Source organism: Mesorhizobium sp. PL10, from assembly GCF_053714315.1.
Map to the genome: position 1 here is coordinate 111,133 of NZ_JBSKBR010000007.1, position 55,909 is coordinate 167,041.

Genomic DNA, 55,909 nt, shown 5'->3' on the forward strand with positions numbered 1-55,909 from the left:
GGCCTTGGCCAGCAGCGAGATCGCGTCTTCCAGATGGGCTTCGTCCAGCGTGCGCGAAATGTCGTTAAGCGAGGTGCTGGCGGCGGCAACGAAGCCGTCGAAGATAGCGCGGTGGCCCGCCCCTGCATCGGCCTTGGCGCGCAGCGCCTGCAAGCGTTCGTCGTAGGACGAGTTGCGCTCGCGCAGCCGCTCGCGAAACACCTGCTGCAGGCTGGTAAAGCCGTCGAAGCCCAGTTGCTGGGCAAAGCGGATCAGGGTCGATGGCTGCACGCCGGCGGAAGCGGCGATGCTGGCGGCGGTGCCGAAGGCGATATCGTCGGGATTGTCGAGCGCGTAGGCGGCGATCTGGGCAATGCGCTTGGGCAAGGTTTCGCGGCGATCGAGGATCGTGGCGCGCAGCGTCTCGAAGTCGCGAGGTACCCGTTCGTCCATCGTCGGCCCGTCCAAGCTTATCCGTGAAACGTCCTCTGTGCCCCATCATAGCGAGCCTGCGCAAGAACGCCATAAAAAATGAGGCAGACATTCCATTTCGGAGCAAAATGGACTAATTCATCCACCGAGGATTTTATCCAGTGGAGAAGAAGATGGTCGGCGTCGGTCTTATCGGCACGGGTTTCATGGGCAAGTGCCACGCCATAGCGTGGAGCGCCGTCGGCGCCGTCTTTCCCGATGTCGCCAAGCCCAGACTGGTCCATCTCGGCGAGGTCAATGAGGAGCTTGCCAGACGCAAGGCCGGCGAGTTCGGCTTCGCCAAGGCGTCGGGCGACTGGCGCGCCGTCGTCAACGACCCGGAGGTCGATATCGTCTCCTTGACCACGCCCAACCAGTTCCACCCGGAAATGGCCATCGCCATCCTCGAAGCCGGTAAGCATCTGTGGTGCGAAAAGCCTATGGCGCCGAGCTTTGCCGAGGCCGAGGCAATGGCGGCCGCGGCGAAGAAATCGGGCAAGGTCGCGGCGCTGGGCTACAACTACATACAGAGCCCGGCGATCCGCCACATCGGCGCGCTGCTCGACGAGAAGATCATCGGCGAGGTCAACCATCTGCGCATCGAGATGGACGAGGACTTCATGGCCGACCCGGAAGCGCTGTTCTTCTGGAAGCACGAGGCTGCCTCCGGCTATGGCGCGCTCGACGATTTCGCCGTGCATCCGCTGTCGCTGGTCTCGGCACTGTTCGGCCGCGTCGCCAGCGTCATCTGCGACATGGCAAAGCCCTATGCCGATCGCAAGGTTGCCAGCGGCGGCCGCCGCGCGGTGGAGACCTACGACATTGCCAGCGTGCTGATGCATCTGGAGAACGGCATTGCCGGCACGCTGCTGGTCAACCGTTCAGCCTGGGGCCGCAAGGGCCGCATCGCCATCCAGATTTTCGGCTCGAAAGGGTCGATCCTGTTCGACCAGGAGCGGATGAACGAAATCCAGCTCTATGTCACCGCCGATCGCCCGACGGAGCAGGGCTACCGCACCATATTGGTGGCACCGCACCACAAGCCCTACGACGCCTTCCTGCCGGCGCCGGGCCATGGCCTCGGTTTCAACGACCTCAAGATCATCGAATGCCACGAATTGCTGACGCGGCTTGCCGGCGAGCCGGCGCGGATGATCGAATTCGCCGAAGGGCTGGAGATCGAGCGCACCGTGCACGCCATGGCCCGCTCCTTCGAGGAGAAGCGCTGGGTGGACGTGCGGTAGAAACCGCTCATTTCACCCGGCAGCGGCCACGGCATTCGTCTCCCAGCCATCAACCCAGAGCTGCCGCAGGCGATCGCCTTCGCCCTTGAAGCGCTGGCCGGTCGCCTGGCAATCCTCGATGCGGTCGCTGCGGAAATTGCGGATCGCCTGGCGCAGCTCGCACCAGGCGACGATGTTGGCGGTCTCGGCATAGTAGATCAGCGCGATCGGGCGGATCAGCCGCTCGGAGGCGCGGCCCATTTCGTCGCGATACGAGAGGTCGAGCTTCTCCTCGTCGCGTATGGCGCGCCGCACCAGCGCCAGATCGATGGTGCCGATTGCAGGCGCGGCAAAACCCCAGACATGAAGAGCGTTGGCGTCGAACGCCTGGCGCAAAGGTGGCGGCACGGCGCCCGCAACCTTGGCGCTGACGCGCTTGGCCGCCTGCTTGAGCTCGCTATCCCCGGTGCGCTCGAGCAGCGCCAGCGACAGCACGATCGCCTCCATCTCCTCGATCGAAAACATCAGCGGCGGCAGGTCGAAGCCTGGGCGCAATATATAGCCGATGCCGCGCCCGCCCTCGATCGGCACGCGCATCGCCTGCAGGGCGGCGATATCGCGATAGATAGAGCGCACCGTCACTTCCAGCTGCCCGGCAATCATGGCCGCCGTCACCGGCTGCCGCGCCAGCCGCAGGATCTGGATGATCTCGAACAGGCGCGACGCCTTGCGCATTTCCTCTCCCGATCAAAACGCTACTGACACACCCCCGTCAGTTGGGCTGGCTTATAGCACTGCCTATCGGCTTGAAAATCAACAAATTCCTCTGGGGCGTCCCGGCGCAAGGCGACAGGCAACTGACATGAGCTACGCAGAAAATCTCTGGCTGTTCTTTATCCTGCTGTTCGGCATCATCATCGTGCCCGGGATGGATATGCTGTTCGTGCTTGCCAATGCGCTGACCGGTGGCCGCGACAGGGGCCTCGCAGCGACCGGCGGCATCATGGTCGGCGGCATGGTGCACACACTGAACGGCGCCATCGGCGTCGGCCTGCTGATGCATTTCGTGCCGATCCTGTTCAAGCCGTTGCTGCTGGCCGGCGCCGCCTACATGGCCTTTATCGGCATCACACTGATGCGCAGTTCCATCACCGTCGGCCATGACGGGCCAGCCGGCAGTCGTTCGGCATGGAAGGCGTTCCGCCAGGGTCTTATGACCTGCCTGATAAACCCGAAGGCCTATCTGTTCATCCTCGCCGTCTATCCGCAGTTCCTGAAGCCGGATTACGGCCCGATCTGGATGCAGGCGACCGTCATGGGCCTGCTGACGGTTCTGACGCAGGCCGCGATTTATGGCGGGCTCGCCATCACTGCCGGCCGCAGCCGCAATCTGCTGGTGGCCAATCCGTGGGCGACGGCGATTGCCGGCCGGACGGCCGGATTGCTGCTGTTCGCGGTTTCGGTGTTTACGGCATGGGAGGGGTTGAGGGCAGCGTAGATGGCGCTCCCCCTCTCCGTCTCGGCTTCGCCGAGCCACCTCTCCCCCACTTTGTGGGGGCGAGGAACCCTAGCCTTTCAACGCGGCGACCTCAGCGATTGGCGTTTCCTCGCCCCATGAAATGGGGGAGAGGTGGCCGCGAACCGGTCGGAGAGGGGGATGGCGCTGCCGTGTGCGATTGCCTCTCAAGCCGCACCCTGCCGGCTCTCCTGCACGGCACGACGCGCCGACCGGCGCCATTCCACCGCACCTGCCAGCCCGTGCAGCACCGTCTCGGTGGTTGCCCAGTCGATGCAGCCATCGGTGATGCTCTGGCCATAGGTGAGCGGCTTGCCCGGCACCACGTCCTGGCGGCCGGCGACCAGATTGCTCTCGATCATGACGCCGATAATGCGCTCGTCGCCCGCCGCGACCTGACCGGCCACATCAGCCGCCACCTTGGGCTGGTTCTCCGGCTTTTTGCCCGAATTGGCGTGGCTGACATCGATCATCAGCCGGGGCGCCACACCGATGCGGGCGAGTTCGGCCGAGGCCGCCTCGATGCTTGCCGCATCATAATTGGGCTGGACACCGCCGCGCAGGATGACGTGGCAGTCCTCATTGCCAGATGTCGCCGCAATGGCGCTGCGGCCGCCCTTGGTCACCGCCATGAAATGATGCGGCTGGGCAGCCGACTTCACCGCTTCGGCGGCAATCCTGAGATTGCCGTCGGTGCCGTTCTTGAAGCCGACGGGGCACGACAAGCCCGAGGCCAATTCCCTGTGGATCTGGCTTTCGGTGGTACGCGCGCCGATGGCGCCCCAGGCGACGAGGTCGGCAATGTATTGCGGGATCGTCATGTCGAGGAATTCGGTGGCCGCCGGCAGGCCGAGATTGTTGACGGCCGACAACACGTTGCGCGCCATCCGCAGCCCCTTCTCGATGTTGAAGGAGCCATCGAGATCAGGATCGTTGATCAGGCCCTTCCAGCCGACAGTGGTGCGCGGCTTTTCGAAATACACGCGCATGACGATCTCGAGCCGATCGGACAGGGTCTCGCGCAGCGCCGCCAGACGGCTGGCATAGTCAACGGCCGCGACCGGATCGTGGATGGAACAAGGGCCGACGATGACAACAAGTCGATCGTCGGCCCCGTTCAGGATGGAGTGGATGGCGTTGCGTGACGCCGCAACGGTGCGCGTTGCCGTCAGCGTGCGCGGAATCTCCCGCATCACCTGGTCCGGCGTGCTCAGTTCTCGAATTTCCATGACCCGAAGGTCGTCTGTGGTGGTCAACACGGCTTCTGCTCCTGTTTTCTTAGGAGACCTGCCGGCTGAAACAAAAAAGCCGCCAGGTCTGGCGGCTTGTCGGACTTGTTGCTGCAATCTTCAGATCGAGCGCAATCCTCCCGCCGCCAGCGAGCTGCTAAAGTACCAATACGTGGCGAACAGGTTGATCATGCGGGTCATATAGTCGAAGCGGAGGCACTTGTCACGGGGGTTGGTGTGCAAGGCCGTTTCAGGATGGTCGGACCCTCGCGAAGCGATGGTTTACGCCAGACTCGTGCCGCTACTCCGGCGACGTCCCCGCAACATTCTGATCATAATCCACCAGCGACCCGGTCATGACGCCGGATTGCGGGCTGGCCATGTAGCTGATCAGCCGTGCCAGCTGGTCCGGCTTCACCAGCTGGCCCATCGGCTGGCCGGTCTCGGCCTTTTCCAGCCAGTCGTCGGAGGCGCCGTGCCATTTCTTCTGCACGATGTCCTCGCCTTCGGTGTCCATCCAGCCCGGCAGCACGGCGTTGCAGCGGATGCGGTTGGAGCGGTAGGCGTTGGCGACGTTCTTGGTCAGCGTCGCCAGCGCACCCTTGCTGGAGGAATAGGGCGCGAGGAACGACTGACCGCAATGCGCCGACATCGACAGGACATTGACGATCGAGCCCGGCGCTTTCTTGTCCAGGAGATGCGCCACGACGCCCTGCATCAGGAAGAAGGGGCCGCGCACATTGGTGGCAAATATCTGATCGAAGGTCTCTTCGGACGTCTCAACCAGCGAGCCCCGTGCGGACGTGGCAGCGGCGTTGACCAGCGCGTTGACGGTGCCGAAATGCGAGATGGCGGTCGCCACCGCACGCTTGCAGTCGGCCACTTTCGAGACGTCGGCGCTGATGAAGATGGCGTCGACGCCGGCTTTCTTGAAGTGAGCGACCGCCTTGTCGCCCTTCTCCTGCGAGCGACCGATAAGCGCCAGCGCCCGGCAGCCCTCGTCGGCCAAGGCCTCGGCGACAGCGAAGCCGATGCCTTGCGCGCCGCCGGTAACGATGGCGCGTGTGCTCGAATTGCGATCGGCTGATGCGCTCATCGCTCTGCTCCTGTGGGTTCTTCCCTGATGTTTTTACTTGTCGAGGCGGACGGTCTTGCCCGTCGTCGCCGACTTCAGCGCGGCATCGGCCAACTTCAGCGCCACGAGGCCGTCGGCGCCGCTGGGCGATGCCTTCTTGCCCGAGGTTGCGGCGGCGATGAAGGCGGCGATCTCGATGGCGTAGGCGTCGAGATAGCGGGTCATGAAGAAGTCGTGCAGCGGCGGGCGGGTATAGCCCTTGGCGTTGGCGACCTCGATCGACACCGGCCGCTGGTTTTCGGCGGCGACCATGCCTTTGGAGCCATGCACCTCGATGCGCTGGTCATAGCCATAGGTTGCGCGGCGCGAGTTCGAGATGACGGCCTGCTTGCCGGAAGCGGTTTCGAGGATGACGCTGACCGAGTCGAAATCGCCGGCTTCGCCGATCTTCTTGTCGACCAGCACCGAGGCGTGGGCGCTGACCGCCACCACCTCTTCGCCGAGCAGGAAGCGCGCCATGTCGAAGTCGTGGATGGTCATGTCGCGGAAAATGCCGCCCGAGCGCTTGATGTAGTCGATCGGCGGCGCACCGGGATCGCGCGAGGTGATGGTGACCATTTCGACGGTGCCGATGGCGCCGTCGTCGATCGCCTTGCGCACGGCGGCGAAATGCGGATCGAAGCGGCGGTTGAAGCCAACCATCAGCGTCGCCTTGGCCTTCTCGACCACGGCCAGGCATTTTTCGACGCGCTTGACGTTGAGGTCGATCGGCTTCTCGCAGAAGATCGCCTTGCCGGCCTTGGCGAAGCGCTCGATCAGATCGGCATGAGTATCGGTCGGCGTGCAGATGACGACGGCGTCTATGTCCTTGGACTTTTCAATCGCATCGATGGTGCGCACTTCGGCTCCATAGGCTGACGCCAGCTCGGTCGCCGCCTTCTCGAAGGCGTCGGCGACGGCAACCAGTCTGGCCTGCGGGTTGGAGCCGACGGCGCGGGCATGGACCTTGCCGATGCGGCCGGCACCGAGGAGGGCGAAGCGAACAGTCATGGAAATTTCCTTTGAGGGATTGGTTCGAGAGAGAGGTGGCTCCACCTTCCTGTCAGGGAAAGGTGGCAAGGTTATTTTTCCAACGCGCCAGAAACCGGATGACCATCCTGTTCAGGCCGCGAGGTCCGCCTCCCCGGTCTTGGCGCCGGTGATGTAGGAGACGATATCGTTGCCGTCGGTGTTTTCCTTGCGCAGATTGGCGACGATGCGGCCGCGCCGGAAGACGACGATACGGTCGCACAGGTCGAACACCTGGCGCATATTGTGGCTGATCAGGATCAGCGGCTCACCATTGTCCTTCAGCGTGCGGATGATGTTTTCGACCTGCGCGGTCTCCTGCACGCCAAGCGCGGCCGTCGGCTCGTCCATGATGATCAGCTTGGAGGCGAAGGTCGCGGTCCGCGCGATCGCCACGCATTGCCGCTGGCCGCCCGACATGTGGCGGATGGTGTTGGACAGATTGGGGATCTTCACCGCCGTCCGCACGAGCGCCGCCTCGGTCGCCTTGCGCATGTATTTGCGGTCGAGGATCGAGAACGGGCCGAGATTGAACAGCACCTTTTCGCGGCCAAGGAACAAGTTCGACGGCACGTCGAGATCGTCGGCCAGCGCCAGATTCTGGAACACCGTTTCGATGCCAGCCGTGCGGGCCTCGATCGGGCCGGCAAAATTCACTTCCTTGCCGTCGAACCAGATCTGGCCGCTGGTGCGTTGCTCGACAGCGGTGATCTGGCGCACGAATGTCGACTTGCCGGCGCCGTTGTCGCCCATGATGGCGACGTGTTCGCCCTTGCGCAGCTCGAAATTGGCACCTTCCAGCGCATGCACGCCGCCATAGCGCTTGCTGAGGTTTTCGGTCTTCAGGACGATGTCTGACATGATCAAGCCCTCAATGCCCGCATGCGTTGACGCCATTGGTCGAGAACGACCGCGCCGACGATGATCACGCCCTTCACCATCTCCTGATAGTAGGCGTCGAGGCGCAGGAAGGTGAAGCCGGAGATGATGACGCCGAAGATCAGCGCGCCGATCACCGTGCCGATGATCGAGCCACGGCCGCCCGACAGCGAGACGCCGCCGATGACCGCCATGGCGATGGCGTCGAGTTCATACATCACACCCATGCCGGACTGGGCGGTCAGGTTCTTGGAACACAGCACGACCGCGGCGAGCGAGGCAAGAATGCCGGCGATCGTGTAAACGAGGATCTTGTGATTGGGGATCTTGATGCCGGACATGCGCGCGGCATCCTCGTTGGATCCGATGGCATAACAATGCTTGCCGTAGCGCGTATAGGTCAGGATCAGTTGGAACAGGACCGCCAGCGCCAGGAAGATGATGACCGGCCTCGAGCCGGTGCTGATGGCGGCAAAACTGTCGGTGGGAAACGAGATCGGCTGGCCTTTGGACCACCATTTGGCGATGCCGCGCGCCGTGATCATCATGCCGAGGGTGGCGATGAAGGGCGGGATACGCGTGTAGGCGATCAACGAGCCGTTGATCAGGCCGGCGAGCATGCCGCAGCCGATCGCGACCAGCACCGGCACAATGACCGGCAGGTCGGTCCAGCCTTGCGCCAGGAACATCGCCTTGGGGTTGGGGTTGCCGTTGACGGTCGCCACCTGGGCGAAACTCATGGCGATCATGGCGGTGGCGCCGACGATCGAGCCCGAAGACAGGTCGATGCCGCCGCAGATGATCACCTGCGTGACGCCGATGGCGATGATGCCGACGATGGACACCTGAAGGATGATGATCTGCAGGCGGGCTTCATTGAAGATGCCGGCGACGTTGTCGCGGGTGTTGAACAGAAAGGAGTCGCCGAGAAAGATGCGGCCGATCAGTTCGAAGACGATGACGAGGATGACGAGCGCCAGGAAGACGTTGAATTCGGCCGGCCATGTGCGCTTCTTCGCGTCATAGCTGACCCCGCCGACGCCATGCGATGTCTGTGACAATCTTCTATCCTCCGTCAGCCGCGGTCGTTCCTCGCCGCCTTGCCGGCAACGAGGGAAGAAGGAGTGGCGCTGTCTTTTGTGTGAGAGCGCCACCCCGTATGCGTACGGCTCAGTTCTTCTTCAGGAACTTGTCGATGTTGGCAGGCGTCACGAGCTGGAAGGGCACGTAGACCTTGTGCTCTACCTTCTCGCCCTTGGCGAGCTTCAGTGCTGCATCGAGTGCGCCAGCGCCCTGGCCGGCCGCGTCCTGAAACACGGTGGCGTCGAGGTCGCCAGCCTGCATGGCTGCAAGCGCGTCCTGAGTGGCATCGACGCCGCCGACGACGACCGACTTCATGTCGACGTTGGCGGCCTTCATTGCCTGAATGGCGCCGATGGCGCTTTCGTCATTGTTGGCGATGACACCGTCGAACGGCTTGCCGGTCGAGAGCCAGTTGGTCATCAGGTTCTGCGCTTCGTCGCGGTTCCAGTTCGAGGTCTGCTTGTCGATGATCTTGATGAAGCTGCACTCCGGCGTGGCGATGACATCGTCGATGTCCTTGGTGCGCTGCACGGCGGCCTGGTTGGAAAGCTCGCCCATGATGACATAGACATTGGCTTCCTTCTTGCCGGCCTCGGTGAACAGGCGGCAGACTTCCTTGGTCTCGAGCGTGCCGGAATCGGCCTCGTTCGAAGCGACGAAAGCCTGGTTGTCCGGCAGCGTGTCGACATTGACCGGCTCCCGGTTGACATAAACGAGCGGGATCTTGGCTGCCGCAGCGGCATCCGACATCGCCTGCGTGGCCGAAGTGTCGACCGGGTTGACGATGATGGCGTCGACACCCGAAGCGGCGAAGTTCTTGATCTGGTCGAGCTGCTTGGCGACGTCGTTCTGTGCGTCTTCGACCTGCAGCTCAACGCCGCTCATGCCCTTGGCCTGCTCGATCATGCCGTTGCGCAGCACGGTCAGGAAGTTGTCGTCGAACTTGGCCATCGACACGCCGATCTTGGCGGCAAAAGCGGACGAACTCATCAGCGCCGCAAAGGCGACGCCCAAAATCAGTTTCTTCATTGTGTTTCTCCTCCACATTTGGTGTCCGGCTGCACCGATCTACCCGGAATCCCCGATCGCCCGAGGAATCTCTCCCTGATATCGTCTCTGTTCCGGATGGCGTTTTCCCAAGGATTGGAACGCCAGGCTCCCTGTTTGAAACAGATGTTCCGGAACGAAAGAACCAAAATCCCTAGCTAGTGAAATATTTATTCCATTTTTCGGAGACGTCAAGAGCCATTCCAAAACCGGGTGAAGGATTTTCTGAGGATGGATGATCAATGCCCTGGTCCGACTGGATTGGGCCAAGGTGCCGGCCGGCTCTCAGTCGCAACCATCGACGATTTGCGAAGGTTGCTCCCCTGACTTCGTCATTCTAGGGCGAAGCAGGAGCGAAGCTACGTCGCGCAGACCTTAGAATCCATTCCGTGACTTTGGTCGTGGAGTGCGACGGAGTAGAAACTCTGCACCGTAGTATCGCACAGAAGTCACGGCATGGATCCTCGGGCCTACGCTGCGTCGCTGCGCTCCTTGCTCCGCCCGTGGATGACGAAGGCGTAGATGTTCCGGCCAATCGCCGGCGTCGCAAACGCTAGATATTCTCCGGCAGATAGATGTCGAACGGCAAAAACGTCTGGCCCGGCGCGTTGGCGGCGCCCGTCTCTATGGCATGCGCCATCAGGTCGACCAGCTCCCGGCTGAGTGCCGCCAGCGGTGTCGAGATCACCATGGTCAGGATGCCGTCCGCCAAAGCCGCGCGCGACACCGCCGTGATCTCGTTGCAGATGACGGCCGGCATTTCGGCCGGCTTGGCTTGCCTTAACGCCGCGACCGCGCCTTCCATGCCGCCGCCGGCGACATAGCAGCCGACGAGATCGGGGTGGCGGTCGAGAAGATTGAGCAGCGTGTCCTGCGTGATCTCGTTGGCCTCGAGATTGACCAGTGTTTCCAGCAAGGTGAATTCCGGCGCCTGCTCGCGGAAGAATGAGCGGAAGCCGATTTCGCGCAGTTCATGGCCGTGGAAGCGGTGGCTGCCGACGAACAGCGCGACCTTGCCCGGTCGCTTCGCCGCTTTCGAGATCATCCAGGCCGCGGTGCGCCCGACTTTGCGGTTGTCGAGGCCGACATAGCCCTCGCGAATGCCGGCGGCGAAGTCGGACAGCAGAGAAAAAACCGGCAGGCCCTTGGTCTTCATCTCCTCGACGGCGACCGTCACTGTCGGGTGATCGGGCCCGACCAAAGCGACGGCCCGGCATTTGGAAGCCAGCCTACGGGTGCGATCGACGATTTCTTCAGGCGTCAGCGAGTCTGCGAAATCGATCATGGCGACGCCACGAAAGCGCGGCGATTGCGATACGGCCAGCTCAAGCTGGCGCGCGAATTCGCTGTAGAAGACGTAGTTACCCCTGAGCAGCAGGAAGCCGAGCCGATACTCCGGCAGCTCATGGCGCAGGCGCTGCTTGATCAGGCCGGCAGCGTGATAGCCGATCTCCGTCGCCGCCTCATAGACGCGGCGCGCCGTTTCCTCGCGCACCGGCAGGCGGCTGTTGAGCACGCGATCGACCGTAGCAACGCTGACGCCGGAAATGCGCGCCAGGTCGGTGATGGTCGGCCGTTTTGCCATGCTCGCCTCGTCGGGTTCGTCCGAAGCTTACTACATCATTCTGATAGGAAATGATAGAAACTATCTTTGTGATGTTGAGTCTATCATCGGTCGGCGCTATTTTCACGCTCGAAGCTAGGCTGGCATTCGCTGGAGCGAGCGCCGTTGCCGTGGGAGGCAATCATGACCGCAACACCGTTCCGGCGCGACTACAGCCTGATCGGCCGCGACGCCAAGCTCGCCGTCGAGACAGGGCTTTCGGCCGCCGAGTGGTATCACACCGACATTCCGCGCAAGCAGATGAAGGAGCTGATGCAGCGCTCCGACGGGCCGGCGATCCGCGACACCGCGATCTGGCTCGCCGCGCTGATCCTGAGTGCGGCCGGCGGCGCCTGGTTCTGGGGTACGTGGTGGTGCGTGCCGTTCTTCTTCGTCTATGGCGTGCTCTACGGCTCCTCGACCGACTCCCGTTGGCACGAATGCGGCCATGGCACGGCCTTCCGCACGCAGTGGATGAACGATGCCGTCTACCAGCTCGCCTGCTTCATGATCATGCGCAACCCGGTGACCTGGCGCTGGAGCCACACGCGCCACCACACCGACACCATCATCGTCGGCCGCGATCCCGAAATCGCCGTCATGCGGCCGCCGGACCTTTTGCGCGTGGTGCTCAACTTCTTCGGCATTCTCGACGCCTGGCATGCGATGACCGACATGGTGCGCAATGCCGCCGGCGTCATCAGCGCCGCCGAAAAAACCTTCATTCCCGAGCAGGAGCAGCCTAAGGCGATCCGTGTGGCCCGCATATGGCTCGCCATCTACATCGCGGCCATCGGCTTGGCCCTCTACCTGCATTCCTGGCTGCCGCTGATGCTGATCGGCCTGCCCCGCCTCTATGGCGCCTGGCACCACGTCATGACCGGCCTGCTGCAGCATGGCGGCCTCGCCGACAATGTCATTGACCACCGCCTAAACAGCCGCACGGTGCTGATGAACCCGGTCAGCCGCTTCATCTACTGGAACATGAATTACCATGTCGAACACCACATGTTCCCGATGGTGCCCTTTCACGCGCTGCCCAGGCTGCATGCGCTGATCAAGCACGATCTGCCGGCGCCAACGCCGTCGATCCTGGCCGGCTACCGCGAGATGATGCCGGCTTTCCTGCGCCAGTTGCGCAACGAGGACTATTTCATCAAGCGCGAATTGCCGCCGACCGCCAGGCCGTACCGCGAGGAATTCCACAACGATGCCGTCGCCGCCGCAGCGGCGGAATGAGCGCGGCGATCCGTTTTTCGGGGAGGTACAAATGAGCGACTGGGTCGAGGCCTGCGCGGCCGGTGACATTGATGAAGAGGATGTGATGCGCTTCGATCATGGCGGGCGCACCTTCGCCATCTATCGCAGCCCGGACGACGATTATTTCGCCACGGATGGCCTTTGCACCCATGAAAAGGTGCATCTCGCCGACGGGCTGGTGATGGACGACATCATCGAATGCCCCAAGCACAATGGCCGCTTCAACTACAAGACGGGCGACGCCCGTGGCGCGCCGGTATGCGTCAACCTCAGGACCTATCCGGTCAAGGTCGACGCCGGCAAAGTGCTGATCCAGATCGGATGACTGATATGACGCGCGGGATGGTCATCATCGGCGCCGGCGAATGCGGTGGGCGGGCAGCGCTGGCATTGCGCGAGCTCGGCTATGATGGGCCGGTGACGCTGGTCGGTGACGAACCGCATCTGCCCTATGAGCGGCCGCCTTTGTCGAAGGACGCGATGACGAGCGATGCGCCCGAGATCAAGGCGATCGCCAGTGATTCGCTTCTGACCGAACGCGCGATCCGGCACATCCATTCCGTTCAGGCCGTGGCGATCGACCGCACGGCGCATACGGTCCGGCTGACCGACGGCTCGGTCCTGCCCTATGACAAGCTGCTGCTGGCAACCGGCTCGACACCGCGCAAACTGCCGATGCCGGGGTTGGGTGCGCGCTGTGTCTATCTCCGCACCTTTGCTGATGCGCTCGCCATTCGCAGCCACCTGAGCCCGGCAAACCGCATCGCCATCATTGGCGGCGGCTTCATCGGCCTCGAACTCGCTGCGGCGGCGCGCAAGCTCGGAGCGGCGGTTACCGTCATCGAGGCGCAGCCGCGCATCCTGATGCGCGGGGTGCCGGCCGAGATCGCTGAAGTCATCCATACGGCGCATGAGGCCGAAGGCGTGGCCGTACTCACCGGCGTGGGGATCGCTTCCATAGCCGACGATGGCGCCGAGGTCAGCATCACATTCGCCGATGGACGGTCAATCGTCGCCGACCTCGCCGTCATCGGCATCGGCGCCGTTCCGGTCACCGCGCTGGCAGCGGAAGCGGGGCTGGGCATCGACAATGGCATTGCCGTTGACGCCACGCTCTGCACCGACGATCCGGATATCTTTGCCGCCGGCGACTGCTGTTCGTTTCCGCTCGCTGTCTATGACGGCCGGCGGGTGCGGCTGGAGGCTTGGCGCAACGCCCAGGAACAGGGCGCGCTGGCTGCGCGGAACATGCTGGGGGCGGCCGAGGCACATGCGGCGGTGCCGTGGTTCTGGTCGGATCAGTACGGCCTGTCGCTGCAGATTGCCGGGCTTTCCGACGAGGGAAGCAGCACGGTGCGCCGCGACCTCGGCGACGACGCCTTCATTCTTTTCCACCTCGCCGAGGATGGCAGGCTGGTGGCGGCGAGCGGTATCGGCCCCGGCAATGCGGTGGCGCGCGACATCAGGCTGGCCGAGATGCTGATCGCCAAGCGGGCGAAGCCGGCGCCGGATGCACTGGGATCGCAGGCGGTGAAGCTGAAGTCGTTGCTGGCGGCGTGAAGGGCTGACTTACCCAGACCTGCGGGAGCGGCACCGCCCCACCCGGACCTTTGGTCCGACCGCCCCACAAGGCGGAGGTAGAGGGCCGCTCGCCTAAAACAGCGCCTTCAGCTCGTCCAGCTTGTCGTTGACCAGCCAGCCGTAATAATTCTCTTCCGGCAGTTTCACCGGCTCGCCGGCGGCGCGGCGCTTGTCGTTCTCGGCCTTCAGCGCATAGGCGCGCTGTTCGGGGTTGCCGACATTGTAGAGCGTGGCGGTGAGCCCCGGATTGCCCGAAATGTCGAAGCCGGCAATGCTCTTATACGCATCGATCGACTTGCGAATCGTCGCCGCCACATAGGGCAGCGTCAGATCCGGATCCATGATCGTCTTGTAGACCCCGTTGGGATCGCCGACATCGAGCTCCGGCAGTCCCGAAACCTTGTGCACGAGATCGCTCATCTGCAGCGCGGTCAGCGGGTTGAGCTGGCCCAGGCCAAAGGTCTGGCCGGCATAATAGGGCTGGAAGAAGGTGGCGCCGAAGCGGTCGTTGGGAAAGCTTGTCCCGCCGACGGTCTTGCCGCGGAAAGAGTGGTTCCACACCTGCTCGCGGCATTCCCACAGATCGTAGCTGTCCGACATTGTGCATTTCTTGAACTCGGGCCGCTGCACGAAATCGGTGATGTCCTCGCCGTCATAGGCGAAGGACAATTTGCTGGAGAGGTAGGAGATCGCCTTGACGTAGTAGGTCTGCAGCCGGTCGTAGGCGTCGACATTGTAGGTGTGCTCGCCGACGATGGCGCCGACGATATGCAAGGGGTTGATGCCGTAAGCGGCGGCCGCCTTCTTGATCTTGCCTCGCAGTTCCGCGTCGCTCTGCAGCAGCGCGTACACTTTGCGGTATTTGGCCTGGAAGGTGGTGTTGGTGGCCTGGGTGCGACGGCTGGAGGCGCCGGGTATGTCTGGCTGCACGGCGTTGCGGTTGCCCGCCGGCACCAATGTTGCCGCGTCGGCTGCGAACAGCGTCGCCGCCAGCGTCAAGCCGAGAATGATCAGGATCAGTTTTTTCATGCCGCCGCCTAAAGAATTGCCGCGCAAACTAGGGAGTGCTCCCGGTTGAGTCGAGAGCGCCCCGTCGCACGGCAAGACGAAAGGTGGCCGCATGGTACCATCCGGCCACACATCATGCAGTTTGCCGGAAATTGTTGCCTGAACCGGCGCCGGACTGATCCGGCGCCCTCGTTTAAAGGATGAATCGCGACAAATCTGTGTTTCTGGAGAGGTCGCCGACATGCTTTTCCACATAGGCGGCGTCGATGGTGACGCTGGTGCCGTTGCGGTCCGGCGCGTCATACGAAATCTCGTCCAGCACGCGCTCCATCACCGTCTGCAAGCGTCGGGCGCCGATGTTCTCGACGCTGGCGTTGAGGTCGACGGCGATGCCGGCCAGCGAATCGATGGCGTCGTCGGTGAAGGTCAGGTCGACGCCTTCCGTCTTCATCAGCGCGATGTACTGCTTGATCAGGCTGGCCTCGGTCTCGGTGAGGATGCGGACAAAATCGTCCTTTTCCAGCGCCCTCAGCTCGACGCGGATCGGCAGGCGGCCCTGCAATTCCGGCAACAGGTCTGACGGCTTCGAGACATGGAAGGCGCCCGAGGCGATGAACAGGATGTGGTCGGTCTTCAACGGTCCGTATTTGGTTGCCACGGTCGTGCCTTCGATCAGCGGCAGAAGGTCGCGCTGCACGCCTTCGCGCGAAACGCCGGCCCCCATGCCACCCTCACGCGAGGCGATCTTGTCGATTTCGTCGAGGAAGACGATGCCGTCATTTTCCGTCGCATCGAGCGCCCGGCGCACCACCTCGTCCTGGTCGAGCAGCTTGTCGGACTCGTCATTGACCAGCAGCGCGTAGGACTCCTTCACGGTGGTCTTGCGCGCCTTGGTCTTCTTGCCGCCCATCGCCTTCGACAGCATATCGTTGATGTTGAGCACGCCGATATTGCCGCCCGGCATGCCGGGAATCTCGAAGCCGGGCATGCCGCCAGTGCCGGTATCGGCAACCTCAATCTCGATCTCCTTGTCGTCGAGCTCGCCGTCGCGCAGCTTCTTGCGGAAGCTGTCGCGCGTTGCCGGGCTCGCCGTCTTGCCGACCAGGGCCTCCAGCACGCGCTCCTCGGCGTTGAGGTGGGCGCGCGCCTTGACGTCCTCGCGCATCTTGTCGCGCACGAGGCCAATGGCGATCTCGACGAGGTCGCGGATAATCTGCTCGACATCGCGGCCGACATAGCCGACCTCGGTGAACTTGGTCGCCTCGACCTTGACGAAGGGCGCGCCGGCGAGCCGCGCCAGCCGGCGCGAGATCTCGGTCTTGCCGACGCCGGTCGGGCCGATCATCAGGATGTTCTTCGGCATCACCTCTTCGCGCATCTGGCCTTCGAGCTGCTGGCGGCGCCAGCGGTTGCGCAAGGCGATGGCCACGGCGCGCTTGGCGTCCTTCTGGCCGATGATGAAGCGGTCAAGTTCCGAAACGATTTCACGGGGAGAGAAGGTGGTCATGTCACTAAATTCCACTTTGCCACTGCTTGATGGACTCGAACGGATGCAGCAGCATGATCACGTTGAGCGTCAGATTGTCCCGGATGAGGTAGCCGACACCCAGTTCGAAGATGAGGGCGAGGCCGACGACGACTGATATAGGTAGCTTCCGCGCCATCACAAATCCCAGCACCATGGCCAGCGTGTCGGACACCGAATTGATGATCGAGTCGCCATAGTAATCCAGCGAAATGGTGCCGGCGCGGTAGCGGTCGATGATGAACGGGCTGTTTTCCAGCAACTCCCAGCCGCCTTCGATGACCACGGCAAAAGCCAGGCGCAGACCAATCGGCGAGCGCGGGAACAGGAACCAGGCCAAGGCGTAGAACAGGAAGCCGTGGATGATGTGCGAAAAAGTGTACCAGTCGGAAATGTGCTGGGAATTCTCCGAACTGTTCACCACGCCGTGCCAGAGTTTGACGTAGCCGCAGGTGCAGATCGGCGTGCGCCCCATGCCGTACAGCGCGCCGGCCTGGAAGATGAGCAGAGCGAGCACGAGCAGAAGCCCCATCCGCCAGCTGTCTTCATAGGCCGAGTAGTTTTTGTCCCCGCTTGGTGTCGTCATCCAACTCATTCCCCCTCTTCTCCGTCGCCTTCGGCATCGACGGCCATCAGCACGACGTCCCCATATTCCGAGTGCCTGCGGTCGATAGGCCTGAATCCAGCCTTTTCATAGGCCCGGATGGCGCGGCCATTGTCGGGATGCGGGTCGATGATGACGCGCGGCGCGCCTTCCTCGAACAGCTGTTCGGCGAACTGCCTGACGATCGCCGAGCCATGACCCTTGCCGACGAGTTCCGGCACTCCGATCGACAGGTCGATGCCGAGCGTGCCGAACGGCTGGTCGGCATAGGGGTGGCCGTCTTCCAGATGCGGATCGTAGCTTTGCAGATAGGCGATCGGCCTGCCGTCGAGTTCGACGATCAGCGGCTCGACGGAAATCGAATCGATATGTTCCCGAATAGCGGCGATTTCCGTCTCCGGATCATCCCACCATTCGGCGACATGCGGCTCGCCCAGCCAGCCGGCGATCATCGGCAGGTCTTTTTCCGTCACCGGCCGAAAATCGTAGAGCGCCGGCGGCTCAGGCGGCATCGAGCGTTTCGATGACGAAATTGTTGTTGGTGTAGACGCAGATGTCGGAGGCGATCTGCATCGCCTTGCGGGCGATCTCCTCGGCGTCCTTGTCGGTGTCCATCAGTGCGCGGGCGGCGGCCAGGGCATAGTTGCCGCCGGAGCCGATGGCCATGACGCCGAATTCGGGTTCCAACACGTCGCCGGTGCCGGTCAGCGCCAGCGAGACCGACTTGTCGGCCACCAGCATCATCGCTTCCAGCCGGCGCAGATATCGGTCGGTGCGCCAGTCCTTGGCGAGCTCGACGCAGGCGCGCGTCAGCTGGTCGGGGTATTGTTCGAGCTTGGCTTCCAGCCGCTCAAGCAGGGTGAAGGCATCCGCCGTGGCGCCGGCGAAACCGGCAATGACATTGCCGCCCTTGCCGATGCGGCGCACCTTTTTGGCATTGCCTTTCATGATGGTCTGGCCAAGGCTGACCTGGCCGTCGCCGGCGATCACCACCTTGTTGCCCTTGCGCACCGTCACGATGGTCGTGGCGTGCATGCTCAGTTCATTCGACATTTTTGGCTCCGATTCGCGCCATCCCGATAAGGCGATTGGCGCGGTACGAGTGAGATTGGCCTCTATGTAAGCCGGCGCAGGCGCTTTGCAAACCGGGGCGTTCTCTCAAGATTTCAGCGGGCCTTAACATCTGTGGCTTATCCTTGCCGAAGGCAGGGGGAACTCCGTATGTTCGGCAAAAGGAAGCAGCCCGGCGGGTTGCCGCATGTGATCGTGCCTCGGCGCGACGCCGACAAGTATATGCTCTCCGCAGTAGCCAACTTTGTGGAAACGATGCTGGAGAGCGCAGATTACATTCCTGCGGAAATTCCGCCCGCGGCTCTTCAGGCGCATGCCTGCGAACGCTATCTTGGCCAGGTCAACAATGGTGGCCACAGTCAGTTCGTTCGCAACAGTTTCGACGATCTGCCGGTTGTGGTGGCGAACGTCCGCGCCGGCCTTTCCGCGATGTCGGCCGAACGACATCTGGCCGTGGCGAACGGCCTGCTGGCATGGACGATCGCCAATCCGGACGACATTGCCAGGCAGACCGGCTTCGCCGGCGGCAGAGCAGCTGGGCTGAACGAGCTCGACGTACAGTTCCGGGCCGCCGAAAAGCTGCAGCCCATGGACATTACGGCGGCGCGGTGGATCGCGCGATGGCCGCAATTGAGGATCGTGCCCGATTCCGACTATACCGATGAGATAGAGCGAGCCAAAACGTCCAATCCCTTGCAGGCCCAGCGAAGGTCCTGGCGCACGGTTGCCGTGCTGACGCGAAAGCTCAACGACCGCAAGGCCGTTGCCGAGGGGCTGCGTTGTACGGACACCGGCGTCGACAGCCATAGAGTGGATGCGACAATCTTGCATGCCCGCGATAACCTTGTCGCAGTCGGACTCGATCTTCTGCTGCGCAGGCTCGGCGCCGATCCTGGGGTCGCTGCGGTCATACCGTTGGGTGTCGAGCAGCGCCCTGCCGGACCTGTAATGACCATGGCGCTCATGTACGATCCGATGGGGATCTCCATAGCGGTATCCGACGCGCAGATCCTTCTGATCGTACGCGACGACGAGGTCCTGGCCCGAGCCAATATGGACGAAATCGCACGCCACGCGCATGAGGTCGAGCGGGGCAGGCTCTGAGCGCGCCAGGCCGTCCGTCGCAACTGGCCATCGCCGGATCATGCTGCTAGAAGGCTCTCGTTTCATGCCACCAGCGACAGGGATAGGCCATGAGTGCCCGCGCCGCCGAAGTCAGCCGCAAGACCAGGGAAACCGAGATCGCCGTCTCGCTCCATGTCGACGGCACCGGAAAGTCCGATATGTCGACCGGCGTCGGCTTCTTCGACCATATGCTCGACCAGCTGTCGCGCCATTCGCTGATCGACATCTCGGTCAAGGCCAAGGGCGACCTGCACATTGACGACCACCACACGGTCGAGGACACCGGCATCGCCATCGGCCAGGCGCTCAGCAAAGCACTGGGCGAGCGGCGCGGCATCATGCGCTATGCCTCCATCGAACTCGCCATGGACGAGACGCTGACGCGCGCGGCGATCGACGTGTCCGGCCGGCCGTTCCTGGTCTGGAACGTCACCTTCACGTCACCCAAGATCGGCACGTTCGACACCGAACTGGTGCGCGAATTCTTCCAGGCGCTGGCGCAGAATGCCGGCATCACGCTGCATGTCACCAATCATTACGGCGCCAACAACCACCACATTGCCGAGACCTGTTTCAAGGCGGTGGCGCGCGCGCTGCGTTTCGCACTGGAGCGCGATCCGCGCCAGCCGGACGCGGTTCCCTCCACCAAGGGATCCCTGAAAGGATAGCCTGATGGCCATCTATGTCGTGATGGAACCGCCGGGCCGCACCGAGGCGGCCGACGCAACCATTTTTGTCCGTGACGGCTTTTCCTGGCTGGCTTTCCTGCTGGCGCCGCTGTGGCTTGCCTGGCACAGGCTGTGGGTCGAGGCCGCGCTCGCCTTCGTCGCCATGGGCCTCATCTCGCTGCTCGGCCAAAGGCTGGGGCTGGATTGGGCAAGCTCGGCGCTGTCTTTGCTGTTCTCGCTCTATATCGGCCTGGAAGGCCAGGGATTGCGGATCGCAGCACTTCGCCGCCGCGGCTGGCATGAATGGGGCGTCGTCGAGGCCCACAATCTCGACGATGCCGATATTCGCCAGACGCTGGATGCCGAGGCGCTGGCCGACGAACCGGCGCCGATGCCGCGCATCGTGCCCGACGCCAGCCTTGCCCGGCCGGCGCAGACCGGCCTGACGCTGGGCCTGACCCATACGCCTGGAAAAGCCTGACATGCGGGTTGCAATCATCGATTACGGGTCGGGCAACCTGCGCTCGGCCACCAAGGCCTTCGAGCGCGCCGCGCATGAGGCCGGGATTGCCGCGACAATCGAGCTGACCGCCGATGCCGAGCGCGTGCGCAGCGCCGACCGCATCGTCCTGCCCGGCGTCGGCGCTTATGCCGATTGCGCGGCGGGCCTGCGCGGCGTCGCCGGCATGTGGGAAGCGGTGGAAGAGGTGGCGATCACCAAGGCGCGGCCATTCCTCGGCATCTGCGTCGGCATGCAGTTGATGTCGGAGCACGGCCTCGAAAAGACCGTGACCAAAGGTTTTGGCTGGATAGCCGGCGACGTCAAGGAGATCACGCCGGCCGACCCGGCGCTGAAGATTCCGCAGATCGGCTGGAACACGATCGATCTCACCCGCAAGCATCCGCTGTTTTCCGGCATTGCCACGGGAGCCAAGGGCCTGCACGCTTATTTCGTCCATTCCTATCATCTTGACGCGACAAAGCCGGACGAGGTGCTGGCCGTCGCCGACTATGGCGGCGCGGTGACCGCCGCTGTTGCGCGCGACAACCTCGCTGGCACGCAGTTCCACCCCGAGAAAAGCCAGGCGCTCGGCCTGGCGTTGATCACCAATTTCCTGCGCTGGAGGCCCTGAGAACCATGAGCAAGAAGGGCTATTGGATCGCACTGGTCGATGTTCGCGACCCTGACATCTACAAGCAGTACATCGAGGCCAACGCCAAAGCCTTCGCCAAGTATGGCGCGAACTTCATCGTGCGGGCCGGGCGCTATGAAAATCCGGAGACGTTGACGGGCAACCGTCATGTCGTGGTTGAGTTCGAGTCCTACGATGTGGCCGTCGCCTGCTATCACTCGCCGGAGTATCAGGAAGCATCGAACTACAGGCTCGCCGCCTCGACCGGCCATTTCGTCATCGTCGAGGGCGCCTGATCGTGATCCTGTTTCCCGCCATCGACCTCAAGGACGGCAAGTGCGTGCGGTTGAAGCACGGCGATATGGCGACCGCGACCATATACAACGACGACCCGGCGGCGCAGGCCAAGGCCTTCGAGGACCAGGGTTTTGAGTGGTTGCACGTCGTCGACCTCAATGGCGCCTTCAAAGGCCAGAGCGTCAACAGCGCGGCGGTCGGCGCCATCCTCAAGGCGACCAAGAACCCGGTGCAACTCGGCGGCGGCATCCGCACGCTGGCGCAGATCGAGGACTGGCTCGACCGCGGGCTGGCGCGCGTCATTCTCGGCACCGTGGCGGTGCGCGATCCCGACCTGGTCAGGGAAGCCTGCAAGACCTTCCCCGGCAAGATCGCCGTCGGCATCGACGCCAAGGGCGGCAAGGTGGCGGTCGAGGGCTGGGCCGAGGCGTCCAGCCTCGGCGTCATCGAACTGGCACAGAAATTCGAAGGCGCCGGTGTCGCCGCCATCATCTACACCGACATCGACCGCGACGGCGTTCTGACCGGCATCAACTGGGATGCCACGATCGACCTCGCCGACGCCGTGTCGATTCCGGTCATCGCCTCGGGCGGGCTGGCCTCGATCACCGACATCGTGCGCATGACCATGCCCGATGCGAAAAAGCTCGAGGGCGCCATTTCCGGCCGCGCGCTTTATGACGGGCGCATCGATCCGGCCGAGGCGCTGGCGGTGCTGCAGGGCAAGGCAGTGGAGACCCGATCTTGAAAATCTCCATCATCCTGGCCTCCTATGACAGCGGCCACTATCATGGCGGCATGGGCCAGGGACCGGACGCGCTGATCTCAGGCGGGCTCGTCGATGCGCTGACGCTAGCCGGGCATGACGTGGCCGTCACCGATATCGGCAGGGTGGGCGACGAGCAGGAGCGCGAGATCGCAACCGGCTTTGCCGTCTGCAATGCCGTCTCCGGCGAGGTCCGCATCGCCCTGGACCGCGGCCGCTTTCCGATCGTTCTGGCCGGCAACTGCCTGACATCAGCGGGTGCGGTCGCCGGCGAAGGTGCCGATGCGATCATCTGGGCCGACCAGCATGGCGATCTCAACACGCCCGAAACCTCCGTCTACGGCTTTCTCGACGGCATGGCGCTGGCCACGATCCTGGGCCTGTGCTGGAAGCCGATGGCATCGGCCATCCCAGGCTTCAAACCGATCGATCCGGCCCGCTGCGTGCTGGTCAATGCGCGCGATCTCGATCCGGCTGAAAAGGACCTGTTGAAGACGCTGCCGGTCATCCGCACCGAATGCCCGGACTGGGCAACCGCCTGCGGCAGGCTGAAGGCACCGGACGCAAAGCGGGTGCACCTGCATCTCGATCTCGACGTGCACGATCCCGAGGCGCTGCAGGCCAATCGCTACACGACACCTGGCGGCCCGGAGCCGAAACAGCTGCGCCAGGCGGTCTGCGGCATGGCTGGTCTGCTGCCGATTTCCGGCATCACCATCTCGGCCTACGATCCGGCATTCGACGCGCAGTCCGACGTGCCGCCGCTGGTCGGCGAGCTGCTCAGCGAGTTGCTGGCGACGATGGAGAAGGGCTGATGCTGAAAGCGCGCGTCATCCCTTGCCTCGACGTCAAGAACGGCCGCGTCGTCAAGGGCGTCAATTTCGTCGACCTGGTCGATGCCGGAGACCCGGTCGAGGCTGCAAAAGCCTATGACGCGGCCGGCGCCGACGAGCTTTGCTTCCTCGACATCACCGCATCGTCAGACAACCGGGAGACCATCTTCGATGTCGTCGCCCGCACCGCCGAACAGTGTTTCATGCCGCTGACGGTCGGCGGCGGCGTGCGCCAGGTCGCCGACATCCGAAAGCTGCTGCTGGCCGGCGCCGACAAGGTGTCGATCAACACGGCGGCGGTGAAGAACCCGGATTTTGTCGCGGAAGCCGCTGACAAGTTCGGCAACCAGTGCATTGTCGTGGCCATCGACGCCAAGAAGGTGTCGGCGCCCAACGAGGCCGACCGCTGGGAGATCTTCACCCATGGCGGCCGCGAGAAGACCGGCATCGATGCGGTCGACTTCGCGCGAAAAATGGTCGAGCGCGGCGCCGGCGAGATCCTGTTGACCTCGATGGACCGTGACGGCACCAAGGCCGGCTACGACATTGCGCTGACCCGCGCGATTGCGGATGCGGTGCGCGCGCCGGTCATCGCGTCCGGTGGCGTCGGCACGCTCGATCATCTGGTCGAGGGCATCCGCGACGGCCATGCGGGCGCCGTGCTCGCGGCATCGATCTTCCATTTCGGCACCTACACGATTGCGCAGGCCAAGGCGCATATGGCCAAAGCCGGCCTGCCGATGCGGCTGGACTCGTCCGTCGATCGGCCCTAGAGCGTTTCCGGCTAAGAAAGCGACCTCGCCATGGCTGACTTTTCACTCTCCGACCTGGAGACAATCATTGGGGAACGCGCCCGGTCCGGCGACCCGGACTCGTGGACGGCAAAACTGTTCGCCAAGGGCATGGACAAGGCGGCGCAGAAGCTCGGCGAGGAAGCGGTCGAGACGGTGATTGCCGCCGTCACGGGGGATAAAAAAGCCCTCGTTTCCGAAAGTGCCGATCTTATATATCATTGGCTTGTCGTGCTCGGCATCGCGGAGGTCCCGCTGGGCGACGTACTGAGGGAGCTTGAGGCCCGTACCGGCCGTTCGGGCGTCGCCGAAAAGGCATCCCGGCCGAGAGGCTGAACCGCGAGGAGGGCAGGAAACTCGATGGACCAGCTTGCTCCGACCGAGAAATATTCTCCCTATCGTTTCTTTTCGGCCGAGCAATGGTCGAACTTCCGCGCCGACACGCCGATGACGCTGAGCGAAGACGAGATCAACCGTCTGCGCTCGCTCAACGACCCGGTCGACCTTGAGGAGGTCAAGCGCATCTATCTGTCGCTGTCGCGGCTGCTGTCAGCACATGTCGAGGCCAGCCAGCTGTTGTTTCGTCAGCGCCAGGCCTTCTTCAATGCGCTCGACGTGGTCAAGACGCCGTTCATCATCGGCATTGCCGGCTCGGTGGCGGTCGGCAAGTCAACCACGGCGCGCGTGCTGAAGGAGCTTCTGGCTCGCTGGCCGTCGAGCCCCAAGGTCGATCTCATCACCACCGACGGTTTTCTCTTACCCAACAAGGTGTTGCGGCGCGACAATTTGATGGAGCGCAAGGGCTTTCCCGACAGCTACGACGTCGGCGCGCTGCTCAGGTTCCTGTCGGGCATCAAGTCGGCGCAGCGCAATGTACAGGCGCCGGTCTATTCGCATTTGACCTATGACGTCATTCCCGGCGAGTTCGTCACCATCGACCGGCCCGACATTCTGATCTTCGAAGGCATCAACGTGCTGCAGCCGGGCAAGCTGCCAAAGGACGGCAAGATCGTGCCGTTCCTGTCGGATTTCTTCGACTTCGCCATCTATATCGACGCCGACGAAAAACTGATCCATCACTGGTACATTGCCCGCTTCATGCGGCTCCGCGAGACCGCCTTCCGCAACCCGGACTCCTTCTTCCACCGCTATTCTCAGCTTTCCGAGGATGCCGCGCGCGCCATCGCGGAAGGCTTGTGGGCCAACATCAACCTGAAAAATCTGCGCGAGAACATCGTGCCGACGCGGGCGCGCGCCGACCTCATCCTGCGCAAAGGCGCCAATCATCTGGTCGAGGAAGTGGCGCTCAGGAAACTGTGACGACTGGGTTAACGGCACCTTAGGCAATCCCGGCTAGTTTTTGCTGCAATTCCAGCGGGTCGGGAGCAAGCGGTGGTTAGTGCGAGCGATGCCGTGGGCCGCCAGGCCACGGTCTATTCCCTGGTCATTCCGATTTTCAACGAGGAAGCGGTGCTGCCGCTGCTGGTGCGGCGCATCGGCATGCTGCTGGACGCGCTGGACGATCGTGCCGAAGCAATTTTCGTCGACGATGGCAGCCGCGACACCAGCGTCATCTTCCTGCGCGGCATGGCGGCCGAGGATGACCGCTTCAAGCTGATCGAGCTGTCGCGCAATTTCGGCCACCAGGTCGCCATTACAGCCGGCATGGATGCGGCCGCCGGCGAGGCCGTCATCGTCATGGATGCCGACCTGCAGGATCCGCCGGAAGTGGTGCTCGATCTCGTCGCCAAGTGGAAGGAAGGCTACGAGATCGTCTATGCGCGGCGCATCCGGCGCGAGGGCGAAACCTGGTTCAAGCGGGTCAGCGCCAGTATCTTCTACCGGCTGATCGAGAAGATGACCTCCGTCGACATCCCGCGCGACGTCGGAGATTTCCGGCTGATCGGGCGTAAGGCGCTGGAGACGTTCAAACGCATGCCCGAGCGTGATCGCTTCGTGCGCGGCATGTTCGGCTGGATGGGTTTCAAGCAGACCGCCGTGCCGTTCGAGAGGCCGATGCGGGCCGCAGGCGAAACCAAATATCCGTTCTGGAAAATGGTGCGGCTGGCCGTGCACGGCATTATCAGCTTTTCCGACAAGCCGCTGCGGCTGGCGCTGTGGGCGGGTCTGGCCATTTCCGGCCTCGCCGCCCTGCTCGGCCTCTACGCGGTGTTTTCCTGGCTTTTTGTCAGCGGCGTCGTCCATGGCTGGACATCGACGGTGGTGATCATTTCCTTCCTGTCAGGCATCAATCTGCTGATGACCGGCGTCATCGGACTTTATGTTGGCGGCATTCATGCCGAGGTGAAACGGCGGCCGCTTTACGTCGTCGACCGGCTGACCGGCTTCGAGGAAGCGATCGCCGCCATGAGCAATTCCCAGGCGTCGAAAAATACGCCGCCCGCAACGCACGAACGCCGGGTCGGTTGACCGTGCGCCAGGCGTTCAACGATCCTTTGCCCGGCTACCGGTTCTGGTCATGGGCCATGGGCCGTTCGGAGCCGGCGCGAATCCTGCGATTTGCTGCAATCGGCGGCGTATCGACCCTGATCTACGCCGTGCTGACCCTGGCGCTTTCGGCCCGGCATGGCTTCGGCATGCCTGCGACGGTGGCCTCGATCGCCGGCTATGGCGCCGGCGCGGTGTTCTCCTATTGCGGACATCGCTTCGTAACGTTCATGTCGGACGGCGCGGTTGGTTTCGAGGTCGTCCGCTTCGCCTGCGCTACGGCGATCGGATTTCTGCTCTCGGTCGGGCTGGCCGTGATCCTTGCCGACGTAGCCGGACTGCCGCCGTTGGTGCCGGTGGCAATCGCTTCCGTCCTGGTACCGGCCCTGAATTTCATCATCCTGCGCAAATTCGTCTTCGTGGCGGCCCGATGAGTACGGAGATCCGCACTTCGCTCGTTGAGAGGTCCGCCATGATTTCGGCCAAGGGCGGCTCGCGAACGCTGCCGCGGACCCTGGTCTTCTGCCTGCTCGTGCTGGCGGCGGCCGTGCTTTGGCAGATGCGCTGGGGTGTCATACCCGACACCAGTTGGGCAATCACCATGTCCGAGAAGGTGCTTGCCGGCTCACGGCTCTATGTCGATCTCTTCGAGGTCAATCCGCCGTTCACGCCATGGATGTTCATGCCGGCTGTGGCCCTGGCGCATGCGCTCGGCATTTCGCCGGAAGTCGTCATTCATCTTTATGCCTATACGATCTGCCTGCTGGGTCTCGGCTTTGCCGCGCGGATCGCCAGACTGGCCGGCTTTGCCGAGAACCGTGTGCTCTTCTCGATGTTGCCGCTGTTCCTGGCACTGCTGATCATTCTTCCCGGCAATGCTTTCAGCGAGCGGGAGCATCTGGGCGTTGCCCTGTTTCTACCGTTGCTGGTGTTGATGGCCTGGCGCGCCGCACCAACGGACGGGCGCACGCCGAGCTTGCCGATAGCGGTACTGGCTGGCCTTTGCGGCAGCGTACTGGTGCTGGTGAAACCCTATTATGCGCTGATGGTGCTGGTTCCGGCGCTTTATGTGGCCTGGCGGCGCCGGTCGATCTGGTCGCTCTTCTGCATCGAATACTGGGTGATCGGATTGGTCTGCGTCGCCTATCTCGTCGCCGTGCTGTACTTCTATCCAGAGTTCCTCAACGCCATCTACCCAGTGCTGGCCGACACCTATATGCGGCTGCGGGTCGTGCAGGCGCTGTTGCTCAAATACGCGCCGGCCTACCTCGTCGCACTCTACATGTTGCGTTTGCTTCGGCCGAGCCTCACCTTGTCGCCGCTGATCATGGTGTTCGTCCTGGCGTCATTGGCGGCCACCGTGCCTCTCGTGTATCAGGCCAAGGGCTGGCCCTATCATGCATTCCCGGCAATCAGCCTGATGGCCGCGGCGTTGCTGCTCAGAGCCGTTCAGATCGACCCCGCGCGGCAATCGCCATCGGGCACTGGCATGGGGCATGCGCGCATGCTTTTGCTTGCCACCACCATTCTGGCCAATGCTGTCCCCTTCTGGCCCAGCCAGAAACCGGGTGCCGATTTCGTCGCCACGATAAATGCTGCGGTGGACCATCCGACGGTCGCACTCATAGGGTCGGACATTGCCGCGGGCCATCCACTGACGCGGATGGTCGGCGGGAGCTGGATCTCGATCTACTGCAGCGATTGGCTTGGAGGATTCGCCACCTATTTCGCGCAGGTCGAGGCGCAAAGCGGCAATCAGGCGGCGGCTGAACACTACAGGCAGATCACTGATCGCTACATCTATGACAAGCTTGCCCAGCTCGAAACCAAGCGGCCATCGCTGGTGATTGTGCAGAAAGCGGACATCTTGTGGTTAGCCGAGCTCTCCGGCCGGCAGGATTTCGTCCGCTTCATGCAAGGCTACCGGCAGATCGCCGAGGACGATACGCTGAGGGTCCTTGTCCGCGACGATGCTAGCCGGCCTTCGTCACCCGCCGCAGCGTCAGATTGATGCGCCCGCCATTCCTGAGCAGCGCCGAGGTCGACGGGTAGATGCGGTCGACGCCGTGGAAGCAGAGCCGGCCTTCGCCGCCCAGCACGACGACATCGCCGCTTTTCAGCCTGAACGATTTGGTGCCGCCGTCGCGTGTCGTCTGGCCGACCCGGAACAGGCAGTCGTCGCCAAGCGAGACCGAGACCACCGGCGCCGAGAAATCGGCCTCGTCGCGATCCTGGTGCAGGCCCATTTTGGCGTCCTGCGCATAGAAATTGAACAGGCAGGCTTCCGGCGGATGCGGATAGGCGGAGACCTCTTGCCATAATTGCAGCAGCGCGTCGGGGATCGGCGGCCATGGCTCTCCGGTCAGCGGATGCGTCGGCTGGTAGCGATATCCCAGTTCCTTGTCGGTGACCCAGCCGAGCGGGCCGCAGTTGGTCATGCGCACGCTCATCTCCTTGCCGGTGCGCGGCATGGCCGGCACGAACAGCGGTGCCTGCTGCACTACCTTGCGGACGTCTTCGACCAGCGCTTCTTGCGCGGCGCGGGGCAAATAGCCGGGCATGTGGCGGACGCCTTTGGGCAGAACGAGCATGGGGACGCTTCACCTGATTGATCTGGCCGACAATGCCACCGCCAAACAAAAACGGCGACCCGAAAGCCGCCCACAGTTTTCGGCATCATGCTGGTGTGGTGCCTAGTCGTTCTCCACCCGGCCGCGCAGCTTCTTGATCGTACCGCGCCCGGCCTTGCTTTTCAGCCGCCGCTCCACCGCCCCCTTCGACGGCCGCGTCTTCTTGCGCGGCGGCGGCGGCGGTTCGGCGGCCTTGGCGACCAGCGCCGTCAGCCTTGCCCGGGCATCGGCCCGGTTCTGCTCCTGGGTGCGGAAGCGGCCGGCTTCGATGACGATGACGCCGTCCTTGGTGGCGCGCTGGCCGGCAAGCTTGATCGTGCGCGCGCGCACGCGTTCCGACAGGCCGGCCGCATTGGCCGCGTCGAAGCGCAGTTGCACGGCGGTGGCCACCTTGTTGACGTTCTGGCCGCCGGGGCCGGACGAGCGGATGAAATCCTCGTGCAGGTCGCCCGGGTGGATTACGGCTTCGTCGGATATGATGTTGTCGTCGATCGGCATGCCGCAGTCATGGCGCGGCGGACCAAAAAAGAAAAGGCCCGATCGGGATCGGGCCTTTCAAGGATGCGGCGAGGACGATGCCTCGACTATTCGGCAGCTTCCTGCAGGCGCGGCGCGGCGCCTCGCACGACGGCGTCGACATGGCTCTCGAATTTCTCGAAATTGACGGCGAACATGCCCACCAGCCGCGCCGCCTGGCGGTCATAGGCAGCCTTGTCGGCCCAGGTCGAGCGCGGGTCGAGAATGGCGCTGTCGACACCCGGAACAGCCACCGGCACCTCGAAGCCGAAATTGGCATCGGTGCGGAAGCCGGCTGCCTTCAACGAACCGTCGAGCGCGGCGGCCAGCAAGGCGCGCGTCGCCTTGATCGGCATGCGCTTGCCGGTGCCGTAGGCGCCGCCGGTCCAGCCGGTGTTGACCAGCCAGCAATCGGCGCCGTGGCGGGCGATCAGTTCGCGCAGCAGATTGCCGTATTCCTTGGGATGACGCGGCATGAACGGGGCGCCGAAACAGGTCGAGAACGTCGCTTCCGGCTCGGTCACGCCCTTTTCGGTACCAGCCACCTTGGCCGTGTAGCCGGAGAGGAAGTGATACATCGCCTGCGCCGGGGTCAGCCGTGCGATCGGCGGCATAACGCCGAAAGCATCGGCCGTCAGCATGATGATATTTTTCGGATGGCTGGCGCGGCCGGTCTTCGAGGCATTGGGGATGAAGTCCAGCGGATAGGCGCAGCGTGTGTTTTCGGTGAGCCTGCCGTCGTTGAAATCCGGCACGCGGTTTGCATCGAGCACGACATTTTCCAGCACCGTGCCGAAACGCTGCGTGGTGGCGAAGATTTCCGGCTCGGCTTCGGCCGACAGCCGGATCGTCTTGGCGTAGCAGCCGCCTTCGAAATTGAAGATGCCGTGCGGCCCCCAGCCATGCTCGTCGTCGCCGATGAGCGTGCGCGACGGGTCGGCCGACAGCGTCGTCTTGCCCGTTCCGGACAGCCCGAAGAAGATCGCTGCGTCGCCGGCCGGCCCCTCATTGGCCGAACAGTGCATAGGCATGACACCCTTTTCCGGTAGCAGATAGTTCAGCATGGTGAACACGGACTTCTTCATTTCGCCGGCATAGGAGGTGCCGCCGATCAGCACGATCTTGCGGGTCAGATCGACCGCAATCACGGTTTCGGTGCGGCTGCCGTGGCGGGCCGGATCGGCGCGGAAGGACGGCAGGTCGATGATCGTCATCTCCGGCACGAATTGCTCGAGCTCGGCGGTCTGCGGGCGGATCAAAAGGTTGCGGATGAACAGCGAGTGCCAGGCGAATTCGGTGATAACCCGCGTCGGCAGCTTCAGATCGGCATCGGCGCCGCCGATGAGGTCCTGCACATAGAGGTCCTTGTCCGCCGCATGGGCGCGGAAATCGGCGAGCAGCGTTTCGAACTGAGCCGGTGAAATCGCCTTGTTGTTGTCCCACCAGATGTGGGGTTCGGTGGCGCCGTCGCGCACGACAAACTTGTCCTTGGGCGAGCGGCCGGTGTGCTGGCCGGTCTCGGCAAGCAGCGCGCCACCCGCGGTCAACCTGGCCTCGCCACGGCGGATCGCGTCTTCGTAAAGGGCGGCCGCACCAAAATTATAATGCACCGTGCCGGTGGTTTTCAGGCCGATACGATCGATCGCGCAGGCAGAATTGCGTTTGCCGACTTCCGACATCAAGGGTCCCTTCTCCTGGATTCGCCGCACTTTGCCGGCGCATTTCCGGCATGCCCGCGATGGGGGCTAAGACGGTCAGAACCAGAAAACTCGAATGATATCAAATCATTAATCGATTTAAAAAATTTGAAAGTTGTTTAAATCGTTTATATGTGCAAAAAATCACAGTGGTTGCCCAAAGGATTGGCACACAGTGTTCGTCCAATCCGTATAGAGGTGCGATTGGGGCCGCCGGCAAGCCGTCCGTGACAACGGATGGAGCCTGTGCCACATTTTGTACCTAATTTGTCCTGCAAAAGCCCCTTCTCTAAGATAGGAGGGACAGCTCATGAGGGAGCCGCTTGAAATGGCAACAATCGCGCTTGTCGATGACGATCGCAACATTCTGACGTCGGTCTCGATTGCCTTGGAATCCGAGGGGTATCGTGTCGAGACCTACACGGATGGGGCGTCGGCGCTGGAAGGCCTGGCGGCGCGTCCGCCGAATCTCGCCATCCTCGACATCAAGATGCCGCGCATGGACGGCATGGAGCTGCTGCGCCGAATGCGCCAGAAGTCCGATCTGCCGGTGATCTTCCTGACCTCGAAGGACGACGAGATCGATGAGCTTTTCGGCCTCAAGATGGGCGCCGACGATTTCATCCGCAAACCGTTCTCGCAGCGCCTGCTGGTCGAGCGGGTGCGCGCCGTGCTGCGCCGTGCCAGCACTCGCGAGGCTGCGGCAAAGGCGCCCAGCCAGCAAGCCCGTTCGCTCGAGCGCGGCCAGTTGGTGATGGACCAGGAACGCCACACCTGCACCTGGAAGGGCGAGCCGGTGACGCTGACGGTCACCGAATTTCTCATCCTGCACTCGTTGGCGCAGCGCCCCGGCGTGGTAAAAAGCCGTGATGCGCTGATGGATTCGGCCTATGATGAACAGGTCTATGTCGACGACCGCACCATCGACAGCCACATCAAGCGGCTGCGCAAGAAGTTCAAGGCCGTCGACGATGACTTTGAAATGATCGAAACGCTTTACGGAGTCGGGTACCGGTTCCGCGAAGCCTGAGAACGGACCCGGGAGCTGCTATTCGATGGCAGTGGACGTAGAGCGAGGCAGACGGGCGGGCGCCGGCAGGCGGCCGTCGAGGATTCTGCCCGCATTCCTGTCGAGGATCACGGTGCCGATGCGCCGCTTCCTCGGCCATCACATCTTTTCCAGCCTGACCCGGCGCATCCTGTTCCTCAACCTGGCCGGCCTCGCCGTGCTGGTCACCGGCATCCTTTATCTCAACACTTTCCGCGACGGGCTGATCGACGCCCGCGTCGAAAGCCTGATGACGCAGGGCGAGATCATCGCCGGCGCGATCGCGGCGTCGGCGACGGTCGAAACGGATTCGATCAGCATCGATCCGGAAAAGCTGCTCGAGCTGCAGGCCGGCGAAAGCCTGGGGCCGGGCTCCGACCAGCTCGATAACCTCGATTTCCCGATCAATCCCGAGCGCGTCGCGCCGGTGCTGCGGCGGCTCATCTCGCCGACGCGTACGCGCGCCCGCATCTATGACCGCGACGCCAATCTGCTGCTCGATTCGCGCCATCTCTATTCGCGCGGCCAGATCCTGCGCTACGACCTGCCGCCGGTCGAGGACGAGCAGCCGGATATGCTGGAGCGGGTGCAGAAATTCGTCTTCGACGTCTTCCGCAACAAGGACCTGCCCGTCTATCACGAGCAGCCCGGCGGCAATGGCGCCGCCTTCCCGGAAGTGGTCAAGGCGCTGACCGGCAGCCCGTCGACGATCGTGCGGGTGAGCGAACAGGGCGAGCAGATCGTCTCGGTGGCGGTGCCGATCCAGCGCTTCCGCGCCGTTCTCGGCGTGCTGATGCTGTCGACCGAAGGCGGCGACATCGACAAGATCGTCGCCGCCGAACGCAAGGCGATTTTGCGCGTGTTCGGCATTGCCGCCCTGGTGACCGCCATCCTGTCGATGCTGCTGGCGTCCACCATCGCCAATCCGCTGCGCCGGCTGTCGGCGGCGGCGGTGCGGGTGCGGCGCGGCGTCAAGAGCCGCGAGGAAATCCCCGACTTTTCCGATCGCCAGGACGAGATTGGCAATTTGTCGATCGCGGTGCGCGACATGACCAATGCGCTCTATGCCCGCATCGAGGCGATCGAAAGCTTTGCCGCCGACGTTTCGCACGAGTTGAAGAACCCGTTGACCTCGCTGCGCAGCGCGGTGGAGACCTTGCCGCTGGCCAAGAACGACAATTCGCGCGCGCGTCTGATGGAGATCATCCAGCATGATGTCCGGCGGCTCGACCGGCTAATCACCGACATTTCCGATGCTTCGCGCCTCGACGCCGAACTGGCGCGCGAAGACGCGGCAATCGTCGACCTGAAGAAATTCATCACCGATCTCGTTGCCGTGTCGCGCGAGGCGACGCGCAACAAGAAGGCCGTCGAGATCGAGTTCAAGGCCGCCAAGCTGCCGCAAGGCGTCAAAGGCTATTTCGTCACCGGCCATGATCTCAGGATCGGCCAGGTCATCACAAATCTGGTCGAGAATGCCCGCTCCTTCGTGCCGGAGGATCACGGCCATATCGCCATTTCCCTGGCACGCTCGGGCAAGGTCAACATCGTCACCGTCGACGACAACGGCCCCGGCATCCGCGCCGACGCCATCGACCGCATCTTCGAGCGCTTCTACACCGACCGGCCGGCCGGCGAGGCGTTCGGCCAGAATTCCGGCCTCGGCCTGTCGATCTCCAGGCAGATCGTCGAAGCCCATGGCGGCACGCTGAACGCCGAGAACATCCCCGGCACCAAGCCCGGCGACATCAAAGGCGCCCGCTTCGTCGTGACGCTGCCGGCCGAAGGCTAAATTGCAGCTGCGTATGCCCATCAAGAAACCTGAAAACATCCACGCCACCGCGATCCTGATCGGCGAGCGCGGCGTCCTGATCACCGGACCGTCCGGCTCGGGCAAGACGACGCTGGCGCTGGCGCTGATCGATCATTTTGGCCGGCGCGGGCTGTTTGCGCGGCTGATCGGCGACGACCAGCTGTTTGTCGAGGCGCATTTCGGGCGGCTGGTCTGCCGTGCGCCGGCCAGCATCGCCGGCCTCACGGAAGTGCCCGGGCTTGGCCCGAAGCCGCTTTTGTTCGAACCCGGCGCGGTGATCGACCTGGCGATCCAGCTGATTGCCGCCGAGGAAATGGTCCGTTTCCAGGACGAGTTGAGCGAGATGATCGCCGGCTGCACCGTGCCGCGCATCGACCTCGCCGAGCGCAACGTCACTGCGGCTTTGCCGGCGGTGATGGCGCGGCTGGCGATTGCGCCTTTCGTATGATCCGCCCCCGGTTTTTTGCTGCAATGCGTCAAAATGGCCATGGCCGGCGCAATTTTGGGCTTGTCAACGCGCCGCGCGTCGACAAGATAGCGCTCCCGCCGCCTGGGATGGCCGGCGAGCATAAAAAGCGCCTGTGAAGCGGCGATGACGGGAGCCACCAACGAATGATCGGACTCGTGCTTGTAACGCACGGTCAACTGGCCGCCGAGTTCCGCCATGCCGTGGAACATGTCGTGGGGCCACAAGACAATTTCGAAACCGTGGCGATCGGCGCCGATGACGATATGGAGCAGCGCAGGCGCGATATCGTCGACGCCGTCGGCCGCGTCGACACAGGAGCGGGCGTCATCGTCCTGACCGACATGTTCGGCGGCACGCCTTCCAACCTCGCCATCTCGGTGATGGAGTCCGGCCGCACCGAGGTCATCGCCGGCATGAACCTGCCGATGCTGATCAAGCTGTCGTCGATCCGCAAGGGTGACAACATGGCGACCGCGCTCGACGAGGCGCAGGCCGCGGGGCGCAAATACATCAACGTCGCCAGCCAGCTCCTGAGCAGCAAATGAGCATGACATCGGAAAAGGACCAGATAGCCAAAGATTCGATCACCAGGGAGTTTCCGATCATCAACCAGCGTGGCCTGCATGCGCGCGCCTCGGCCAAGTTCGTCCAGGTGGCCAGCGGCTTCGACGCCACCGTCCATGTCGAGAAGGACGGCCTCAAGGTCGGCGGCACCTCGATCATGGGGCTGATGATGCTGGCAGCGAGCCCCGGCTATTCGATCCGCGTGACCGCCAGCGGCGCTGAAGCCGTGGCAGTGATGGACGCGCTGGAGGATCTGGTCGCCTCGCGCTTCGGCGAAGAGTGCTGACCCGCCAAACACATACGCGCATAAAGATTTCTTTATATCCCATTGTCGTTGAGCCGGCGATCTGCTAGTCAGGCCGGCATTCCCGCGCCCTTCGACGCGCCGTGTGGCGCAGGCGCATCTGAAGACAAATCACACCGGAGCACTGCCATGACAGGTAGCAAGGACTATGTGGTCGCCGACATTTCGCTTGCCGGCTGGGGCCGCAAGGAACTCGATATCGCCGAAACCGAAATGCCGGGCCTGATGGCCTGCCGCGAGGAATTCGGCGCCAAGAAGCCGCTGAAAGGCGCGCGCATCACCGGATCGCTGCACATGACCATCCAGACGGCGGTGCTGATCGAGACGCTGAAGGCGCTCGGTGCCGATATCCGCTGGGCTTCGTGCAACATCTTCTCGACCCAGGACCATGCCGCCGCGGCGATTGCCGAAGTCGGCATCCCGGTGTTCGCCGTCAAAGGCGAGTCGCTTGAAGACTATTGGGACTACACCGACAAGATCTTCCAGTGGGCCGATGGCGGCCTCTCCAACATGATCCTCGACGATGGCGGCGACGCCACCATGTATATTCTGGTCGGCGCCCGCGCCGAAGCCGGCGAGGACGTGCTGTCCAACCCGCAGAGCGAGGAAGAGGAATACTTCGTCGCCCAGATCAAGAAGCGTCTCAAGGCTTCGCCGGGCTTCTTCACCAAGCAGAAGGAAGCGATCCGCGGCGTCACCGAAGAGACGACCACGGGCGTCAACCGGCTCTACCAGCTGCAGAAGAAGGGCCTGCTGCCGTTCCCGGCGATCAACGTCAACGACTCGGTCACCAAGTCGAAGTTCGACAACAAATACGGCTGCAAGGAATCGCTGGTCGACGGCATCCGCCGCGGCACCGACACGATGATGGCCGGCAAGGTCGCGGTCGTCTGCGGCTATGGCGACGTCGGCAAGGGTTCGTCGGCTTCGCTCAAGGGCGCCGGCGCCCGCGTCAAGGTCACCGAAGTCGATCCGATCTGCGCGCTGCAGGCGGCGATGGACGGGTTTGAAGTCGTCACGCTGGAGGATGCGGCACCCACCGCCGACATCGTCATCACCACCACCGGCAACAAGGATGTCGTCACCCTCGACCACATGCGCTCGATGAAGGACATGGTGATCGTCGGCAATATCGGCCACTTCGACAATGAGATCCAGGTGGCGTCGCTGCGCAACCTGAAATGGACCAACGTCAAGCCGCAGGTCGACATGATCACCTTCCCGGACGGCAAGCGCATGATCCTGCTGTCTGAGGGACGCCTGCTCAACCTCGGCAACGCCACGGGCCATCCGAGCTTCGTGATGTCGGCCTCGTTCACCAACCAGGTGCTGGCGCAGATCGAGCTCTACACCAAGCCCGGCCAGTACCAGAACCAGGTGTATGTGCTGCCCAAGCACCTCGACGAGAAGGTGGCGCGCCTGCATCTCGACAAGCTTGGCGCCCGCCTGACCGAACTGTCCGGCGAACAAGCCGCCTATATCGGCGTGACCCCACAGGGTCCGTTCAAGCCGGAACACTACCGCTATTAAGCATAGCGCAAGTTACCACTAGATATTGAAGCCGGGCGATTGACATTTCGCCCGGCTTCTTTTTTGCGCTGAATGATTCTTCACGCCGATTCCAGCACGCGCTATTGTGGTGATTCGCGGGCCGGGGACGAGGGCCGGCGCACGCATCGAGGGTATGATCCCGAAAAGTGGGAACCGGTTTTCGGAAAAGATCATGCTCTTCAAAAAAGAGTTAGATCAGGAGGGCGTTCTGCCGACGTCATCCTGATCTGGGCGGTCTTGCATTCAGGCGGCGAAGAGGACCAAGACATGCCGGGGGAAAACCCGCCTCGCGCGGGATGGGCCGTTTCCGGCGGCCACGACGATTCCGATATCACTGGCTCCGCCATGGCAGGCGGCGGCCTGAAGAAGCGCGCCGGCGCCCGCCTGGGAACCTTTCTCGCCACCTCCGCGCTTGCCCCGCTCACCTCGTTTGCCGCGCATGCCGAGCCATCCATTGCGCAGAAAGCCGGGCTGTCGGTCAGCGCGGTCGAGGTCATCCAGCTCGCCATGTTCGTCGGCGTCATGGGCGCCGCTCTGGTCTCGGCCATCTTCCTCATCCGAGAAAGAGCCCGCACCTCGGCGCAAAATGTCGAGCTCCGGGCCCGCATCGCCGACGTCAACGCGGCGCTGCAGCGTTCGGAAGCGCTGCTCAATCTGCGCGACCAGCGCATCATCGTCTGGGCTTCGGAAAACAAGAAGCCCGAGTTGATCGGAACCTTGCCGCTCGAAAGCGGCGCGCCGGAAGACCGTGCAGCATTCCTGGCCTTCGGCCGCTGGCTGATGCCGCGTTCGGCGGCCGCGCTCGAAAATGCCGTCGCGGGACTGCGCGAGAAAGCGAAGCCGTTCGATCTGGTCATCGAATCGCAGGCGGGCGCGCCGCTCGAAGTGCACGGCCGCAAGAGCGCCGCGCATGTACTGGTGCGCTTCGTCTCGTTGTCGGAAACGCAGCGAAGCCAGGCCAGGCTCAAGATTGAGAACCAGAGGCTTGCCGCCGATTACGACACCATCATCGGCCTGCTCGACGCCTTGCCGATGCCGACATGGCTGCGCGCCACGGACGGGCGGCTGAAATGGGTCAACCGCGCCTATGCCGGAGCGGTCGAGGCACCGAACGCCGAAGCTGCCGTGCGCGAGGCCAAAGAATTTCTCGGCGGCCAGGCGCGCGAACAGATCGCCGAACTGCACAAATCGCGCCCGGTCTTCGAACAGACGCTGTCGACGGTGATCGAGGGCGACCGCCGCGTCTTCTCCGTCACCGACTACGCCGGCAGCGACGGCTCGGCAGGCCTTGCCTGCGACACCAGCGCCACCGAGACGATCCGCGGCGAATATGAGCGCACGGTACGCAGCCATGCCGACACGCTCGACCAGCTGAACACGGCGGTGGCGATCTTCGATACCGACGAGAAGCTGCGCTTCTTCAACCAGGCATTCCAGAAACTGTGGGGGCTGGACTCTGGCTTCCTGCACAGCGCGCCGGACAATGCGCTTTTGCTCGACCGGCTGCGCAGCGAAGGCAAGATCGCCGAACAGCCGGAATGGCGGCGCTGGAAGGAAGGCCTGCTTGGCGCCTACCGCGCGGTGGAATCGCAGGAGCACTGGTGGCACCTACCTGATGGCAAGACCATCCGGGTGGTGGCCAACCCGCAGCCGAAGGGCGGCGTGACCTGGGTGTTCGAAAACCTGACCGAGAAGATGGATCTGGAAAGCCGCTACCAGACGGCGGTGCGGGTGCAGGGCGAAACGCTCGACAATCTGGCCGAAGGCGTGGCGGTGTTCGGCCCGGATGGGCGGCTGCGCCTGTCAAACCCGGCCTTTGTCGCGCTGTGGGGGCTGAGCCAGGATGTGGTCAAGCCCAACGTCCATGTCTCGGCTATCCGCGATCTCAGCGATCAGCGCGCCGTCGACAGCCCGTGGGGCGGGTTCGTCGCCGCCATCACCGGCTTCGACGACGAGCGCCGCGAGCGCCACGGCCAGACCGAGCTGAAGAACGGCACCGTGCTCAGCTACGCCGTCATCCCGCTGCCCAACGGGCAGGTGATGATGACCTTTGTCGATGTTACCGACAGCGTCAATGTCGAGCGGGCGCTGAAGGACAAGAACGAGGCGCTGCAGAAATCCGACCAGCTGAAGAACGAGTTCGTGCAGCACGTGTCCTATGAGCTGCGCTCGCCGCTCACCAACATTATCGGCTTCACCGAGCTGTTGTCGCTGCCGACGACCGGGCCGCTGACCCCGAAGCAGCGCGAATATGTCGAGCATGTCGGCTCGTCATCCTCGGTGCTGCTGACCATCGTCAACGACATACTCGACCTCGCCACCGTCGACGCCGGCATCATGCAGCTCGACATTTCGGAGGTAAGCGTCGAGCGCACCATCCAGGCGGCCGCCGAACTGGTCGCCGACCGGCTGGACGAGCATGCGATCAAGCTCAAGATAGACGCCGTGTCAGCGCCGAAGAGCTTCCATGGCGACGAGACCCGGGTCCGCCAGATCCTCTACAATCTGTTGAGCAACGCCGCCAATTACGCGCCGGAGGCGAGCACGATCACGCTGGCCTGCCGCCATTTGGAACAAGGCGTGGAGTTCTCCGTCCATGACGACGGCCCCGGCATGCCGCCGGACCTGCTCGATTCGGTGTTCCGCCGCTTCGAGCCGCGCACCAATGGCGGACGCCGGCGCGGTGCGGGGCTTGGCCTGTCGATCGTCAAGAGCTTTGTCGAGCTGCATGGCGGCTCGGTGCGTATCGAGACCGGCAAGGACAAGGGCACCACCGTCATCTGCACCTTCCCCGATGCACCGTCGGGCGTCCGCGCCGCGGCCGAGTAGCGCGATCGATGGCGACTGTGGTGCTGGAGCGTTTTCTCGCCGACGAGGCTTCGACCACAAGGCTCGGCGAAGATCTGGCGATGGCGCTGCGTCCGGGTGACGTGCTGGCGCTCAAGGGCGACCTCGGCGCCGGCAAATCAACTCTGGCGCGCGCGCTGATCAGGGCACTGGCCGACGATACCGGTCTCGATGTGCCTAGCCCCACTTTCACGTTGGTGCAGAGCTACGACACCCGCATCCCAGTCCATCATTTCGATCTCTATCGCCTGTCCTCGGCTGGAGAGATCGATGAACTGGGTTTCGACGAAGCGCTGCTGCAAGGCACTGCCCTTGTCGAATGGCCGGAACGGGCCGAGGCAGCGCTGCCCAGGACGTCGATCTGGATCGAACTCGTCCATCAGGGTGAAGGCCGATTGGCGAAATTGTCGGGCGAAGGTGCCGCCTTCGAGCGCGTGGCACGATCGCTGGCGATGCGCGATTTCCTTGAAAAGGCTGGTTGGGGCGAGGCCGCGCGGCGGCATTTCGTCGGCGACGCTTCGGCGCGTTCCTATGAGATCGTCTCGCTCGCCGGCTTTGCGCCGCGCGTGCTGATGAACTCGCCACGGCTGGTGTTGGGACCGCCGGTACGCGACGGCAAACCCTATGCGGTGATCGCCCACACCGCGCAATCGGTGACGGCCTTCGTCGCCATCGACAAGGCGCTGCTTGCGCAAGGCGTCAGCGTCCCGGAAATTCACGCCGAGGATCTCGATCAAGGGTTTCTGCTGCTGGAGCATCTGGGCTCGGAAGGCTTTCTCGACGGCCAGGGCGAGCCGGTGGCAGAACGTTATGCGGCGGCCGCCGAATTGCTGGCGATGATGCATGGCAAGACCTGGCCGCAGCGCATGGAGGCGGTGCCGGGCGTTTTGCACGACGTGCCGCCTTTCGATCGCGACGCCATGCTGATCGAGGCTGACCTTCTGGTCGACTGGTATGTGCCGATGGTGACCGGCGAGCAGGCAAGCAAGGCATTGCGCGCCGGCTATCACAAGGAATGGACCGCGGTTCTCGACCGGTTGGACGAACGCGACGACACGCTGATGCTGCGCGATTTTCATTCGCCCAACATCATCTGGCGCGGCGACCGTACCGGCCATGATCGTCTCGGCATCGTCGATGTCCAGGATGCGCTGATCGGGCCGGCCGCCTATGACGTCGCGTCGCTGGCCATGGATGCCCGCGTCACCGTTTCGCCTGACATCGAACGGAGCACCGTCGAAGCCTATGTCGCGGCGCGTCACACCGCTGGGGCCTTCGACGAGGCCGCCTTCCGCGAGGCCTATGCGATCATGGCGGCGCAGCGCAATTCGAAGATCCTCGGCATTTTCGTGCGGCTCGAAAAGCGCGACGGCAAGCCCTATTATCTGAAACACCTGCCGCGCATCCGCGACTATCTCAGGCGGGCGCTGGCGCACCCGGCCCTGAAGGGGTTACACGATTTCTATGTCGCCCATGGGCTGCTGGAGGAACGTTCGCCGTGACGGCTGGTCCCAAGACTGCAATGGTGCTGGCGGCGGGCCTCGGCAAGCGCATGCAGCCGATCACCGACACCATGCCGAAGCCGCTGGTGCGGATCGCCGGCAGGACCTTGCTCGACTGGGGGCTGGACAGTTTGCAAGCAGCCGGTGTCACCAAGGCCATCGTCAATGTGCACTATCTGCCGGATCAGATCGTCGCCCATGTCGCCGGACGGCGAACGCCAAAGATTGTCATTTCCGATGAGCGCGACGCGCTGCTGAATTCGGCCGGAGGCATCGTCAAGGCATTGCCGCTGCTGGGTGCCGAACCCTTCTACACCATCAATGCCGACACGTTCTGGATCGATAGCGGAGAGCCCAGCCTCGAGCGCCTTGCCCTTGCATGGGACGGCGAGAAAATGGATATTCTGCTGATGCTTACCGATCTCGACTCGGCGACCGGACATTGCGTCGGCACGGATTTCCTGATGGCGCCGGATGGCGACCTGCGGCGCTCGAAAGGCGACCCGGCCGGGTTGATCTATGCCGGCGCGGCGATCATCAATCCCGCCATCTTCAGGGATGCGCCGGCCGGGGCGCATTCGCTCAATGCCTATTTCGACAAGGCGATTGCCGCTGGCCGCCTGTATGGCATGCAGATGCGCGGAAGCTGGATCACCGTCGGCACGCCTGAGGCCATTGCCCCCGCGGAAGCCGCGGTCGCTGGCGCCCTCAAAAGGGCAGTATGAGCGGCTCGCGCCGCGTTCTCTCGATCCCGCCCGGAGCGCCATTCCTGCCGACTCTGGCGCAAGCCTTGCTGGCCGGCAAACTGGTGCCCGGATTCCGCTATGAAGGCGACCCGCTGGCGCTCGCCGATGTCACCATCTATGTGCCGACGCGGCGCGCGGCCCGCGCCTTGCGTGGCGCCTTCGTCGATCATTTAGGCGGCCGTTCGGCCATCCTGCCGGTGATCCGCCCGCTCGGCGAATTCGACGAGGACGAGGCCGCCTTCAGCGCAGACACTCCGGCCGAGCTTGAAATGGCGCCCCCGATCGCGGCCATCGAACGCCTGCTGCTGCTGGCGCCGCTTGTGCGGGCCTGGAAGCGCACCTTGCCGGCGCATGTGCTGGCGATGTTCGATGAGGAGATCGTCGTGCCGGCTTCCGCCGCCGATGCGATCTGGCTGGCGCGCGACCTTGCCCGACTGATGGACGAAATCGAGACCGAAGGCACCGACTGGACCAGGCTCGCCGATCTGGTAACCGGCAATCTTGCCGGCTGGTGGCTGGTGACGCTCGATTTCCTCCGCATCGTCACCGATGCCTGGCCGAAATTGCTGGAGGAGCGCGACCGCTCCAACCCGGCCGCACACCGCAACGCGCTGATCCGCCGCGAGGCGAAGCGGCTGGAACGCAACCCGCCCAAAGGCCCGGTGATCGCCGCCGGCTCGACCGGCTCGATACCGGCCACGGCGGAACTGCTTGCCGCGGTCGCCGGCCTGCCCAACGGCGCCGTGGTGCTGCCCGGTCTCGATGGGCTGCTGGACGAGCCGTCCTTCGCGGCGATTGCGGCGCCTGGCGCGCGGCCGGCTTTGCTCGGCCACCCGCAATACGGCATGGCCAAACTGATCGGCAAGATCGGCGTGCTGCGCGGCGATGTCGAGGAGGTGGTGACAGCAGAACCCGCCCTTGCGCTGCGCGCGGCCCTTGTCGGCGAGGCGTTGCGGCCGGCCGAGACCACTGAACTGTGGGCAGAGACACGCATCCGCTTCAACGCCGGCGACATCGCCGAGGCTTTTGCCAATGTGACGCTGGTCGAAGCCGCCAGCGAACGCGACGAGGCCGTGGCGATCGCCATCGCGCTCAAGACCGCCGTCGAGCTGCCGGGACAGCGGGCAGCACTCGTCACCGGCGACCGTGCGCTGGCGCGGCGCGTCTCGGCCGAGCTGTTGCGCTTCGGCGTCACCGCCGACGATTCCGGCGGCACGCCGCTTGCCAACACGCCGGCGGCCAGCCTGCTCCGGCTGACGCTGCAGGCCGTGTTCCGACCCGGCGATCCGGTTGGCCTCTTGTCGCTGCTCAAGCATCCGCTGCTTGGTCTTAGCCTGGGGCGCGCCGGCGTGCGCCATGCCGCCGAGCTCATCGAACTGGTGGCGCTCCGCGGCGGCACCGGACGCCCCGACATCGCGTCGCTGCCGGCGCTGTTCGAGGAGCGTCTTGCCGGGTTGAGCGGCGACAAGCGCCAACCCTTCTGGTTTTCGCGGCTGACCGTGCGCGGCATCGAGGAGGCGCGTGAGTTGCTGAGCCGGCTTACGACAGCGCTGGCGCCGCTGGCCGTCTTTCGCGGCGAAGCCAATGCCGATTTCGTCGCGCTGACCAAGGCGAGCGTAGCCGCGCTGGAGAACCTCGGCCGCACGGCCGACGGCAGTCTCGCTGAGCTGTACGACAGCGACGCCGGCGAAAAACTCGCCGAATTGCTGCGCAGCGTGGTCGCTGCTTCGGCGTCCTTCGACTTCGCCGCCGACGAATGGCCTGATGTGATGGATGCGCTGATTGCGCCCGAGACGGTCAAGCCGGGGCAAGGCACGGATCGCAACATCGCCATCTGGGGCGCGCTGGAGGCGCGGCTGCAGAGCGTCGACACGCTGGTCATTGGCGGGCTGAACGAAGGCGTGTGGCCGCGCAAGCCGGAGAGCGACCGCTTCATGTCGCGGCTGATGAAGACCGGTATCGACCTCGAGCCGCCCGAACGCCGCATCGGCCTTGCCGCCCATGATTTCCAGATGGCGATGGGCGCGAAGAAGGTGATGCTGACGCGCTCCGCCCGCGCCGGCGATGCACCGGCGGTGCCGTCGCGCTGGCTGCAGCGCATTCTCACCTTCATCGGCAAGGATCCCGCCACCGCGCTGCGCCAGCGCGGCGATGAATTGCTGGCCTGGGCCCGAACGCTCGATGCCGGCGAGCGGCAGCATTTCGCGCCACGACCACAGCCGAAACCGCCGCTTTCTGTCCGGCCGCAGCATTTCTCGGTCACCGAGATCGAGACGCTGCGCCGCGATCCCTATGCGATCTATGCCCGACGCATTCTGAGCCTTCTGCCGCTCGAGCCGGTGATCCGCGATCCCGGTGCCGCGGAGCGCGGCACGCTGTTTCATGACATCCTGCATCTGTTCTCGACAGAGGTAGCGGACCCGCGCGCGCCGGAAGCTCTCAACAGGCTCATTTCGGCCGGCCGCAGATGCTTTGCCGATGTAGCCCTTCCCGCCGATGTCGAGGCCGTGTGGTGGCCGCGGTTCGAAAAGCTTGCCGCCAACATCATCGAATGGGAGCGTGGCCGGGCTCCCGCCGTCGCACGGCGGCATGCCGAGGAGCGGGCCGAAAAGACCGCTGTCGCCCGCACCGGCGTGACGCTGTCCGGCTATGCCGACCGGGTAGACCGGCTGGCTGGCGGCATGGCTGACATTCTCGACTACAAGACGGGTTCCTCGCCCTCCAAGGCCCAGGCGCACACGCTGCTTTCGCCGCAGCTGGCGCTGGAAGGCGCGCTTCTGCGGCGAGGCGCCTTCAAGGGGCTTGGCGCGCGCGAACCCTCGCAACTTGCTTTCATCAGGTTGAAGCCGAATGGCGAAGTGTTCGAGGAATCCATTCTCGACTACAATCGACAGCCCAGAACCGCCGAAGACCTTGCCGAAGAGGCCTGGGCGCGGCTGGAAAAACTACTGATCCACTATGCCGATCCGACGACCGGCTACCTGTCGCGGGCGCTGCCGTTTCGAGAGGGCGAGAGCGATGGCGATTACGACCATCTGGCACGCGTGCTCGAATGGTCGGCCGGCGGCGACAACGACGATGAGGGCGGGGAGGCATGAAAAAAGCCTATCCCATCCCCAGTGAGACCGCCGCCAGTCAGGCGCGCGCCTCCGACCCGAAGAACTCGGCCTGGGTGTCGGCCAATGCCGGCTCGGGCAAGACGCATGTGCTGGCCCAGCGCGTCATCCGGCTGCTGCTCAACGGCACCGATCCGTCGAAGATCCTGTGCCTGACCTATACACGGGCGGCCGCCGCCAACATGTCGAACCGCGTGTTCTCGACGCTGTCGGAATGGACGGCGCTTGGTGATGCCGAGCTTGCCACCAAAATCACCGCGCTCGACGAGCGCCGGCCCGATCGCGACACCATGCGCCGGGCGCGGCGACTGTTTGCCGAAGCGCTGGAGACGCCGGGCGGGCTGAAAATCCAGACCATCCACGCTTTTTGCGAATCGGTGCTGCACCAGTTTCCGCTCGAGGCCAACATTCCGGCACATTTCGAATTGCTCGACCCGCAGATGGAGGCCTCGCTATTCGCCGCGGCGCGCCGCGACATGATTTCGGGCACGTCAGCGGGTGACGCCGGACTGGCCGAGGCCTTTGCCACCGTGCTGGAACGCGGCGGCGAACACGGGCTCGACGCGCTGCTGACTGAGATCGTGCGCAAGCGCGACGGCTTACGCGGCTTCATCAATGCGCTCCGTCGCGGCGGCGCCGGCTTTCAGGCTCTGTTCGGCGAATTCCATTTCCGCCCGGGACAGAGTGCCGAAGACATCGCGGCCTCGGTCTGGCCGCTTCCCGGTTTCCTGCCGGACTTCTTTGCCGTGTTCGCCAGCGCGGCGGAAGCCGCCGATGCGCGCATCGTGCTGAACAACCTTCTGCCCTACGCCTGTTTGGCCTTTGCCGAGACGGACCCGATCCGCCGGCTACAGATGCTGGGCAAGGCCTTCCTCAAGGCCGATGGCGACCCCTATGATCCCTCGAAGGCGTTCAAGAAGGCACTGCTTGACCGGCTGCCCGATCTCCCCGAGCGCTATCTGGCGGCCGTCAAGGCGATCGTCGACGTCTCCGACCGGCTGGCGCTGTTCCGGATGCTGGAAGGCACGGTTGCGGCGCTGACTATCGCAGACTGGCTGATCGTGCGTTACGAGCGTCTGAAGCGCAGCCGCAGCTTCCTCGACTTCAACGATCTCATCACGCGCACGGTCAATCTTCTGGCGCGGCCCGATGCCGGTCCCTGGGTGCAGTACAAGCTCGACCAGGGCATCGATCATATCCTGCTCGACGAAGCCCAGGACACCAGCCCTGACCAGTGGGAGGTTGTGAAGCGGCTGGCGGAAGAGTTCTTTGCCGGCCATGGCCAGCGCGGTACGGCCAACCGCACGGTGTTTGCCGTCGGCGACGAGAAGCAGTCGATCTATTCCTTTCAAGGTGCCGCGCCGGATTCCTTTGCCGACAGCCGGCTATTGTTTGCCGGGCGCGTGCGCGATGCCGAGGCTTCGTTTGCCGACCTCAAACTGACCTGGTCGTTCCGCTCTACCGACGATGTGCTGGCCGCCGTCGACCGCGTCTTTGCCGATCCGGGCGTGCGGCGCGGCATCAGCCATGACCCCGATCCGCTCGACCACAAGGCGATCCGCAACGATGCGCCGGGCTATGTCGAGGTCTGGCCGTCGCTCGGCGCCGACGCCGTCGAGGAGCCGGACGACTGGACGCTGCCGGTCAACCATGCCAGCGCGCCGGCGGTGCGGGTTGCCGAACATGTGGCGGCGACGATGCAGGCCTGGCTCAAGGACCGCGAGATCATCGAGGGCAAGGGGCGCAGGTTGAGGGCCGGCGACATTCTTGTGCTGGTGCGCAAGCGCGACCGGTTCGTGCATGCGCTGTCGCGGGCGCTGAAGGACCGCGACATCCCGGTCGCCGGCGCCGACCGGCTGAGCCTGCCCGGCCATATCGCGGTGAAGGACCTCATCGCGCTCGGCCATTTCCTTATCCAGCCGCAGGACGATCTGTCGCTTGCCGCCGTGCTGCGCAGCCCGATCTTCGACGTGTCGGAAGAGACGCTTTTTACGCTTGGCGCGGGGAGGCCGGCCGGAATGTCGCTGATCGCATCGCTGCGGCGGCACGCCGACGACAATGCGGCGCTGGCCGCTATCGTCGCCCGACTCGACGGCTGGGCCAATGAGGCGGCGTTCCGGCCGGTGTTCGAATTCTATGCCGGCCTGCTGGCGCGCGACGGCCTGCGCAAGAAGATGATCGCCCGGCTCGGACCGGAGGCCGGCGACATCCTCGATGAGTTCCTGAGCTTCTGCCTGGCCGAGGAACGCACCGGGCTGCCAGGGCTGGAGGCCTTCCTGGCAACGCTGGAGAACACCGGCCCGGAGATCAAGCGGGAAATGGACCAGACGCGCGACGAGGTCCGCGTCATGACCGTGCACGCCGCCAAGGGTCTGGAGGCGCCTGTCGTCTTCCTGGTCGACGGCGGGTCGGCGCCGTTCAGCGACCAGCATTTGCCGCGGTTGATGCCATTCGACGGCTCCGGCCGCAACTTTGACGGCAAGGGCTACCTCTGGCGCTCGGCCGCTGACGTTACCAACGGCTTTTCCAGGGCTGCCTCGGCCCGGGCGCGAGAGCTGGCCGACGACGAATACCGACGGCTGCTCTATGTCGGAATGACGCGCGCCGAGGACCGGCTGATCGTCTGCGGCTATCACGGCAAGCGCGCACCCAGCCCCGGCACCTGGCATTCGATCGTCAGCCGCGCGCTGACAGGTGCGCCCGAAAGCACGGAGCGCCGCCATCCTGCCAGCGGCGAACCGGTGCACCGCTTTGTCATGACCAAGCTGCCGCCGGTGGCGCAGGCGGCGGCAGACGAGACGCGACTGCCGCAGCAGGTTCTGCCGCTGCCGGCGAGCCTCTACCGGGCCTTGCCGCCCTATGAGGAGCTGCCGCGCCCGCTGTCGCCCTCCGGCGCCTCGGCCCTGATCGACGAGGGCAAGGAGGCGGTCGTCGATACGCGCTCGCCGGTACTCGACTCGGAAGCGGAGCCCGGTTTTGCGGTGATGCGCGGGCTGACGATGCACAAGCTGCTGCAGATTTTGCCCGGCTTCCCCGAGGGCGAACGGCAGGGCGCGGCGGGACAGTATCTAAGCCGTGCCGGCGCCGACTGGACTGAAGCCGAACGCAGCGCGGCGCTGGCCTCGGTGATGGCGATCCTCGGGGATCCGCGTTTTGCCGAGCTGTTTTCGCCCTCCTCGCGTGCCGAAGTCGCTATTATGGGCAGCCTCGAGGTCAAAGGCAGATTGCGTTCGATCTCCGGCAAGATCGACCGGCTGGCGGTGACGCCGGAGCGCGTTTCGATCGTCGACTACAAGACCAACCGGCCGGCACCTGCCACACTCGCCCAGGTGCCGCCGACCTATATGCTGCAGCTGGCGCTCTATCGCGCGCTGCTCCAGCCGCTTTATCCCGGTCGCGACGTGACGGCAGCGCTGCTGTTTACCGAAGCGCCGAGGCTGATCGAACTGCCGGGGCAGGCTATGGACGACGCCCTTGCCCGACTCACGGGAGCGTGACACAAGTTCTGCTTGAAGAAGGGCTGCTTAACCACCACATTTGGTGCGAGATAAATTTCGAAAGGATTTTCGCATGGCCACCGTCAAGGTCGACAAGAGCAATTTTCAGGCCGATGTACTCAACGCCTCGCAGCCCGTCGTGGTGGATTTCTGGGCGGAATGGTGCGGCCCCTGCAAAATGATCGGTCCGTCGCTGGAAGAGATCGCCAATGAGCTCGGCGACAAGATTAAAATTGCCAAGCTGAACATCGATGAGAATCCCGAGCTTGCGGCGCAGTTCGGCGTGCGCTCGATCCCGACGCTGATGATCTTCAAGGGCGGCGAAGTGGCCGACATGAAGGTCGGTGCGGCGCCGAAGACCGCCCTTTCGCACTGGATCAACGGCAGCCTCGCCTGATCGCTTAAGCATTACCGATATTCGAAGCCCGGCCTCGCGCCGGGCTTTTCTTTGGCGTCATAGTCCGCCCACCTCTGGCGCTGGCATCTGCGCACTCCATGTCATCTGCTTGAGGCAGGACAGGAGGGACAAATGACCGGATCCGCCAAGGCCACCGTCTTCATCGACAATGAACGCGTCATCGTCACCGAGTACCGCTTCCAGCCCGGCGACAACACCGGCTGGCACCGGCACGGCCACGACTATGTCGTCGTGCCGCTGATGGACGGCAAGGTGAAGCTTGTGACCAAGGACGGCGAGAGCTTCGCCGAGATGAAGAAGGGTGCACCCTACTTCCGCAAGGAGGGCGTCGAACACGATGTCATCAGCGCCAATGACGGCGAATACGCTTTCATCGAGATCGAGCTGAAGTGATGGCGTGCCATCCGCTGCCATCTTGATGGCACGTCCTAATTGGGGATACATTTTTCTCGAAGGTAGTCTGAAATGGCCGAACCGCGGCTTTACGTGCGCAGCGCAAAAGCACGAGATCTTGCGCATCGTCTTGCTCGTCGCGAAAACCGCTCGATAGCGGATATCGTCGAACGCGCGCTTGAATCCTATGAGATTCGGGAGGCCGGGCGGGAACCGGCGTCCAACTTCTACTCCCGCCTGACGGCAAGCAGTGGCGCGGACATCGATCTGGAAGAAATCATCCGAGAAAGCCGCAGAGTCCATACAACGCCGGAGCTTTGATCCTCATCGACACCAACAACAGGTCACCAGTCGGCGATGCGGTCGCCGCCGGTGAATTGCGCGCTTTTTGCAGTGTATTCAAACAGCTCGATCTTCACGCCGTTGGGGTCGCGGATCCATGCTTGAAACGTGTCGTCACAGGCGTGTTTCTTGGCCGTGACGTCGACGCCCTTCGATTTGATGTGGGCGATCGCCGCGTCGATGTTTTCCACCTCAAGGCAAAAGTGGTTGATCTGGTTCTGCTCGCTGTATTCGGTGCCGTCCTTCTGGAACACCTCGACATGGCTGCGGCCGCCGCAATTGAGGTAGAAGCCGAACACCTTGCCGTCGCGCAGGAAATTGAACTGGGCGTCGAGGCCAAGCACGTCACCATAGAAGCTTCGCGTCACTTCCAGATCATGCGCGAAAATGCAGACATGGGCGAGCTGCTTGACCTTGATCATGACGGGCTCCTCGCAGTGAACGGCTTCAGGTCGGCGGCGTGCCGTTTTCTGCCAGCACCGCGCCGGCGAGATACAAGGAACCGCCGATCAGGATGCGTGGCGCCGGGCCATCCCAGGTGTCGCGCAGCAGCATCAGCGCGCTGGCGACGGAACTGACCGGCTCGGCGGTCAGCCCGGCTTCCGTCGCGCGGACCGCCAGCTCGTCATTCGGCACACCGGCATCGCTCATGCTCACCGGCACGGTGTAGACATGCCGTGCCAGACCCTTGAAGGCGCGAAAATAGCCGCTCTGGTCCTTGGTGTTGATCATGCCGGCAATCAAAAACAGCGGCCGCGGGTTCTTCTCTTCCTGCTCGGCCAAAGCTTCGGCAATGACCACGCCGGCGCCGGGATTGTGGCCGCCGTCGAGCCAGATGTCGGCCCCCTTGGGCGCCAGTTCCGCCAGCTTGCCCTGTGGCAGCTTCTGCATGCGGCCTGGCCAGGCGACGGTGGTCATCGCCTTTTCCGTGGCGCGGTGGCTGATCTCGAAGCCGGCGGCCTTGACCGCGGCAATGGCTGCCGCCGCATTGGCGAACTGGTGGCGTCCGGGCAGGCGCGGCGGCGGCAGGTCCATCAGCCCGTCCTCGTCCTGGTAGACCATGCGGCCGTTTTCCTCGAAGGCGAGGAAATCCTGGCCATAGACGAAGGTCGGGCAATCGAGCCGCTCGGCGGTTTCGATCAGCACCTGCAGCGCCGTTTCGCTCTCCTGCGCGCCGATCACCACCGGGCAGCCGCGCTTCATGATGCCGGCCTTTTCGGCGGCGATCAGCTCGACCCGGTCGCCGAGATAGGCTTCGTGGTCCATCGACACCGGCATGATCACCGACACAGCCGACCGGGAGACGACATTGGTGGCGTCGAAGCGGCCGCCAAGGCCGACCTCGATGATGGCGGCAGCAGCCGGGTGCTCGGAAAACAGGATGAAGGTGACGGCGGTGAGTATCTCGAAGACGGTGATCTTCTGGCCTTCATTGGCCCTGGCGACGCGCGCAATGGCTTCGGCGAAGGTCTCGTCGTCGACCAGCCTGCCGCCGCCTTCGGCTGCCAGCCGATAGCGCTCGGCCCAGTTCACCAGATGCGGCGAAGTGTGGACATGGACGAGATGGCCGCCGGCTTCGAGCAGCGCGCGCGAAAAGGCCGCGCACGAACCCTTGCCGTTGGTGCCGGCGATGTGGATGACCGGCGGCAGCCGGTCCTGCGGATTGCCGAGGCGTTCGAGCAGCCGGGTGATGCGGTCGAGCGAAAGGTCGAACCCTTTCGGATGCAGCGCCATCAAGGCGTCGATTTCGCGATCTGCGGCAAGCGTTGTCATGGGAGAATCCTAAGCATGCGCGCAGGCGCACGCAATCACTGATAGCGGCCAGAAATGTCGCGTCAGGCCTGCGGCCGGGCTTCCGTCGGGAGGATGGCTGGCGGCAGGATCTCCGGCTCCAGCGGCTTTTGCTCGGGAACCTTGAGCAGCATTTTCAACAGCCGTGCAATCGTTTCGCGCAGTTCAAGCCGCGACACCACCATGTCGACCATGCCGTGCTCCATCAGATATTCGGAGCGCTGGAACCCGTCCGGCAGTTTCTCCCGGATGGTCTGCTCGATGACGCGCGGGCCGGCAAAACCGATCAGCGCGCCGGGCTCGGCGATGTGGACGTCGCCCAGCATGGCGTAGGAGGCGGTGACGCCGCCAGTGGTCGGGTTGGTCAAGACGACGATGTAGGGCAGGCCGGCTTCCTTCAGCCGATCGAGGCCAACCGTAGTGCGCGGTAATTGCATGAGGGACAGGATGCCTTCCTGCATGCGGGCGCCGCCGGAGGCTGCGAACAGGATCAGCGGCCGCTTGCGCTGCAAGGCGACTTCGAAAGCATGCACGATGGCGTCACCGGCGGCCATGCCGAGGGAGCCGCCCATAAAGGCGAAGTCCTGCACCGTCACCACCACCGGCAGGCCTTCGACCGTGCCCAGCGCGTTGACGATGGCGTCTTCCAGGCCGGTCTTGGCCTTGGCGTCCTTGAGGCGGTCGGTGTAGCGCTTCTCGTCGCGGAACTTGAGCGGGTCCTGCATGACCTTGGGGTTCTCAAGCTGCTCGTATTTGCCGTCGTCGAAGAAGAACTTCAGCCGCTCCTTGGCCGAGATCTTCATGTGATGGCCCGATGACGGAATGACGAACTGGTTGGATTCCAGGTCCTTGTGGAACACCATCTCGCCGGTCTCTGGATCCTTGATCCAGAGATTCTCGGGCATGTCGGTGCGCCGGCCGAGCATCGAATTGATCCTCGGGCGAACGTAATTGGTGATCCAGTTCATCGCTTCGGCTCCTGTCCTGACGAAGAGTTGGCTAAAGACGTAGGGAAACTATTCGGCGGCAGCAAGGCGGGCCGAACGCACCCCTTGCGACAGGCCGCTGACCAAAGTGGCGACGGCCTCGGCCGGGTCGGCGGTCTTTTCGCCCTTCGGCCCCAGCACATTGGCAACCGCATTGACGATGGCAGTACCGACGACGACGCCGTCGGCATTGGCGCCGATGATGCGCGCCTGCTCGGCGGTCTTGACGCCGAAGCCGACGCAGACCGGCAGATCGGTGTGGCCCTTGATGCGCTTGACCGCGGCGGCAACCTTACCGGTATCGGCCAGAGCCGAGCCGGTGATGCCGGTCATCGAGACGTAATAGACGAAGCCCGAGGTGTTCTGCAGCACCTTGGGCAGGCGCTTGTCGTCGGTGGTCGGCGTCGCCAGGCGGATGAAGTTGATGCCGGCCTTCAGCGCCGGGATGCAGAGCTCCTCGTCCATTTCCGGCGGCAGGTCGACGACGATCAGCCCGTCAATACCGCTGGCGATCGCATCCTTCAGGAAACGGTCGACGCCGTAGATGTAGATCGGGTTGTAATAACCCATCAGCACGATCGGCGTCTCGTTGTCGCCAGCGCGGAAGTCCGCCGCCATCTGCAAGGTCTTGACCAACGTCTGGCCACCTTTCAGCGCCCGCAGGCCCGCTGCCTGGATTGCCGGGCCATCGGCCATCGGATCGGAAAACGGCATGCCCATTTCAATGACGTCGGCGCCAGCCTTGGGCAGCGCCTTCATGATCGACAAAGCGGTGGCATAGTCCGGGTCGCCACTCATGAAATAGGTGACGAGCGCCGGACGGCCCTCGGCTTTCAGTTTAGCCATGCGGCGGTCGATGCGGGTCACCATGATCAGATCTCCATGCCCAGCATCGAAGCCACCGTGTGCACGTCCTTGTCGCCGCGTCCCGACAGGTTGACGATGACGATCTGGTCCTTGTCCATATCAGGCACGATTTTCACCGCATGGGCGATGGCGTGCGCGGATTCCAGCGCCGGGATAATGCCTTCGACACGCGTCGTCAGCTTGAAGGCTTCGAGCGCCTCGTCATCGAGGATAGGCACGTATTCGACGCGGCCGGAATCACGCAGCCAGGAGTGCTCGGGGCCGACGCCGGGATAATCGAGGCCGGCCGAGATCGAATGGCCATCCAGGATCTGGCCGTCGGCATTCTGCAGCAGATAGGTGCGGTTGCCGTGCAGGACGCCAGGCGCGCCGGCATTCATCGAGGCGCAGTGCTCGATGCCGTCAAGGCCGCGCCCGCCGGCTTCGATGCCGATGATGCGGACTTGCCTGTCGTCAAGGAAGGGGTGGAACAGGCCGATGGCGTTGGAGCCGCCGCCGACGGCGGCGATGATGGTATCGGGCAGCCGGCCTTCCTGTTCGAGGATCTGGGCGCGCGCCTCGGTGCCGATCACCGACTGGAAGTCGCGCACCAGCTCGGGATAGGGATGCGGGCCGGCGGCGGTGCCGATCAGGTAATAGGTATCCTCGACATTGGTCACCCAGTCGCGCAACGCCTCGTTCATGGCGTCCTTTAGCGTGCCGTGGCCGGCGGTGACCGGGCGCACTTCGGCGCCGAGCAGCTTCATGCGGAAGACGTTGGGGCTCTGCCGAGCAACGTCGGTGGCGCCCATATAGACGACGCAGGGAAACCCGAAGCGCGCCGCAACCGTGGCTGCCGCCACGCCGTGCTGGCCGGCGCCGGTCTCGGCGATGATGCGCTTCTTGCCCATGCGTTTGGCCAAAAGAATCTGGCCAAGGCAATTGTTGATCTTGTGCGAGCCGGTGTGGTTCAGGTCCTCGCGCTTGAAATAGACCTTGGCGCCGCCCCCGAGGCCCTTCGCCGAGGAAACCTCACGAAGATGCTTCGTCAGTCCTTCGGCGAAATACAGTTTTGAGGGCCGCCCGGCATAGTGCGTCGACAGATCGGTCAGCTCGGCCTTGAAGTCCGGATCGTTCTTGACCTCGTTCCAGTGCCGTTCGAGGTCGAGGATCAGCGGCATCAGCGTCTCGGCGACGAAGCGGCCGCCGAAAATGCCGAACATGCCCTGTTCGTCGGGTCCGGTGCGGAAGGAATTGGGTGTCGCCGGCTGGTCCATCGCCGATCTCCTGGTTCGAAAGAATTGTTCAGGCGGCGCGGTCGTCGCGCGCGGCCCTGACGGCCCGGAAAAACTGCTCGATCAGCGCCGGATCCTTGACCCCCGGAGCGCTTTCCACGCCCGACGAAATGTCTATTGCGGGCGGATTGGCTGACCTCAGGGCGTCGCCGATGTTGGCGGTGTTGAGCCCACCGGAAAGCATGTAATCGACGCCTGCGTCAAGGCCGGCCAGAATGCGCCAGTCGAAGGCGACGCCATTGCCACCCGGCAGCTGCGAGCCTTTCGGCGGCTTGGCATCGAACATGAACCGGTCGGCAACGCCGACAAAGGGCTTTAGCCGCTCGAGATCGGCGGCCTCGCTGACAGAGAACACTTTTATCACCGGCAGGCCGTAACGGGTTTTAACCTCGGCCACCCGCTCCGGCGTTTCCGAACCGTGCAGCTGCAGCATGTCGGGATGCATTTGGGCGACGATCTCGTCCAAAAAGGCATCATCGGCATCGACGGTTACGGCAACCGCCCTGGCCTTGCCGATTGCCGCCTGGCGCAGGCGGCCGGCTTCCGCAGGCTCGACATAGCGCGGGCTCTTGGCGAAGAAGATGAAGCCGACATGGCTGGCGCCGCCGGCCAATGCCGCGGCCATTGCCTCATCGGTCTTCAACCCGCAGATCTTGATGTCGAGCGCCATGGCGCGGGGATTGGCACGAAAAGCCGCAAGAGTCGAGAAAAAGCATGCTGTTTGCCGGCAGCGCCAAGAGCGCTACCTATGTAGGACAAGCCAAGGCGGGAGCACAGCATATGGCCGACCAGAGCATTGCCGAACTCAGGCAGAAGATCGCGCAGGCGCGCGAGGTGATCGTTCATCTGATGGACAAGGCCGCCTTCAATGGCGCCGAAGCCCACCGGGCGCTCGACTATTTCGGCGGCGACGCCTTCGACCGGAATTTTTTGCCGTGGCCGCAGCACGGCGATGAGGGTCTGCGGCCGGATGAGCTGAACGCGGCGAATGATGATTGAGGCGGGCGGGCGGGCGATCCCACCTTCGCTCAGCAAATCTCCGAAGGTCGCGCTGTTGATAGCGGGCCGTCTTCAAGGCCTTCTCGTCCGTCTCTAATCAATCAAACACGATCGCCTGCAGCGCGCCGCCGTTGCGCTTCAGCCAGTCCTTGCAGCGGTCGGTGTCGGGGCAGAGCTGCTCGCACAGTTTCCAGAATTTCGGACCGTGGTTCATCTCCTTGAGATGCGCCACCTCATGCGCGACGAGGTAGTTTAT

Annotated in this window: 57 protein-coding genes (2 of these 57 running past the window's edge); 33 read left to right on the forward strand and 24 right to left on the reverse strand. The window is 63.8% G+C overall.

Translation table 11 applies throughout. The annotated features are described in order from the left end of the window. Positions 1-432, reverse strand: partial view of a MurR/RpiR family transcriptional regulator gene (locus ACWGTO_RS13510; protein ID WP_454575329.1) — the 5' portion only. It extends 414 nt beyond the left edge of the window; the window shows 432 of its 846 coding nt (coding positions 1-432); its start codon is at positions 430-432; its stop codon lies off the left edge, out of view. A gap of 152 nt (positions 433-584) precedes the next feature. Between ACWGTO_RS13510 and ACWGTO_RS13515 the strand changes: the two genes are divergently transcribed. After that, positions 585-1,694 carry a Gfo/Idh/MocA family protein gene (locus ACWGTO_RS13515; RefSeq protein ID WP_454575506.1) on the forward strand — a complete coding sequence of 370 codons (1,110 nt, stop codon included), beginning with the start codon at positions 585-587 and terminating at the stop codon, positions 1,692-1,694. A gap of 12 nt (positions 1,695-1,706) precedes the next feature. Here ACWGTO_RS13515 and ACWGTO_RS13520 read toward each other — a convergent pair whose 3' ends face one another. Continuing rightward, entirely contained in the window at positions 1,707-2,408 is a 702-nt protein-coding gene (locus ACWGTO_RS13520) for a helix-turn-helix transcriptional regulator (RefSeq protein WP_454575330.1), read from the reverse strand. 127 nt (positions 2,409-2,535) lie between these two features. On the opposite strand from ACWGTO_RS13520, the gene ACWGTO_RS13525 reads away from it, so the two are divergent. After that, a complete protein-coding gene (locus ACWGTO_RS13525) occupies positions 2,536-3,171 on the forward strand; it encodes a LysE family translocator (protein ID WP_454575331.1) in 636 nt (211 codons plus the stop codon). Positions 3,172-3,356: 185 nt separating this feature from the next. Here the strand turns inward: ACWGTO_RS13525 and ACWGTO_RS13530 are convergent, their stop codons facing one another. The 7 genes from ACWGTO_RS13530 to ACWGTO_RS13560 form a co-directional block, all read right to left on the reverse strand. Next, positions 3,357-4,448: a 3-deoxy-7-phosphoheptulonate synthase gene (locus tag ACWGTO_RS13530; RefSeq protein WP_454575332.1), complete on the reverse strand. Its 1,092-nt coding sequence runs from the start codon at positions 4,446-4,448 to the stop codon at positions 3,357-3,359. Between the two features lie 271 nt (positions 4,449-4,719). Beyond that, entirely contained in the window at positions 4,720-5,514 is a 795-nt protein-coding gene (locus tag ACWGTO_RS13535) for an SDR family oxidoreductase (protein WP_454575333.1), read from the reverse strand. Positions 5,515-5,547: 33 nt separating this feature from the next. Next, positions 5,548-6,543 (reverse strand): inositol 2-dehydrogenase, encoded by a 996-nt coding sequence (iolG, locus tag ACWGTO_RS13540; RefSeq protein WP_454575334.1) that lies wholly within the window; start codon positions 6,541-6,543, stop codon positions 5,548-5,550. Positions 6,544-6,654: 111 nt separating this feature from the next. Continuing rightward, positions 6,655-7,422, reverse strand: a complete 768-nt coding sequence (locus ACWGTO_RS13545; protein WP_454575335.1) for an ATP-binding cassette domain-containing protein — start codon at positions 7,420-7,422, stop codon at positions 6,655-6,657. 2 nt (positions 7,423-7,424) lie between these two features. Further along, complete coding sequence (locus tag ACWGTO_RS13550; RefSeq protein WP_352582733.1) at positions 7,425-8,501, reverse strand: ABC transporter permease; 1,077 nt, start codon at positions 8,499-8,501, stop codon at positions 7,425-7,427. Positions 8,502-8,610: 109 nt separating this feature from the next. After that, the gene (locus tag ACWGTO_RS13555; RefSeq protein ID WP_192255366.1) at positions 8,611-9,552 is read right to left on the reverse strand and encodes a sugar ABC transporter substrate-binding protein; all 942 of its coding nucleotides are present in this window, start codon (positions 9,550-9,552) and stop codon (positions 8,611-8,613) included. Between the two features lie 571 nt (positions 9,553-10,123). Beyond that, the gene (locus tag ACWGTO_RS13560) at positions 10,124-11,155 is read right to left on the reverse strand and encodes a LacI family DNA-binding transcriptional regulator (RefSeq protein ID WP_454575336.1); all 1,032 of its coding nucleotides are present in this window, start codon (positions 11,153-11,155) and stop codon (positions 10,124-10,126) included. 162 nt (positions 11,156-11,317) lie between these two features. Here ACWGTO_RS13560 and ACWGTO_RS13565 point away from each other — a divergent pair, with 162 nt between their 5' ends. The 3 genes from ACWGTO_RS13565 to ACWGTO_RS13575 are packed head-to-tail and all read left to right on the forward strand — an operon-like array spanning position 11,318 to position 13,993. After that, the gene (locus ACWGTO_RS13565) at positions 11,318-12,412 is read left to right on the forward strand and encodes a fatty acid desaturase family protein (protein ID WP_454575337.1); all 1,095 of its coding nucleotides are present in this window, start codon (positions 11,318-11,320) and stop codon (positions 12,410-12,412) included. Positions 12,413-12,443: 31 nt separating this feature from the next. Then, positions 12,444-12,758, forward strand: a complete 315-nt coding sequence (locus tag ACWGTO_RS13570) for a MocE family 2Fe-2S type ferredoxin (protein WP_095083246.1) — start codon at positions 12,444-12,446, stop codon at positions 12,756-12,758. Next, positions 12,755-13,993, forward strand: a complete 1,239-nt coding sequence (locus ACWGTO_RS13575; protein ID WP_454575338.1) for an NAD(P)/FAD-dependent oxidoreductase — start codon at positions 12,755-12,757, stop codon at positions 13,991-13,993. The genes ACWGTO_RS13570 and ACWGTO_RS13575 overlap by 4 nt, the downstream gene beginning before the upstream one ends. A 93-nt stretch (positions 13,994-14,086) precedes the next feature. Here the strand turns inward: ACWGTO_RS13575 and ACWGTO_RS13580 are convergent, their stop codons facing one another. From ACWGTO_RS13580 to hslV, 5 genes are all read right to left on the reverse strand, one after another. Beyond that, complete coding sequence (locus tag ACWGTO_RS13580) at positions 14,087-15,043, reverse strand: DUF1402 family protein (protein ID WP_454575339.1); 957 nt, start codon at positions 15,041-15,043, stop codon at positions 14,087-14,089. 172 nt (positions 15,044-15,215) lie between these two features. Then, positions 15,216-16,529, reverse strand: a complete 1,314-nt coding sequence (hslU, locus tag ACWGTO_RS13585) for an ATP-dependent protease ATPase subunit HslU (RefSeq protein ID WP_454575340.1) — start codon at positions 16,527-16,529, stop codon at positions 15,216-15,218. Positions 16,530-16,533: 4 nt separating this feature from the next. Continuing rightward, entirely contained in the window at positions 16,534-17,133 is a 600-nt protein-coding gene (locus tag ACWGTO_RS13590; RefSeq protein WP_454575341.1) for a DUF2585 domain-containing protein, read from the reverse strand. Positions 17,134-17,138: 5 nt separating this feature from the next. Next, a complete protein-coding gene (locus ACWGTO_RS13595) occupies positions 17,139-17,663 on the reverse strand; it encodes a GNAT family N-acetyltransferase (protein WP_454575342.1) in 525 nt (174 codons plus the stop codon). Continuing rightward, positions 17,653-18,204: an ATP-dependent protease subunit HslV gene (hslV, locus tag ACWGTO_RS13600; protein WP_454575343.1), complete on the reverse strand. Its 552-nt coding sequence runs from the start codon at positions 18,202-18,204 to the stop codon at positions 17,653-17,655. Before hslV ends, ACWGTO_RS13595 begins: the two co-directional genes overlap by 11 nt. 207 nt (positions 18,205-18,411) lie before the next feature. Between hslV and ACWGTO_RS13605 the strand changes: the two genes are divergently transcribed. The 13 genes from ACWGTO_RS13605 to ACWGTO_RS13665 all read left to right on the forward strand — a co-directional run bounded on the left by ACWGTO_RS13605 (position 18,412) and on the right by ACWGTO_RS13665 (position 28,294). Beyond that, complete coding sequence (locus ACWGTO_RS13605) at positions 18,412-19,326, forward strand: DMP19 family protein (RefSeq protein ID WP_454575507.1); 915 nt, start codon at positions 18,412-18,414, stop codon at positions 19,324-19,326. An 89-nt stretch (positions 19,327-19,415) separates the two neighbouring features. Further along, positions 19,416-20,015, forward strand: coding sequence for an imidazoleglycerol-phosphate dehydratase HisB (gene hisB, locus ACWGTO_RS13610; RefSeq protein ID WP_454575344.1), 600 nt, complete (start codon positions 19,416-19,418; stop codon positions 20,013-20,015). Positions 20,016-20,019: 4 nt separating this feature from the next. Beyond that, positions 20,020-20,496 carry a DUF2628 domain-containing protein gene (locus ACWGTO_RS13615; protein ID WP_454575345.1) on the forward strand — a complete coding sequence of 159 codons (477 nt, stop codon included), beginning with the start codon at positions 20,020-20,022 and terminating at the stop codon, positions 20,494-20,496. Between the two features lies 1 nt (position 20,497). After that, positions 20,498-21,148, forward strand: a complete 651-nt coding sequence (gene hisH / locus ACWGTO_RS13620; RefSeq protein WP_454575346.1) for an imidazole glycerol phosphate synthase subunit HisH — start codon at positions 20,498-20,500, stop codon at positions 21,146-21,148. A 5-nt stretch (positions 21,149-21,153) separates the two neighbouring features. Beyond that, entirely contained in the window at positions 21,154-21,444 is a 291-nt protein-coding gene (locus ACWGTO_RS13625) for a DUF1330 domain-containing protein (RefSeq protein WP_454575347.1), read from the forward strand. Positions 21,445-21,446: 2 nt separating this feature from the next. Beyond that, on the forward strand, positions 21,447-22,193 hold the full coding sequence (gene hisA / locus ACWGTO_RS13630; protein ID WP_454575348.1) for a 1-(5-phosphoribosyl)-5-[(5-phosphoribosylamino)methylideneamino]imidazole-4-carboxamide isomerase: 747 nt from the start codon (positions 21,447-21,449) through the stop codon (positions 22,191-22,193). Next, entirely contained in the window at positions 22,190-23,026 is an 837-nt protein-coding gene (locus tag ACWGTO_RS13635; RefSeq protein ID WP_454575349.1) for an arginase family protein, read from the forward strand. Before hisA ends, ACWGTO_RS13635 begins: the two co-directional genes overlap by 4 nt. Continuing rightward, on the forward strand, positions 23,023-23,817 hold the full coding sequence (gene hisF / locus ACWGTO_RS13640) for an imidazole glycerol phosphate synthase subunit HisF (RefSeq protein WP_454575508.1): 795 nt from the start codon (positions 23,023-23,025) through the stop codon (positions 23,815-23,817). Before ACWGTO_RS13635 ends, hisF begins: the two co-directional genes overlap by 4 nt. A gap of 30 nt (positions 23,818-23,847) precedes the next feature. Further along, positions 23,848-24,171 carry a phosphoribosyl-ATP diphosphatase gene (locus ACWGTO_RS13645; RefSeq protein WP_454575350.1) on the forward strand — a complete coding sequence of 108 codons (324 nt, stop codon included), beginning with the start codon at positions 23,848-23,850 and terminating at the stop codon, positions 24,169-24,171. Between the two features lie 24 nt (positions 24,172-24,195). Continuing rightward, on the forward strand, positions 24,196-25,155 hold the full coding sequence (coaA, locus tag ACWGTO_RS13650) for a type I pantothenate kinase (RefSeq protein WP_454575351.1): 960 nt from the start codon (positions 24,196-24,198) through the stop codon (positions 25,153-25,155). A 72-nt stretch (positions 25,156-25,227) separates the two neighbouring features. Then, positions 25,228-26,265 (forward strand): glycosyltransferase family 2 protein, encoded by a 1,038-nt coding sequence (locus ACWGTO_RS13655; RefSeq protein ID WP_454575352.1) that lies wholly within the window; start codon positions 25,228-25,230, stop codon positions 26,263-26,265. Between the two features lie 2 nt (positions 26,266-26,267). Then, positions 26,268-26,717: a GtrA family protein gene (locus ACWGTO_RS13660; RefSeq protein WP_454575509.1), complete on the forward strand. Its 450-nt coding sequence runs from the start codon at positions 26,268-26,270 to the stop codon at positions 26,715-26,717. Continuing rightward, entirely contained in the window at positions 26,714-28,294 is a 1,581-nt protein-coding gene (locus ACWGTO_RS13665; RefSeq protein WP_454575353.1) for a hypothetical protein, read from the forward strand. The genes ACWGTO_RS13660 and ACWGTO_RS13665 overlap by 4 nt, the downstream gene beginning before the upstream one ends. Here ACWGTO_RS13665 and ACWGTO_RS13670 read toward each other — a convergent pair. The 3 genes from ACWGTO_RS13670 to ACWGTO_RS13680 form a co-directional block, all read right to left on the reverse strand. Then, a complete protein-coding gene (locus ACWGTO_RS13670) occupies positions 28,257-28,874 on the reverse strand; it encodes an alpha-ketoglutarate-dependent dioxygenase AlkB family protein (RefSeq protein WP_454575354.1) in 618 nt (205 codons plus the stop codon). The genes ACWGTO_RS13665 and ACWGTO_RS13670 overlap by 38 nt on opposite strands. 102 nt (positions 28,875-28,976) lie before the next feature. Further along, the gene (arfB, locus tag ACWGTO_RS13675; RefSeq protein WP_454575355.1) at positions 28,977-29,411 is read right to left on the reverse strand and encodes an alternative ribosome rescue aminoacyl-tRNA hydrolase ArfB; all 435 of its coding nucleotides are present in this window, start codon (positions 29,409-29,411) and stop codon (positions 28,977-28,979) included. A gap of 86 nt (positions 29,412-29,497) precedes the next feature. Continuing rightward, entirely contained in the window at positions 29,498-31,108 is a 1,611-nt protein-coding gene (locus ACWGTO_RS13680; RefSeq protein ID WP_454575356.1) for a phosphoenolpyruvate carboxykinase, read from the reverse strand. Positions 31,109-31,454: 346 nt separating this feature from the next. On the opposite strand from ACWGTO_RS13680, the gene ACWGTO_RS13685 reads away from it, so the two are divergent. From ACWGTO_RS13685 to ACWGTO_RS13750, 14 genes are all read left to right on the forward strand, one after another. Further along, positions 31,455-32,156, forward strand: coding sequence for a response regulator transcription factor (locus ACWGTO_RS13685; RefSeq protein ID WP_143975642.1), 702 nt, complete (start codon positions 31,455-31,457; stop codon positions 32,154-32,156). A gap of 25 nt (positions 32,157-32,181) precedes the next feature. Further along, positions 32,182-33,966: a stimulus-sensing domain-containing protein gene (locus tag ACWGTO_RS13690; RefSeq protein ID WP_454575357.1), complete on the forward strand. Its 1,785-nt coding sequence runs from the start codon at positions 32,182-32,184 to the stop codon at positions 33,964-33,966. A 13-nt stretch (positions 33,967-33,979) separates the two neighbouring features. Next, positions 33,980-34,435 carry an HPr kinase/phosphorylase gene (locus ACWGTO_RS13695; RefSeq protein ID WP_454575358.1) on the forward strand — a complete coding sequence of 152 codons (456 nt, stop codon included), beginning with the start codon at positions 33,980-33,982 and terminating at the stop codon, positions 34,433-34,435. A 164-nt stretch (positions 34,436-34,599) separates the two neighbouring features. Beyond that, complete coding sequence (locus ACWGTO_RS13700; protein WP_112392978.1) at positions 34,600-35,001, forward strand: PTS sugar transporter subunit IIA; 402 nt, start codon at positions 34,600-34,602, stop codon at positions 34,999-35,001. A 2-nt stretch (positions 35,002-35,003) separates the two neighbouring features. After that, positions 35,004-35,306, forward strand: a complete 303-nt coding sequence (locus tag ACWGTO_RS13705; protein ID WP_454575510.1) for an HPr family phosphocarrier protein — start codon at positions 35,004-35,006, stop codon at positions 35,304-35,306. A gap of 147 nt (positions 35,307-35,453) precedes the next feature. Beyond that, on the forward strand, positions 35,454-36,854 hold the full coding sequence (gene ahcY, locus ACWGTO_RS13710) for an adenosylhomocysteinase (protein WP_454575359.1): 1,401 nt from the start codon (positions 35,454-35,456) through the stop codon (positions 36,852-36,854). Between the two features lie 288 nt (positions 36,855-37,142). Next, positions 37,143-39,704, forward strand: a complete 2,562-nt coding sequence (locus ACWGTO_RS13715) for an ATP-binding protein (protein WP_454575360.1) — start codon at positions 37,143-37,145, stop codon at positions 39,702-39,704. Between the two features lie 8 nt (positions 39,705-39,712). Beyond that, complete coding sequence (gene tsaE / locus ACWGTO_RS13720; protein ID WP_454575361.1) at positions 39,713-41,224, forward strand: tRNA (adenosine(37)-N6)-threonylcarbamoyltransferase complex ATPase subunit type 1 TsaE; 1,512 nt, start codon at positions 39,713-39,715, stop codon at positions 41,222-41,224. After that, on the forward strand, positions 41,221-41,949 hold the full coding sequence (locus ACWGTO_RS13725; RefSeq protein WP_454575362.1) for a nucleotidyltransferase family protein: 729 nt from the start codon (positions 41,221-41,223) through the stop codon (positions 41,947-41,949). The genes tsaE and ACWGTO_RS13725 overlap by 4 nt, the downstream gene beginning before the upstream one ends. Next, the gene (addB, locus tag ACWGTO_RS13730; protein ID WP_454575363.1) at positions 41,946-45,068 is read left to right on the forward strand and encodes a double-strand break repair protein AddB; all 3,123 of its coding nucleotides are present in this window, start codon (positions 41,946-41,948) and stop codon (positions 45,066-45,068) included. The genes ACWGTO_RS13725 and addB overlap by 4 nt, the downstream gene beginning before the upstream one ends. After that, on the forward strand, positions 45,065-48,583 hold the full coding sequence (addA, locus tag ACWGTO_RS13735) for a double-strand break repair helicase AddA (RefSeq protein WP_454575364.1): 3,519 nt from the start codon (positions 45,065-45,067) through the stop codon (positions 48,581-48,583). The genes addB and addA overlap by 4 nt, the downstream gene beginning before the upstream one ends. 73 nt (positions 48,584-48,656) lie before the next feature. Beyond that, entirely contained in the window at positions 48,657-48,980 is a 324-nt protein-coding gene (trxA, locus tag ACWGTO_RS13740) for a thioredoxin (RefSeq protein ID WP_023672297.1), read from the forward strand. A 132-nt stretch (positions 48,981-49,112) separates the two neighbouring features. Next, the gene (locus ACWGTO_RS13745; protein WP_023681396.1) at positions 49,113-49,394 is read left to right on the forward strand and encodes a cupin domain-containing protein; all 282 of its coding nucleotides are present in this window, start codon (positions 49,113-49,115) and stop codon (positions 49,392-49,394) included. Positions 49,395-49,466: 72 nt separating this feature from the next. Next, positions 49,467-49,715, forward strand: coding sequence for a plasmid stabilization protein (locus ACWGTO_RS13750; protein WP_454575365.1), 249 nt, complete (start codon positions 49,467-49,469; stop codon positions 49,713-49,715). A gap of 23 nt (positions 49,716-49,738) precedes the next feature. Here ACWGTO_RS13750 and ACWGTO_RS13755 read toward each other — a convergent pair whose 3' ends face one another. The 6 genes from ACWGTO_RS13755 to ACWGTO_RS13780 all read right to left on the reverse strand — a co-directional run bounded on the left by ACWGTO_RS13755 (position 49,739) and on the right by ACWGTO_RS13780 (position 55,324). After that, positions 49,739-50,158 (reverse strand): VOC family protein, encoded by a 420-nt coding sequence (locus tag ACWGTO_RS13755; protein WP_454575366.1) that lies wholly within the window; start codon positions 50,156-50,158, stop codon positions 49,739-49,741. Between the two features lie 25 nt (positions 50,159-50,183). Continuing rightward, a complete protein-coding gene (locus ACWGTO_RS13760; protein ID WP_454575367.1) occupies positions 50,184-51,509 on the reverse strand; it encodes a bifunctional folylpolyglutamate synthase/dihydrofolate synthase in 1,326 nt (441 codons plus the stop codon). Positions 51,510-51,571: 62 nt separating this feature from the next. After that, positions 51,572-52,495, reverse strand: coding sequence for an acetyl-CoA carboxylase, carboxyltransferase subunit beta (accD, locus tag ACWGTO_RS13765; RefSeq protein ID WP_454575368.1), 924 nt, complete (start codon positions 52,493-52,495; stop codon positions 51,572-51,574). Between the two features lie 48 nt (positions 52,496-52,543). Next, positions 52,544-53,383: a tryptophan synthase subunit alpha gene (gene trpA / locus ACWGTO_RS13770; RefSeq protein ID WP_454575369.1), complete on the reverse strand. Its 840-nt coding sequence runs from the start codon at positions 53,381-53,383 to the stop codon at positions 52,544-52,546. A 2-nt stretch (positions 53,384-53,385) separates the two neighbouring features. Next, positions 53,386-54,636 (reverse strand): tryptophan synthase subunit beta, encoded by a 1,251-nt coding sequence (gene trpB, locus ACWGTO_RS13775; RefSeq protein WP_454575370.1) that lies wholly within the window; start codon positions 54,634-54,636, stop codon positions 53,386-53,388. Between the two features lie 28 nt (positions 54,637-54,664). Further along, on the reverse strand, positions 54,665-55,324 hold the full coding sequence (locus tag ACWGTO_RS13780; RefSeq protein ID WP_454575371.1) for a phosphoribosylanthranilate isomerase: 660 nt from the start codon (positions 55,322-55,324) through the stop codon (positions 54,665-54,667). Between the two features lie 44 nt (positions 55,325-55,368). Between ACWGTO_RS13780 and ACWGTO_RS13785 the strand changes: the two genes are divergently transcribed. Next, positions 55,369-55,653: a hypothetical protein gene (locus ACWGTO_RS13785; RefSeq protein WP_454575372.1), complete on the forward strand. Its 285-nt coding sequence runs from the start codon at positions 55,369-55,371 to the stop codon at positions 55,651-55,653. Positions 55,654-55,750: 97 nt separating this feature from the next. Here the strand turns inward: ACWGTO_RS13785 and ACWGTO_RS13790 are convergent, their stop codons facing one another. After that, positions 55,751-55,909, reverse strand: partial view of a M48 family metallopeptidase gene (locus ACWGTO_RS13790; protein ID WP_454575373.1) — the 3' portion only. Its footprint extends 600 nt past the window's final position; 159 of the gene's 759 nt are visible here — the last part of the coding sequence; its start codon lies off the right edge, out of view; the stop codon is at positions 55,751-55,753.

Excerpts from the sequence above, each read along its gene's own strand:
- ACWGTO_RS13515 (WP_454575506.1), top strand. The coding sequence starts at position 585 with ATGGTCGGCGTCGGTCTTATCGGCACGGGTTTCATGGGCAAGTGCCAC.
- ACWGTO_RS13520 (WP_454575330.1), bottom strand. The coding sequence starts at position 2,408 with ATGCGCAAGGCGTCGCGCCTGTTCGAGATCATCCAGATCCTGCGGCTG.
- ACWGTO_RS13525 (WP_454575331.1), top strand. The coding sequence starts at position 2,536 with ATGAGCTACGCAGAAAATCTCTGGCTGTTCTTTATCCTGCTGTTCGGC.
- ACWGTO_RS13535 (WP_454575333.1), bottom strand. The coding sequence starts at position 5,514 with ATGAGCGCATCAGCCGATCGCAATTCGAGCACACGCGCCATCGTTACC.
- iolG (WP_454575334.1), bottom strand. The coding sequence starts at position 6,543 with ATGACTGTTCGCTTCGCCCTCCTCGGTGCCGGCCGCATCGGCAAGGTC.
- ACWGTO_RS13545 (WP_454575335.1), bottom strand. The coding sequence starts at position 7,422 with ATGTCAGACATCGTCCTGAAGACCGAAAACCTCAGCAAGCGCTATGGC.
- ACWGTO_RS13555 (WP_192255366.1), bottom strand. The coding sequence starts at position 9,552 with ATGAAGAAACTGATTTTGGGCGTCGCCTTTGCGGCGCTGATGAGTTCG.
- ACWGTO_RS13560 (WP_454575336.1), bottom strand. The coding sequence starts at position 11,155 with ATGGCAAAACGGCCGACCATCACCGACCTGGCGCGCATTTCCGGCGTC.
- ACWGTO_RS13565 (WP_454575337.1), top strand. The coding sequence starts at position 11,318 with ATGACCGCAACACCGTTCCGGCGCGACTACAGCCTGATCGGCCGCGAC.
- ACWGTO_RS13570 (WP_095083246.1), top strand. The coding sequence starts at position 12,444 with ATGAGCGACTGGGTCGAGGCCTGCGCGGCCGGTGACATTGATGAAGAG.
- ACWGTO_RS13575 (WP_454575338.1), top strand. The coding sequence starts at position 12,755 with ATGACTGATATGACGCGCGGGATGGTCATCATCGGCGCCGGCGAATGC.
- ACWGTO_RS13580 (WP_454575339.1), bottom strand. The coding sequence starts at position 15,043 with ATGAAAAAACTGATCCTGATCATTCTCGGCTTGACGCTGGCGGCGACG.
- hslU (WP_454575340.1), bottom strand. The coding sequence starts at position 16,529 with ATGACCACCTTCTCTCCCCGTGAAATCGTTTCGGAACTTGACCGCTTC.
- ACWGTO_RS13590 (WP_454575341.1), bottom strand. The coding sequence starts at position 17,133 with ATGACGACACCAAGCGGGGACAAAAACTACTCGGCCTATGAAGACAGC.
- ACWGTO_RS13595 (WP_454575342.1), bottom strand. The coding sequence starts at position 17,663 with ATGCCGCCTGAGCCGCCGGCGCTCTACGATTTTCGGCCGGTGACGGAA.
- hslV (WP_454575343.1), bottom strand. The coding sequence starts at position 18,204 with ATGTCGAATGAACTGAGCATGCACGCCACGACCATCGTGACGGTGCGC.
- hisB (WP_454575344.1), top strand. The coding sequence starts at position 19,416 with ATGAGTGCCCGCGCCGCCGAAGTCAGCCGCAAGACCAGGGAAACCGAG.
- ACWGTO_RS13615 (WP_454575345.1), top strand. The coding sequence starts at position 20,020 with ATGGCCATCTATGTCGTGATGGAACCGCCGGGCCGCACCGAGGCGGCC.
- hisH (WP_454575346.1), top strand. The coding sequence starts at position 20,498 with ATGCGGGTTGCAATCATCGATTACGGGTCGGGCAACCTGCGCTCGGCC.
- ACWGTO_RS13625 (WP_454575347.1), top strand. The coding sequence starts at position 21,154 with ATGAGCAAGAAGGGCTATTGGATCGCACTGGTCGATGTTCGCGACCCT.
- ACWGTO_RS13645 (WP_454575350.1), top strand. The coding sequence starts at position 23,848 with ATGGCTGACTTTTCACTCTCCGACCTGGAGACAATCATTGGGGAACGC.
- coaA (WP_454575351.1), top strand. The coding sequence starts at position 24,196 with ATGGACCAGCTTGCTCCGACCGAGAAATATTCTCCCTATCGTTTCTTT.
- ACWGTO_RS13665 (WP_454575353.1), top strand. The coding sequence starts at position 26,714 with ATGAGTACGGAGATCCGCACTTCGCTCGTTGAGAGGTCCGCCATGATT.
- ACWGTO_RS13670 (WP_454575354.1), bottom strand. The coding sequence starts at position 28,874 with ATGCTCGTTCTGCCCAAAGGCGTCCGCCACATGCCCGGCTATTTGCCC.
- arfB (WP_454575355.1), bottom strand. The coding sequence starts at position 29,411 with ATGCCGATCGACGACAACATCATATCCGACGAAGCCGTAATCCACCCG.
- ACWGTO_RS13680 (WP_454575356.1), bottom strand. The coding sequence starts at position 31,108 with ATGTCGGAAGTCGGCAAACGCAATTCTGCCTGCGCGATCGATCGTATC.
- ACWGTO_RS13685 (WP_143975642.1), top strand. The coding sequence starts at position 31,455 with ATGGCAACAATCGCGCTTGTCGATGACGATCGCAACATTCTGACGTCG.
- ACWGTO_RS13690 (WP_454575357.1), top strand. The coding sequence starts at position 32,182 with ATGGCAGTGGACGTAGAGCGAGGCAGACGGGCGGGCGCCGGCAGGCGG.
- ACWGTO_RS13695 (WP_454575358.1), top strand. The coding sequence starts at position 33,980 with ATGCCCATCAAGAAACCTGAAAACATCCACGCCACCGCGATCCTGATC.
- ACWGTO_RS13700 (WP_112392978.1), top strand. The coding sequence starts at position 34,600 with ATGATCGGACTCGTGCTTGTAACGCACGGTCAACTGGCCGCCGAGTTC.
- ACWGTO_RS13705 (WP_454575510.1), top strand. The coding sequence starts at position 35,004 with ATGACATCGGAAAAGGACCAGATAGCCAAAGATTCGATCACCAGGGAG.
- ahcY (WP_454575359.1), top strand. The coding sequence starts at position 35,454 with ATGACAGGTAGCAAGGACTATGTGGTCGCCGACATTTCGCTTGCCGGC.
- ACWGTO_RS13715 (WP_454575360.1), top strand. The coding sequence starts at position 37,143 with ATGCCGGGGGAAAACCCGCCTCGCGCGGGATGGGCCGTTTCCGGCGGC.
- tsaE (WP_454575361.1), top strand. The coding sequence starts at position 39,713 with ATGGCGACTGTGGTGCTGGAGCGTTTTCTCGCCGACGAGGCTTCGACC.
- addB (WP_454575363.1), top strand. The coding sequence starts at position 41,946 with ATGAGCGGCTCGCGCCGCGTTCTCTCGATCCCGCCCGGAGCGCCATTC.
- addA (WP_454575364.1), top strand. The coding sequence starts at position 45,065 with ATGAAAAAAGCCTATCCCATCCCCAGTGAGACCGCCGCCAGTCAGGCG.
- trxA (WP_023672297.1), top strand. The coding sequence starts at position 48,657 with ATGGCCACCGTCAAGGTCGACAAGAGCAATTTTCAGGCCGATGTACTC.
- ACWGTO_RS13745 (WP_023681396.1), top strand. The coding sequence starts at position 49,113 with ATGACCGGATCCGCCAAGGCCACCGTCTTCATCGACAATGAACGCGTC.
- ACWGTO_RS13750 (WP_454575365.1), top strand. The coding sequence starts at position 49,467 with ATGGCCGAACCGCGGCTTTACGTGCGCAGCGCAAAAGCACGAGATCTT.
- ACWGTO_RS13755 (WP_454575366.1), bottom strand. The coding sequence starts at position 50,158 with ATGATCAAGGTCAAGCAGCTCGCCCATGTCTGCATTTTCGCGCATGAT.
- ACWGTO_RS13760 (WP_454575367.1), bottom strand. The coding sequence starts at position 51,509 with ATGACAACGCTTGCCGCAGATCGCGAAATCGACGCCTTGATGGCGCTG.
- accD (WP_454575368.1), bottom strand. The coding sequence starts at position 52,495 with ATGAACTGGATCACCAATTACGTTCGCCCGAGGATCAATTCGATGCTC.
- trpA (WP_454575369.1), bottom strand. The coding sequence starts at position 53,383 with ATGGTGACCCGCATCGACCGCCGCATGGCTAAACTGAAAGCCGAGGGC.
- trpB (WP_454575370.1), bottom strand. The coding sequence starts at position 54,636 with ATGGACCAGCCGGCGACACCCAATTCCTTCCGCACCGGACCCGACGAA.
- ACWGTO_RS13780 (WP_454575371.1), bottom strand. The coding sequence starts at position 55,324 with ATGGCGCTCGACATCAAGATCTGCGGGTTGAAGACCGATGAGGCAATG.
- ACWGTO_RS13785 (WP_454575372.1), top strand. The coding sequence starts at position 55,369 with ATGCTGTTTGCCGGCAGCGCCAAGAGCGCTACCTATGTAGGACAAGCC.